Here is a 57,224-nt window from a genome sequence, read left to right as displayed (position 1 = left end):
CATGACCGTGCGCATCGGTCACGAGAACGCCCACGAAGGACTCAACTCCACGTCCATCGTGTCGGTCGGCTACGGTTCGGGCGGCGAGGCAGTGGCCAAGCTCGGCGTGGTCGGACCGACCCGCATGGATTACCCGGGAACGATGGGAGCGGTACGCGCAGTGGCACGGTACGTCGGACAGATCCTGGCGGAGTCGTAGGTGGCCACGGACTACTACGCCGTTCTCGGCGTGCGCCGTGACGCGTCGCAGGAAGAGATCAAGAAGGCCTTCCGGCGGCTCGCGCGCGAGCTGCACCCGGACGTCAACCCGGATCCCAAGACCCAGGAGCGGTTCAAGGAGATCAACGCCGCTTACGAGGTGCTCTCCGACCCGCAGAAGAAGCAGGTCTACGATCTCGGCGGCGACCCCCTCTCGCAGGCCGGCGCGGCCGGCGCGAGCGGCTTCGGGGCCGGTTCCTTCGGGAACTTCTCCGACATCATGGACGCCTTCTTCGGCACGGCGTCGCAGCGCGGACCGCGTTCGCGCACGCGCCGGGGCCAGGACGCGATGATCCGGCTCGAGGTCGAGCTGGACGAGGCGGCCTTCGGCACCACGAAGGACATCCAGGTCGACACGGCCGTCGTCTGCAACACGTGCAGCGGCGAGGGCGCGGCTCCGGGCACGACCGCACAGACGTGTGACATGTGCCGCGGCCGGGGTGAGGTCTCGCAGGTCACCCGGTCCTTCCTGGGCCAGGTCATGACGTCGCGCCCGTGCCCCCAGTGCCAGGGCTTCGGCACGGTGGTTCCCACCCCGTGCCCGGAGTGCGCCGGCGACGGCCGCATCCGCGCCCGCCGCACCCTGACCGTGAAGATCCCGGCCGGTGTCGACAACGGCACGCGCATCCAGCTCGCGGGCGAGGGCGAGGTCGGCCCCGGCGGCGGTCCGGCCGGCGACCTGTACGTCGAGATCCACGAGCTGCCGCACTCGACCTTCCAGCGGCGCGGCGACGACCTGCACTGCACGGTCACCATCCCGATGACCGCGGCGGCCCTCGGCACCAAGGTGCCGCTGGAGACCCTGGACGGCTTGGAGGAGGTCGACATCCGCCCGGGCACCCAGTCCGGTCAGTCGATCCCGCTGCACGGCCGCGGCGTCACGCACCTGCGTGGCGGCGGCCGGGGCGACCTCATCGTCCACGTCGAGGTCCAGACCCCGACCAAGCTCGACCCCGAGCAGGAACGCGTGCTGCGCGAGCTCTCCAAGCTGCGCGGCGAGGAACGCCCACAGGGGCAGTTCCAACCGGGGCAGCAGGGCCTGTTCTCGCGGTTGAAGGACGCCTTCAACGGTCGCTGACGCGGGGGCTGGGGTCGGCCGGGGGTCTCGGGGGTTGCCCCCGGGCAGGCACAGTCAGCCGGGGCAGCAGGGCCTGTTCTCGCGGTTGAAGGACGCCTTCAACGGTCGCTGACGCGGGGGCTGGGGTCGGCCGGGGGTCTCGGGGGTTGCCCCCGGGCAGGCACAGTCAACCGGGCAGCAAGGCCTGTTCTCGCAGGTGAAGGACGCCTTCAACGGTCGCTGACGCGGGGCTGGGGTCGGCCGGGTTCGGTGGTTGGCTCGGAAGGGATTCCTCCGGCATATGCCAGAGGTCGCCCGGATTCGGACTCGTCAGGAGGACGTGACAACATGCCGTCATGTCCTCCGCACTGACCGATCTCTTCCCGCACCCGATCGTGCAGGCGCCGATGGCGGGCGGTCCCGCGGTGCCGCCGCTCGCCGCGGCGGTGTCCGATGCCGGTGGACTGGGATTCCTCGCCGCCGGTTACAAGACCGCCGACGGCATGTACCAGGAGATCAAGCAGCTGCGCGGGCTGACCGGCCGCCCCTTCGGCGTCAACGTGTTCATGCCGCAGCCGGAGAGCGCCGAGACCGGCGCCGTCGACCTCTACGCCCACCAGCTCGCCGGTGAGCCCGGCTGGTACGACACCGAACTCGGCGACCCGGCGTCCGGACGCGACGACGGCTACGACGCCAAGCTCGCCGTGCTCCTGGAGGACCCGGTGCCGGTCGTCTCCTTCCACTTCGGCGTGCCCGCCCGCGAGGTCGTGGACTCCCTGCACCGGGTCGGCACCTTCGTCCTCGCCACCGCCACCACCACCGAGGAGGCGCTCGCCGTGGACCGCTCGGGCGCGGACGCGGTGATCGCCCAGGGCGTGGAGGCCGGCGGCCACCAGGGCACCCACCGCGACCTGCCGGAACAGAACGGCGCCGGGATCGGCGTGCTCTCGCTCGTCGCGCAGATCCGCGAGGCGGTCGCCCTGCCGATCATCGCCACGGGCGGCATCATGCGCGGCAGCCAGATCGCCGCCGTGCTCGCGGCGGGCGCCGGCGCAGCCCAGCTCGGCACGGCCTTCCTCGTCACTCCCGAGTCCGGCGCGCACGACCTGCACAAGCAGGCGCTCACGGACCCGGTGTTCCCGCGTACGGAGCTGACCCGGGCGTTCTCCGGGCGGCCGGCCCGTGGACTGGTCAACCGCTTCATGCGGGAGCACGGCCCGTACGCGCCCGCCGCCTACCCGGAGGTCCACCACCTCACCGCGCCGCTGCGCAAGGCGGCCGCCAAGGCGAAGGACGCGCAGGGCATGGCGCTGTGGGCGGGCCAGGGCCACCGGATGGCCCGCGAGCTGCCCGCCGGGCAGTTGGTGGAGGTGCTGCTCGCGGAACTCGACGCCGCACGGGCGGCGTTGGCGGCCGGTTTTGCGGCAGGAGGTGACGCGCGATGACCGCGCCGGTGTTCGTCGTGGACGAACTGAAGGCAATCGGAACGGAGTTCGTGCTGGAGGGCCCCGAGGGGCGGCACGCGGTCTCGGTCAAGCGGCTGCGGCCGGGTGAGGGCCTGGTGCTCACCGACGGCCGCGGGCGCTGGATCGAGGGCGTGGTCAAGGCCGCCGAGGGCAAGGACCGGCTGGTGGTCTCGGACTTGGCGTCCCTCGTCGAGGAACCGCCGGAGTCCCCCCGTATCACCGTCGTCCAGGCCCTGCCCAAGGGCGACCGCGGCGAACTCGCCGTGGAGACCATGACCGAGGTCGGCGTGGACGCGATCGTGCCGTGGGCCGCCTCCCGCTGTATCACGCAGTGGAAGGGCGACCGGGGTCTGAAGGCGCTCGGCAAGTGGCGCGCGACCGCCCGCGAGGCCGGCAAGCAGTCCCGACGGGTGCGCTTCCCCGAGGTCGCGGACGCGGCGACGACCAAACAGGTTGCCGCACTTCTGGCCGAAGCCGACTTCGCCGGCGTGCTCCACGAGAGCGGCGAGGAACGTCTGGCCACCGTCGAACTCCCCGCCCAGGGCGAGATCGTGCTGGTCGTCGGCCCTGAAGGCGGAGTGTCGCCCGAGGAGTTGGGGCAGTTCCGGGACGCGGGGGCGAAGGCGTATGTGCTCGGCCCCACCGTGCTGCGCACCTCCACCGCCGGCACGGCGGCCGCCGCCCTGCTGCTGGGCCGTACCGGCCGCTGGTCCTGACCGGCAGGGCCGCATGAGCGCGGGCGCGCGCGGCGCGCGTGTGGCCGTATGCGCTCTACCGCGCCGGGCGTGGCGGTGGCAGGCTGCCGTACATGGGGGCATTGAGGCGGATTCGGCACCTGCCGCGCGGGCGGCGGGTGAGGGCCGTGGCGGTGCTCGCGGTGGTCGCCGCGGGCGGGGCCGTCGCATGTGAACCCGGCGGGCTCAACGCCGCCTCGGCGGCGTCCACGACCGACGTGACGGCGACGGCGGAGCTGAACCGGCGACACACGTCGGTGAGTTGGCTCAGCTGCATAGGCAGGGACGACGACGCCGGACGGACGCGCACGGCGGGAAACCAGGGGAACCGGTCGCCGTCGGCGTCCGAGACCACCGTGGTCACCGTGGACTGCCAGGGGGAGACGAAGGACGGCCGGAAGATCTCGGTCACCGGGAAGGTCACCCGGGCCGTCGACGGAGCCTGTGTGCGCGGGGACCTGACCGCCAAGGTGGGCGGCAGGGTCGTGTTCCACGTGGGCGGCCTCGGCAACTGCGACGCCACGACCGGGCCGACGTACCGGCCGCCCGTCACCTACCGGCCGACCCACGGTCAGCCGGAGCCGGCGGTCACGGTGACCGTCACACGGACGATCTGGTGCCAGGGCGATCCCACCTGCTGGCCCGTCCGGGGCAAGTGAGGCCGCACCGCCGCCGGTTCGCATGCGGGGGGAGCCATCCGACCCCTGTCCGTCGCCGTCGCCCCTGCGTAGGGTGATCACGTGACTCAGCCCGCATCGTCTCCGTCGCCCGTGCCGTCCGTATCGTCCGCCTCCTCCGCGTATCTCCGGTTCCCGCATCTGCGCGGTGAGTTGGTCGCCTTCACCGCCGAGGACGACGTGTGGCTCGCGCCGCTGGACGGCGGCAGGGCCTGGCGGGTCAGCGCCGACAACGTGCCGGCGAACCACCCCCGCATCTCGCCCGACGGCACCTTCGTCGCCTGGACCTCCACCCGTGACGGCGCTCCCGAGGCGCACATCGCCCCCGTCGCCGGCGGTCCCGCCAAGCGCCTGACGTACTGGGGGAGTTCGAAGACCCAGGTGCGCGGCTGGACCCCGGACGGCGAGGTCCTCGCGATCAGCACCCAGGGCCAGGCCAGCCTGCGCCGCACCTGGGCGCGCGCCGTCCCGCTCGACGGCGGACCGGCCACCACCCTGCCGTACGGGCCCGTCGGCGACGTCGCCCACGGCCCGCACACCGTCCTGCTGTCCGCGCCGATGGGCCGCGAGGCGGCCTGGTGGAAGCGGTACCGGGGCGGCACCGCGGGCAAGCTGTGGATCGACCGTGAGGACACCGGGGAGTTCGTCCGGCTGCACGAGGACCTGGACGGCAACCTCGAATACCCGCTGTGGGTGGGGGAGAGGATCGCGTTCCTCTCCGACCACGAGGGCACCGGCGCGCTGTACTCCTCCCTCGCCGACGGCTCCGACCTGCGCCGGCACACCCCGTATGGGGGCACCTCCCGCTCGAGCGGAGCCGAGAGTGGGGGAGGCTTCTACGCCCGGCACGCCGCCACCGACGGCACCCGCGTCGTCTACTCCAGCGCCGGTGAACTGTGGCTCCTTGACGACCTGGACGGCGCCGAGCCGCGCCGGATCGACGTCCGGCTCGGCGGGCCGCGCGTCGACCTCCAGCCGTATCCGGTGAACGCCTCCCACTGGTTCGGCTCGGCGGCCCCCGACCACACCGCGCGCGGCAGCGCGGTCGCCGTGCGCGGCGCCGTCCACTGGGTCACCCACCGCTCAGGTCCCGCCCGCGCGCTCGCCGCCGAGCCCGGCGTACGCACCCGGCTGCCGCGCACCTTCCGCGCCGAGGGCGAGGAGTGGGTGGTGTGGGTGACGGACGCCGAGGGGGACGACGCCCTGGAGTTCGCGCCCGCCACCGGCCTGGCGCCCGGCGCGACCCCGCGCCGGCTGGGCGCCGGGCAGCTCGGCCGCGTCCTTGAACTCGCCACCACCCCCGACGGCAGCCGTGTCGCCGTCGCCTCGCACGACGGCCGGCTGCTGCTCGTCGAACGCGAGAGCGGCGAGGTGCGCGAGGTCGACCGCAGCGAGCACGGAGACGTCGGCGACCTCACCTTCTCGCCCGACTCCGCCTGGCTGGCCTGGTCGCATCCCGGCCCGCGCCCCCTCAGCCAGCTCCGCCTCGCCAACACCACCGACCTGTCGGTCACCGAGGCGACCCCGCTGCGCTTCCGGGACCACGCGCCCGCGTTCACCCTCGACGGCAAGCACCTCGCCTTCCTCTCCCACCGCTCCTTCGACCCGGTCTACGACGAGCACGTCTTCGACCTGGCGTTCGTCGAGAGCTCCCGCCCGCACCTGATCACGCTCGCCGCGGCGACCCCCTCGCCGTTCGGTCCGCAGCGGCACGGCCGGCCCTTCGAGGCGCCCGACAAGGAGGAGACCCCGGACAGCGAGGGCATCCCGGCGACCCGGATCGACCTGGAGGGCCTGGCCGACCGCATCGTGCCGTTCCCGGTCGAGGCCGCGCGCTACTCCAACCTGTGCGCCGCCAAGGACGGCGTGCTCTGGCTCAGGCACCCGGTGCGCGGTGTTCTCGGCGCCTCCCGCGCCACGCCCGACGACCCCGACCCGAAGACCGAACTGGAGCGCTACGACCTCCTCCAGCAGCGCATCGAGCACCTCGCCGCCGACGCCGACCACTTCGCGGTCAGCGGCGACGGCAAGCGGGTCCTGCTGTGGACGGACGGCAAGCTCAAGGTCGTGCCCAGCGACCGGCGCGCCTCCGGCGACGAGGACAGCGACTCCAACATCACCGTCGACCTCGGCCGGGTCCGGCAGACCGTCGACCCGGCCGCCGAGTGGCGGCAGATGTACGAGGAGACCGGCCGCATCATGCGGGACCACTTCTGGCGGCCGGACATGGGCGGCGTCGACTGGGACGGCGTCCTCGACCGCTACCGGCCCGTCCTGGACCGGATCGCCACCCACGACGACCTGGTCGACCTGCTCTGGGAGGTGCACGGCGAGCTGGGCACCTCGCACGCCTACGTCATGCCGCCCGGCGGCTTCGGGCACGGCACCCGGCAGGGGCTGCTCGGCGCAGACATCTCCCAGCACGAGGATGGGAGTTGGCGGATCGACCGGATCCTGCCCTCGGAGACCTCAGACCCGGACGCGCGCAGCCCGCTCGCCGCTCCCGGCGTCGCGGTGCGCGCCGGGGACGCGATCGTCGCGGTCGGCGGCCGCCCGGTCGACCCGGTGGCCGGCCCCGGCCCGCTGCTGGTCGGCACGGCGGACAAGCCGGTCGAGCTGACCGTCCTGCCGGCCGGCGGGGGCGACCCGCGGCACGCGGTCGTGGTCCCCGTCGCCGACGAGGAGCCCCTGCGCTACCACGCGTGGGTGGCCGACCGCCGGGCCTACGTCCACGAGCGGTCCGACGGCCGCCTCGGCTACCTGCACGTACCGGACATGCAGGCCCCCGGCTGGGCGCAGATCCACCGCGACCTGCGCGTGGAGGTGGCCCGCGAAGGGCTCGTCGTCGACGTCCGCGAGAACCGCGGTGGCCACACTTCCCAGCTCGTGGTGGAGAAGCTGGCCCGGCGGATCGTCGGCTGGGACCTGCCGCGCGGCATGCGGCCGGAGAGCTACCCGCTGGACGCACCCCGCGGACCGGTCGTCGCCGTCGCCAACGAGTTCTCCGGCTCCGACGGCGACATCGTCAACGCGGCGATCAAGGCGCTGGGCATCGGGCCGGTCGTCGGCACCCGCACCTGGGGCGGCGTGATCGGCATCGACAGCCGCTACCGCCTGGTCGACGGCACGCTGATCACCCAGCCCAAGTACGCCTTCTGGCTGGAGGGTTACGGGTGGGGCGTGGAGAACCACGGGGTGGACCCGGACGTCGAGGTCGCGCAACGCCCGCAGGACCACGCGGCGGGCCATGACGTCCAACTCGACGAGGCGATCCGCCTCGCGCTTCAGGCGCTCCAGGAGACGCCCGCGAAGACGCCGCCGTCCCTGCCGTGACCGTCCGGGGGCCGCGGCCCCCGGACCCGGCCGGATCAGCGCGCCCTGGATACCATGCCCCCGTACCCGATCAACCCGGCGTGAGGAGCACCGCATGGCAGGGGAACCCCAGGGCGACTGCCTGTTCTGCAAGATCGTCGCGGGACAGGTCCCGGCCACGATCGTCCGCGAGACGGAGACGACCGTCGCCTTCCGGGACATCAACCCCCAGGCGCCCACCCACGTCCTGGTGATCCCCAAGGCGCACTACAAGGACGCCGCGGTCCTCGCCACCGAGGCCCCCCAACTCGCCGCGGACGTCCTGCGCGAGACGCAGGCGATCGCAGACGAGGACAAGCTGGACAGCTACCGCATCGTGTTCAACACCGGTTCCGGCGCCGGTCAGACCGTCTGGCACGCCCATGCGCACGTCCTCGGCGGCCGCGGCCTCGAGTGGCCCCCCGGGTAGGTCGTCGTGTCCGTACGCGAACTGGTCGTCCTCGGGACCGCCAGCCAGGTGCCCACCCGGCACCGCAACCACAACGGCTATCTGCTGCGCTGGGACGGCGAGGGCATCCTGTTCGACCCCGGCGAGGGCACCCAGCGCCAGATGCTGCGCGCCGGGGTCGCCGCGCACGACCTGAACCGGATCTGCGTCACCCACTTCCACGGTGACCACAGCCTCGGCCTGGCCGGGGTGATCCAGCGGATCAACCTCGACCGGGTGCCGCACGAGATCACCGCCCACTACCCGCGTTCGGGCCGGCGCTTCTTCGAGCGCCTGCGCTACGCCACCGCCTATCGCGAGACGGTCGAGCTGACCGAGGCCCCGGTCGACGCCGACGGCGTCCTCGCGACGACCCCGGCGTACACCCTCGAAGCCCGCCGGCTCTCCCACCCGGTGGAGTCCTTCGGCTACCGGCTCGTCGAGCCGGACGGGCGCCGCATGCTGCCCGAGCGGCTCGCCGCGCACGGGATCAAGGGCCCGGACGTGGGCCGCGTCCAGCGCGAGGGCTCCCTGGGCGGGGTGCCGCTGGAGGCCGTCAGCGAGGTGCGGCGCGGACAGCGGTTCGCGTTCGTCATGGACACCCGGCTGTGCGAGGGCGTGCACGCGCTCGCCGAGGGCTGCGACATGCTGGTCATCGAGTCGACCTTCCTCGACGAGGACGAGCAACTGGCCGTCGAGTACGGCCACCTGACGACCGGTCAGGCGGCGCGGGTGGCGCGGGACGCCGGCGTGCGGCATCTGGTCCTCACCCACTTCAGTCAGCGGTACACCGACCTCGGGGGAGAGTTCGAGCGGCAGGCGCGGGCGGCCGGGTTCGACGGCGAACTGACCGTGGCGCGCGACTTGCTCAGGGTGGCGGTTCCGAAACGCCGCTGACCAGGCCGTACGATGTTCCGATGCCGCTGCCGAAAGCCGAACTGCACCTGCACATCGAAGGCACCCTGGAGCCCGAGCTCGCTTTCGAGCTGGCCGCGCGCAACGACGTCGAGCTGCCGTACGCGCACACCGACGCGCTCCGCGAGGCCTACCGGTTCGAGGACCTCCAGACCTTCCTGAACCTGTACTACGAGCTCATGGCCGTCCTGCGCACCGAGCGGGACTTCGAGGACCTGGCCGACGCCTATCTCGCGCGGGCCGCCGCGCAGGGCGTGCGGCACGCGGAGATCTTCTTCGATCCGCAGGCCCACCTCGCCCGGGGCGTCGGCATGGGCACGGTCGTCGACGGGCTGTGGCGGGCGCTGGGCCGCAGCCAGGAGAAGCACGGCGTCTCGACCCGGCTGATCATGTGTTTCCTGCGCGACGAGTCCGCCGAGTCGGCCATGGAGACGCTGGAGGCCGCCAAGCCGTACCTCGACCGGATCGCGGGGATCGGACTGGACTCGGCCGAGGCGGGCCACCCGCCGGCGAAGTTCCGCGAGGTGTACGAGGCCGCCGCCGCCCTCGGGCTGCGGCGCGTGGCGCACGCCGGCGAGGAGGGCCCGCCGGAGTACGTCACGCAAGCCCTCGACGTGCTCGGCGTCGAGCGCGTCGACCACGGGCTGCGCTGCATGGAGGACCCGGAGCTGGTCGCCCGTCTGGTGCGCGACCGGATCCCGCTCACCCTGTGCCCCCTGTCGAACGTCCGCCTTCGCGCGGTCGACACGCTGGCCGACCACCCGCTGCCCGCCATGCTGGACGCCGGCCTCCTGTGCACGCTCAACTCCGACGACCCTGCCTACTTCGGCGGCTACGTGGGCGACAACTTCCACGCCGTGCGCGACACCCTGGGCCTGGGCAAGGACCGGCTGCGCGAACTGGCCCGCAACTCCTTCCTCGCCTCCTTCCTGGAGCACGACGAGGAGCTGCGCCGGCAGTACCTCGCCGAGGTCGAGGCGTACGAGTTCCCGTAAGCCCCCGCCGAATCCGCCTCCCGCATGCGCCGGCGCCCTGTGCGCCCGGCGCATGCGGGTTTTTTGACGTCCACGGGTTTTCGGGCGGCCGACGACGCGACCCCCGCGGGCCCGTTGACGCAGCATGTTCGTGTTTCTAAACTCCGTTCCCATACGTGGATGACGTCTATGTGGGGAGATGGCCAGGGTGAGTCCGGAGACGAACACCGCGAGTCCGTCCGATGTGGTGCGCAGACTGCGGGACGGGATGGCGGGCGGTGTGCTGTCCTTCCCGCTGACGGCGTTCCACGACGACGGCTCGCTCGACCCCGACGGCTGCCGCGCGTACCTGGCCGCCCAGCTCGCCACCGCGCCCGGCGCCGTCTTCCCGGCCTGCGGCACCGGCGAGTTCTTCTCCCTGGACGAGGACGAGTACCGCCAGGTCGTCTCGATCGCCGTCGAGGAGGCGGCGGGCCGGGTGCCCGTGGTGGCGGGCGCCGGATACGGCTGGGCGCAGGCCGCACGGTTCGCGCGCGTCGCCGAGGAGGCCGGCGCCGACGCGCTCCTCGTCCTGCCGCACTACCTCGTCGCCGCACCGCAGGACGGACTGGCTGCCCAGCTCGAACAGCTCGCGGCCCGCACCCCGCTCCCGCTCATCGCCTACCAGCGCGGCCAGGCGGTGTACGGCCTGGAGGCGTTCCGGCGCATCGCGCGGATCCCCTCGGTGATCGGCCTCAAGGACGGCCGCAGCGACCTCGACGGCCTCCAGCGGCTCACCCTCGCCGCCCCCGAGGGGTTCCTGTTCTTCAACGGCGCCCCCACCGCCGAGATGCAGGCCCGCGCCTACGCCGCCGTCGGCGTCCCCGCCTACTCCTCCGCCGTGCACGCCTTCGCCCCGGAGATCGCGAACGCCTTCTTCGCCGCGCTGCGGTCCGGCGACGGCGGCTCCGCCGACAAGCTGCTGCGCGACTTCTACGTCCCCTTCGTCGAACTGCGCGACCGGGTGCCCGGATACTCCGTGTCCCTGGTGAAGGCGGCCGCCCGGCTGCGCGGGCGCGCCGTCGGACCCGTACGGGCCCCGCTCACCGACCCCTCGCCCGCCGACCTGGCCGACCTGAGGGAACTGCTGGCCGCGGGACTCGACATGGTGGGAGCCGCCCCGTGACCCGCGACCTCACCGTCACCGAGGTACGGCTGACCCCGATCCTGATCGCCGACCCGCCGCTGCTGAACACCCAGGGCGTCCACCAGCCGTACACCCCCCGCCTGATCGTGGAGGTGGTGACGGCCGACGGGATCACCGGATACGGCGAGACCTACGGCGACACCAAGTACCTGGAGCTGGCCCGCCCGCTCGCCGACCGGCTGATCGGACGCCGGATCACCGACCTGAACGGCCTGTTCGGCCTCGAACTCGCCGTGGACGCCTCCCGGGTGGAGGACGCCGTCGACGTCGGCGGGCTGCGCGGCGTCCAGACCGCCGACAAACTGCGCCTGTCCGTCCTGTCCGGCTTCGAGGTCGCCGGCCTGGACGCCCTCGGCAAGGCGCTCGGCCTGCCCGTGCACGCGCTGCTCGGCGGCAAGGTGCGCGACTTTGTCGAGTACAGCGCCTACCTCTTCTACAAGTGGGCCGGGCATCCGGAGGGCGTCGACTGCGAGAAGGACGACTGGGGCGCCGCCCTCGACCCGGCGGGGGTGGTGGAGCAGGCGCGCGGGTTCACCGAGCGCCACGGCTTCACCTCCTTCAAGCTCAAGGGCGGCGTCTTCCCGCCCCAGGAGGAGATCGCCGCCGTACGGGCCCTGGCCGAGGCCTTTCCGGGACACCCGCTGCGGCTGGACCCCAACGGAGCCTGGTCGGTGGAGACCTCCGTGGAGGTGGCCCGGCAGCTCGGGGACGTCCTGGAGTACCTGGAGGACCCCGCCCTCGGCACGCCCGCCATGGCCGAGGTGGCCGCCCGGACCGGCGTGCCGCTGGCCACCAACATGTGCGTGACGACCTTCGCCGAGATCAAGGAGGCGTTCACCTCGAACGCGGTCCAGGTGCTGCTCTCCGACCACCACTACTGGGGCGGCCTGCGCAACACCCAGCACCTGGCGGCCCTGTGCGCCGCCTTCGGCGTCGGCGTGTCGATGCACTCCAACACCCACCTGGGGATCAGCCTGGCCGCGATGACCCATGTGGCGTCCACCGTGCCCGGCCTCCACCACGCCTGCGACACCCACTACCCCTGGCAGTCGGAGGACGTCCTGACCGAGCGGCTCACCTTCGACGGCGGCCGGGTCGCCGTCCCCGACGGCCCCGGTCTCGGCGTCGAACTCGACCGGGACAGGCTGGCCTTCCTGCACCGCCGCTGGGCCGAGGACGACGGCCGCCTGCGGGACCGGGACGACGCGGCGGCGATGCGCGTCGCCGTACCGGGCTGGACCGCCCCGCCGACCCCCCGCTGGTAGACGCGGCCCGCGCTCCCCGGCGTGAGCGCCGACGCGCCGTCGGCGCTCTGGTGCACACTGGCCGGACCAGCACCACGTCAGGGAGCGCACCGTGACCGCGTCCAACACGTCCGCCGGAGCGGGACCGGAGTACCCGGAGGACCGGGAAGACTCCACGAACCGGGTGGACCGGGAGGACCGGGAGTACATCGTCGGGGCACCGCACGCCCACGTCGATGCCCAGGTCGACCCGCTGGCCGGGCTGCGCTCGGCGGACGATCCGCCCTGGGACGTGTACCTCACGGGCACCGTCTTCCTCGACATCATCTTCACCGGACTCGGCTCCGCCCCGGTGCGCGGGACCGAGTCCTGGGCGCGCGGGATGGGGTCGAGCCCCGGCGGGGTGGCCAACATGGCGACCGCGCTGGCCCGGCTGGGACTGCGGACCTCCCTGGCGGCGGCCTTCGGCGACGACCACTACGGCGACTACTGCTGGGACGCGCTGGAACAGGGCGAGGGCATCGACCTGTCCCCGTCCGGCACCGTGCCCGGCTGGCACTCGCCGGTCACCGTCTCGATGGCGTACGAGGGCGAGCGCACCATGGTCTCGCACGGCCACGAGCCGCCCCCGGAGGCCGTGTTCCTCCAGGAGGGCGTCCCGGAGTGCCGGCCCCGCGCGCGTGCCGCCGTGGCCTCCCTGACGCCGGGCCGGCGCTCCCCGTGGATCGCCCAGGCCGCGGGCGAGGGCACGCGCATCTTCGGGGACGTCGGCTGGGACGACACAGGCGCCTGGGACCTGGCGGGCCTGTCCGACCTGGAGCACTGCGAGGCGTTCCTGCCCAACGCCGAGGAGGCGATGCGCTACACGGGCACCGACTGCCCGCGCGCCGCCGCGCACGCGCTCACCGCGTTCGTGCCGCTCGCGGTGGTCACCCTCGGCTCCGAGGGCGCCTACGCGGTCGACCGGCGCACGGGGGAGAGCGCCGAGGTGCCCGCCATCGCGGTGGAGGCACTGGACCCGACCGGCGCGGGCGACGTCTTCGTGGCCGGCTTCGTCACCGGCACCCTGGCCGGCTGGCCGCTGGCCGACCGCCTCGCCTTCGCCGGCCTCACCGCCGCTCTGTCCGTGCAGGAGTTCGGCGGCTCCCTGTCGGCCCCCGGCTGGTCCGAGATCGCCGCCTGGTGGCGCCGGGTCCAGTCGGTCGAGGGTCAGGACCCGGCGGCCCTGCGGCGGTACGCGTTCCTGGAGGGGCTGGTTCCGGAGGCGAGCGTCGAGCCGTGGCCGCGGCGCCGGGCCGTACCGACCATCGGGTTCCGCCGGCCGGCGTGACCGGTGCCGCGCGGCGCCGCGACCGCGCGCCGGGCCGACCGCTACGACGGGTTCCGCGGATTCGGCGGGCTCGGCGGATTCCGACACGACTCCAAGGCCGGGAACGTCGTTGACAGGTGGCGTCCGCCGTCCGATCATCGGCGCGACCGAGCACGATGAGGCAAGCAGCCTCCGGCCTCCTGACTCCCTCCGTCGAAGGACACGCGTCGTGCGCAGACCATCACGCAGACCCGGAGTGCTCCTCGCCGTTTCCGGCCTCGTCCTCGCGCTGCCCGTCGCGTTGACCACGCCGGAGCCGGCCCAGGCGCGGCCGCGGAACGGGGCCGCCCCCGACCGCCAGGCGCCCCGGTTCACCGACTCCGCGGATCAACTCACCCTGACCGTACCGGCGAGCCGCAACACCCCCGGTTACGCAGTACGGGTGATGAAGGGTCAACTCTCTTTGACGACGAGCCGTTCGGGCGGCACGGTTCTGGCCACCGCGGGCGGCGACACCGGGGCACTGCGCTTCCAGACCGCCGGCAGATGGCAACACGCCACCCGAGTCACCGACTGGACCTGGCGGAACGGCACGCTCACCCTCACCGCCGCCACGACGACGCCCGGTGCCACCGTACGGGCCCGGGTCACCCCGTCCGCCGACCGCTACCGGCTCGACTGGCAGGTCGTAGGAACCGCCCCCGAACGCCTCGGCCTCGCCTACGACCTGCCGTCCGCCGGCCACTGGTACGGCCACGGCGAGACCCGGACCCCGCACGGCGGCCCCGCCACCGACCAGCCCTGGCCGCTCGACAGCGGGCAGGTCGCCGACCCGGCCTTCGGGCCCGCCTCCTACTACATGGTCGACCCGTTCTGGTACACGTCCTCGGCGGCCGGACTGCACGTGGACACCGGGCACGTCATGAACGTGGCGGTCAACCAGGACGAGGACGGACTCGGCCGCTTCGACATCGAGTCCGCCGCCCCCTATCGGGCCACGGTCTTCGTCGAGTCCACGCCGCTGGAGGTCTACCGCGACTACGTCGGCGTCGTGGGCAAGCCGGACAAGAGCGACGCCACCCACCGGCAGTACGCCGAGCCGGTGTGGAACTCCTGGGCGCAGTTCTACACCCACGTCGACCAGGCGCGGCTCCTCGGCTACGCCCAGGACCTGCACGACCACGGGATCACCGGGCACACGCTCCAACTCGACGACAAGTGGGAGTCCGACTACGGGAACATGACCTTCGACGCGAAGGCCTACCCGGACCCCGGGGCGATGTCCCGCCGGATCCACGACCTCGGCTTCGACTTCGGCCTCTGGGTGACGCTATGGATCAACCTGGACTCCGACCAGTACCGGTACGCCGCCGACCACGGCTACCTGCTCGGCGTCGCCACCGATCCCGCCGAGCCGTGCAGAGTCACCTGGTGGAACGGCACCGCCGGCATCGTCGACCTCGCCAACCCGAAGGCCAGGGCCTGGTACGCGGGCCGACTACGCGGCCTGATGAGGACCTACGGCGTCGACGGGCTGAAGTTCGACACCCGCTTCTTCGACGAGCGGTGCGTTCCCCGCGCGGGCTACGAACCCACCGACTACCAGCGCCTGGGCGCTCGACTCGCCGACGAGTTCGACCTCCAGGGCGTCGGCATCCGCGTCCACTGGGACACCACTGCCCACCGAGCCGGGTTCGTCACCCGCCAGCTGGACAAGGGCACCGGCTGGAACTCCCTGCGGGCCGCCGTCACGCAGAACCTCGCCATCTCCACCATCGGCTACCCGTTCGTCACCACCGACATGATCGGCGGCTCCAGCGGTCAGCCCGCCCCCACCCAGCAGGTCCTGGTCCGCTGGGCCCAGGCCGCGTCGCTGATGCCGCTCATGTACTCCTCCACGTCCCCCGTCGACACCGTCGATGTGACGACCGGCAGGAAGGTGGTGTACGACGCGCGGACCGCCGCCCTCTACCGCGAGGCCATCGCCCGCCACAGCCGCCTCGCCCCCTACATCCGCGACCAGGTCCGGCACACGCTGAGCACCGGCGACCCGATCATGCGCCCGCTCTTCTTCGACTTCCCGCACGACGAGCAGGCGTACACGATCAACGACGAGTGGATGCTGGGTCCCGCGGTCCTGGCGGCCCCCCAACTGACCGACGCGCCCGCCCGCCCCGTCCACCTTCCCCCGGGCACCTGGTACGACGTCACCCACGGCCGCACCCTGCACGGCCCCCGGACCATCCCGGCCTACACGACCCCCCTGAACACGACCCCGATCTTCGTCAACCTGAACGCAAAGGATGCGAAGAAGGTCGTAGAGGCCCTGCGCTGACACCCACCGAGACGGGTGGGAGTGGGAAAGCGGGGGTGCACGGAGCGGAGCCCCTTGCTGAGGTCCGGGGTCGAGCCCCAGAGAGGGAGCCCCAAGTCACCGGGCTCTCAGAAGCCGAGGCGGCGGAGCTGCTTGGGGTCGCGCTGCCAGTCCTTGGCGACCTTCACATGAAGGTCGAGGAACACCGGCGTCCCCAGCAGCGCCTCGATGTGCTTGCGGGACTTGATCCCGACCTCCTTCAGCCGCTTGCCCTTGGGCCCGATGATGATGCCCTTCTGGCTCGGCCGCTCGATGAACACGTTGGCGTGGATGTCGAGCAGCGGCTTGTCCGCCGGCCGGTCCTCGCGGGGCAGCATCTCCTCCACCACCACCGCGATGGAGTGGGGCAGTTCGTCCCGCACACCCTCCAGCGCCGCCTCCCGGATCAGTTCGGCGACCATGACCTGCTCGGGCTCGTCCGTGAGGTCGCCCTCGGGGTAGAGCGCGGGCCCCTCGGGCAGCAGCGGGACCAGCAGATCGGCCAGCAGGTCCACCTGCTTGTTGGCCGTCGCCGACACCGGCACGATCTCGGCCCAGGTGATCCCCAGCTCCTCGCCCAGCCGGTCGATCGCGATCAGCTGCTCGGCGAGCGTCTTGGAGTCCACCAGGTCCGTCTTCGTGACGATGGCGACCTTGGGCGTCTTCTTGATCCCGGCCAGTTCCTTCGCGATGAACCGGTCACCGGGACCGATCTTCTCGTCGGCCGGCAGGCAGAAGCCGATCACGTCGACCTCGGCCCAGGTGGCCCGTACGACGTCGTTCAGCCGTTCCCCCAGCAGCGTGCGCGGCTTGTGCAGCCCCGGCGTGTCCACCAGGATCAGCTGCGCGTCCGGGCGGTGGACGATGCCCCGCACGGTGTGCCGCGTCGTCTGCGGCCGGTTCGAGGTGATCGCCACCTTCTGCCCGACCAGAGCGTTCGTGAGGGTGGACTTGCCCGCGTTGGGACGGCCCACGAAGCAGGCGAAGCCCGCCCGGTGGGCAGCCTCGACGGACTGCTCGGATGACTGGGTGCGAACGCTCATGGCGCCCATTGTCCCTGATCCACGAACCCCGGCTGCACACGGACGGGCGAGCGCGGCTCCGGCGGGCCGAGAGGCGTACGCGGGGCCTGCCGGCGCAGCGGGCCTCAGCCGTCCTCGCCCGCCGGCAGGGTGAGCCGCACGGTGCCGTCCGGACCGGCCAGCAGGACCGGGGTGCCGGCGCCGCCCAGGTCCCGTACGGCGGCCCGGTCCTCCGGGGCGATCTCGTCCGCCTCGCTGACCACAGCCGCCGCCTCCAGGGACGTCGCCCCGGACGCCACGGCCATCGCCACCGCCGTACGGAGGGCGCTCAGCTTCAGTGAGGCGAGGTGCACCGACCCGGCGACATACGTACGCCCCGTCTCGTCCCGTACGGCCGCGCCCTCCGGCACACCGTTGCGGGCCCGGGCCGAACGGGCCAGGGTGACGATCTTGAGGTCCTCGGGATCAAGCGCGTTGGTCTCGGTCATGCCCCGAGCATAAGAGCCGCCCCGGCGGACGCCGAGATCACCCCGGCGGCCGCGGAGTCCGGGTGCTCAGGCCCTGTCGAGACGGAGCCGGTCCGCGCGCGGCAGCCCCGCCACGACCAGGTCGTAGGAGTCCTCGACGAGCTCGCGGACCAGGCGGTCCGGGAGCCCGGCGCCGACCGTCACCGTGTTCCAGTGGCGCTTGTGCATGTGTCAGCCGGGGACGATCAGGCCCTCGTACTCGGCACGCAGCCGGATCGCGTCCTCCGGGTCGCACTTGAGGTTGACCTTCAGCGGCCGTGAGTCCAGGGCCGACAGCGCGAACAGCTTGCCCTGGACCTTGAAGACCGAGGTCTCCGGGTTGAAGGGGAAGTCCTCCACCACCGCGTTGAACGACAGGCAGAAGGAACGCAGCTCCTCCGGGCTCACTCCGGCTTCCCCTCCCCGTCCCCGGTGGGCGCCACCGGGCCCACCGGCTCCGCGAGCACGGTCACGATCTTGTTCCGGCGGCCGGCCGCGGCCTCCGCGGTCAGCCGCAGCTCCCGGCCGTCGGGCAGCTCCACGACCGACGACGCGCCCGCGATGGGAACCCGGCCCAGGGCCTTGGCGAGCAGTCCGCCGACCGTCTCCACGTCCTCGTCGTCGTACTCCTCCAGGCCGTACAGCTCGCCCAGGTCCGTGATGTCCAGGCGCGCGGTGACGCGGTAGCGGTCGTCGCCGAGCGGCTCCACCGGCGGCAGCTCGCGGTCGTACTCGTCGGTGATCTCGCCGACGATCTCCTCGAGGATGTCCTCGATGGTGACGATGCCGGCCGTGCCGCCGTACTCGTCGATGACGACGGCGACGTGGTTGCGTTCCTTCTGCATCTCGCGCAGCAGGTCGTCGGCGTTCTTCGTGTCCGGCACGAAGACGGCCGGACGCATCGCCGTCGACACCAGCTCGCTCTCGGCGTCCCGGTTGATGTGCGTCTTGCGGGCCAGGTCCTTCAGATAGACGATCCCGACGATGTCGTCCTCGTTCTCGCCGGTGACCGGGATCCGCGAGAAGCCGGAGCGCAGCGCCAGCGTGAGGGCCTGGCGGATGGTCTTGTACCGCTCGATCACCACCAGGTCGGTGCGCGGCACCATGACCTCGCGCACGAGGGTGTCGCCCAGCTGGAAGACCGAGTGCACCATGCGCCGCTCCTCGTCCTCGATGAGCGACTCCTGCTCGGCCAGGTCGACCAGGGCGCGCAGCTCCGCCTCGGAGGCGAACGGGCCGCGCCGGAACCCCTTGCCGGGGGTCAGCGCGTTGCCGATGAGGATCAGCAGCGACGGGATCGGGCCCAGCACCCGCGCAAGCGGCACCAGCACGTACGCCGCGACGGTCGCCGTGTTCAGCGGGTGCTGGCGGCCGATGGTGCGCGGGGAGACCCCGACGGCCACGTACGAGACGAGCACCATGACCGCGATGGCGACGACCAGCGCCTGGGCCGTGCCGGAGAACGCCTCCAGACACGCGTAGGTGACCAGGGCCGCCGCCGCCATCTCGCAGGTCACGCGGACCAGCAGCGCCAGGTTGAGGTAGCGGGTCGGGTCGGCGGCGACCTGGGCCAGCTTGGCGCTGCCGCGGCGGCCCGACTTCACGGCCTCCTCGGCACGGAAGCTGGACACCCGTGCGAGGCCCGCCTCCGCGCAGGCGGCGAGCCAGGCGACGACGACGAGCGCGATCGCGCCGACGACGATCTGAGGGCTCATGGGCGGGCTTACGAGACGGTGGGCGCCGGGGACGGGCCGCGCAGGCCCCGCTCCGCGCGCCAGCCGTCCACGATCGCTGCCTGCAGACCGAACATCTCGGCCTTCTCGTCCGGCTCCTCGTGGTCGTAGCCGAGCAGGTGCAGCACGCCGTGGACGGTGAGCAACTGGAGCTCCTCGTCCATGGAGTGCTGCGTCGGAGCCTCCGCACCCTGCTTCGCGGCGACCTCGGGACAGAGCACGATGTCGCCGAGCAGGCCCTGCGGTGGCTCGTCGTCGTCCTTCGACGGCGGGCGCAGCTCGTCCATCGGGAAGGACATGACATCCGTGGGCCCCGGCAGGTCCATCCACTGGACGTGCAGCTGCTCCATGGCGTCGGCGTCCACGACGATCACCGAGAGCTCGGAGAGCGGGTGGATGCGCATGCGGGTGAGTGCGTAGCGGGCGATGTCGAGGATCGCCCGCTCGTCGACCTCGGTTCCCGACTCGTTGTTGACGTCGATCGACATGGTGGTGCTGGTCTACTTCCCCTTGTGCCCGTGTCCGTGCGCGTGCCCGGCCCTGCCATGGCCGCCGGTCCTCGGCGTGCCGTTCTCGGTGCCGTTCTTGCTGTCGTACTTCTCGTACGCGTCGACGATACGGCCCACGAGCTTGTGCCGTACGACGTCGTGCGACGACAGCCGGGAGAAGTGGACGTCCTCGACGCCCTCCAGGATCTCCTGCACCTGCCGCAGCCCGGACTTCGTGCCGTTGGGCAGGTCCACCTGGGTGACGTCACCCGTGATGACGATCTTCGAGTCGAAGCCGAGCCGGGTGAGGAACATCTTCATCTGCTCGGGGCTGGTGTTCTGGGCCTCGTCCAGGATGATGAAGGCGTCGTTGAGGGTGCGGCCGCGCATATAGGCGAGCGGCGCGACCTCGATCGTCCCCGCCGCCATCAGACGCGGGATGGAGTCGGGGTCGAGCATGTCGTGCAACGCGTCGTACAGCGGGCGCAGGTACGGGTCGATCTTCTCGTAGAGCGTGCCGGGCAGGAAGCCCAGACGCTCGCCGGCCTCGACCGCCGGGCGGGTCAGGATGATGCGGTTGACCTGCTTGGACTGGAGCGCCTGCACCGCCTTGGCCATGGCCAGGTAGGTCTTGCCGGTGCCGGCGGGGCCGATACCGAAGACGACCGTGTGCTTGTCGATCGCGTCGACGTACCGCTTCTGGTTGAGCGTCTTGGGGCGGATCGTGCGGCCACGCGAGGACAGGATGTTCTGCGTCAGGACCTCGGCGGGGGTCTCGTGACCGTCGCTCTCGCCGTTCTCGCTCGCCTTGAGCATGGCGATGGAGCGTTCCACTGCGTCCTCCGTCATCGGCTGCCCGGTGCGGAGCACCAGCATCATCTCGTCGAACACGCGCTGGACCAGGGCGACGTCCGCCGGGTCGCCGACCGCGCTGATCTCATTGCCCCGGACATGTATGTCGGCCCCCGGGAAGGCCTTCTCGATCACGCGCAGGAGAGAGTCGCCGGACCCCAGCACGGTCACCATGGGGTGCTGGGCGGGGACGGTGAACTGTGCTCTGGCCTGCCCCTGCGCGGGGGTCTTGGCTGCGGGTGTCTGAGTCATGGGCCGGCGCTGAAGGCCTGCGATTCCTCCTCGTCACGGCCGCACAAGTATGGGCGGCCTCGCGCTTCCAGGGTACGACGGGGGAGTGACAACGCCGTAGGGCTTTTCGGCGGCCTCCGTGACCCCGGTGACCCCGGAGCGGGATCAGTCCGGCACGGGGGACGCGCCGGCCGCCGTCCCGGCCCCGCGCTGAGCCCGCAGCAGGTCCCGGAACCAGCGGTAGGACGCCTTCGGGGTGCGCTCCAGGGTCTCGTAGTCGACGTGCACCAGGCCGAACCGGCGGGCGAGGCCTTCCGCCCACTCCCAGTTGTCCAGCAGCGACCACACGAAGTAGCCGCGCATGTCCACGCCCGCCTCCAGAGCCCGGTGCAGGGCACGGATGTGGCCGTCCAGGTAGGCGATGCGGTCCTGGTCGTCGAGGCCCTCGTAGGAGCACCCGTTCTCGGTGATGACGACGGGCGGGAGCCGGTCGCCGTAGCGGTCGCGGAAGCCGGTCAGCAGCTCGGTCAGCCCCTCCGGGACCACGGGCCAGCCGAAGTCCGTGACCGGGCGGTCCTCGATCTCCCGTACTGAGAAGGGCAGTTCGGCGGGCAGGGTGAGCCCGCCGAACTCGATCTCCTCGCCGCGCGGAGCGCCCACCCGGGTCGGGGCGTAGTAGTTGACTCCGTACCAGTCCAGGGGCTCCGCGATGACCTTCAGATCCGAGTCGACGTCCTCGGGGGAGCCCGGCATCAGCTCGCCCAGCCCCTCGGGGTACCGGCCGAGCAGCAGCGGATCGGCGAACAGTCGGTGCAGCAGCAGGTCGTAGAAGCCGGCCGCCTCGATGTCCACCTGCTCCCCGGACGCCGGCCAGACGGGACTGTGCGAGTTGGCGATGCCGATGTCCGCGGCCCCTGCCGCGCGCAGCGCCCGGACCGCCAGGCCGTGGGCGAGCAGTTGGTGGTGCGCGGCCGGGAGCGCGTCGAACAGCAGCCGCCTCCCCGGCGCGTGCACGCCGAGGGCATGGCCGAGCAGGGTGTGCTCGGCGGGCTCGTTGAGCGTGATCCACTTCGTCACGCGGTCGCCCAGGCGCTCGGCGACCACCGACACATGGTCGGCGAACCGCGCGGCCGTGTCCCGCTCCAGCCAGTCCAGCCGGGCCGGCAGGTCCCAGTGGAAGAGGGTCGGGACCGGGCGGACGCCGGCCGCGCACAGCTCGTCGACCAGGCGGTCGTAGAAGTCCAGGCCGCCGGGGGCGTTCACCCGGGGCCAGGAGACGGAGAAGCGGTACGCGTCCACGCCGAGGCCGGCCAGCAGCGCCACGTCCTCGCGGTGGCGGTGGTAGTGGTCGCAGGCCACCGCGGCCGTCGAGCCGTCCTTGACCCGCCCCGGCTCGGCCGAGAACGTGTCCCACACGGACGGCTCGCGCCGGTCGGCCGCCCCCTCGATCTGGTGGGCCGAGGTCGACACGCCCCACAGGAAGCCGGCCGGGAACCGGGGTATCGGGTTCGTCGCCATGGGCGGGATCATCCTTACCGCTGGTAACGGAAGTCAACGCCCGGGCGGCAAAAGGACCTCACGCCCCCTCCTTGAGCACGCGGGAGATCAGCTCGCGCTGCTCCCCGGTCAGCCGGGGATCGGCCGCGTACACCGTCCGGCCGTCCACGGTGATCTCGTAGCTGAAGCCGTCGGGCACCCCGGCCGGCGGCGCGGCCTTGCCGGCGGCCAGCGCCCGCTCGGCCAGCTCCCGCCACTGCGGGGCGTCGGGTCGCCCCGAGACGTCCACCTCGGCGCGGCGCTCGATGCCCGCGAACCCTCCTGTGCGCCTCACTCGAATCCGCATGGTCCGTGTCTAGTACGGAACTAGAGCGTCCGCACCCCCACCTGTTCCCAGGCCTTCCGTACGGCCTCGAGTTCGCCGCCGTCGGTGCCGTACCGCTCCCGTGCGGCCCGCACGGTGAGTGTGGCGAAGTCCGTGAACTGCGCGTCCTCGTGCAGCTCGCCGCCGGTCAGCACGTCGTACCAGAGCTGCCCCGCCTTCTCCCAGGCACGGCCGCCGAGCGCGGTGGCGACCAGGTAGAAGGCGTGGTTGGGGATGCCGGAGTTGATGTGCACGCCGCCGTTGTCGCTGCCGGTGTGGACGTAGTGGTCCATGGTGGCCGGCTGCGGGTCCTTGCCGAGCACGTCGTCGTCGTACGCCGTGCCGGGCGCCTTCATGGAGCGCAGCGCGGTGCCGCTGACGCCCGGGGCCAGCAGCCCGGCGCCGATCAGCCAGTCGGCCTCGGTGGCGGTCTGGCCGAGCGTGTACTGCTTGATCAGCGAGCCGAAGACGTCGGAGAGCGACTCGTTGAGCGCGCCGGACTGCCCGAAGTAGGCCAGGTTGGCGGTGTGCTGGGTGACGCCGTGGGTCAGTTCGTGGCCGATGACGTCGACGGGGATGGTGAAGTCCAGGAAGATCTCGCCGTCGCCGTCGCCGAACACCATCTGCTCGCCGTTCCAGAAGGCGTTGTTGTAGTTCTCGTCGTAGTGCACGGTGGCGTCCAGCGGCAGGCCGCTGCCGTCGATCGAGTCGCGCCGGTAGGCCGTGAGGTACAGCTCGAAGGTGGCGCCGAGACCGGCGTAGGCGCGGTTGACCGTGGCGTCCCCGCCGGGCTCCTCGCCCTCGCCGCGCACCTTCCTCCCGGGCAGGTCGGTGCCGTGCCGCGCGTCGTAGACGGTGCGGTGCGGCTGCCCGTCCCGCTTGCCCGCGGGCGCGGCGACGGCGGACGCGCCGATGACGGTGGTCAGCCGTCGCCGGGTGCGCTCGAAGGCGTCGCGCTCCAGGGTCCGGCGGGCGGGTCCGGAGAGTGCGGGGTCGTCGCTGCGGGCGAGGCGGTCGAGGACGTGCGGCGGCACGATGGTGCAGAAGACGGGCTCGAAGCCCCCGTTGGTCGTCGTCGTCATACCCGGCACACTTGCACTGTGTGGTCGCGCTGTCACCACCCGCAACCATGATTGGTGAAATATCGGGGCAAGGGGTCCGCCCTTCCGTCACGCAGTGATAGGTGTCCGTGGCGGAGCGGCAGGGGGTCGGGAGGTGGCGCCGGTGACATCGCGCACGTTTTGCCCTGTTTGCCCCTTCGGTTTCGCATACTGGGACGGGCCCGCGCATCCGTCGCGGCTCGGCTAGGCTGCGCAGCATCATGCGTTTCGGGCTGCTTCTCCTTAGCTGCCGCGGCGAGGGCCTGTAGTCGAGGCCGACCCCCTCCCCGCGGAGTTCGGCGTTGCGCCGTCGGCCGTTCTCCGGCACCCGCGGACCCGCGGACTTTTCGAGGAGCCCACGCACACATGGTCAACCGCCAGCAGCCCAGTTCCATGCCGATCAACAAGTACGGCCGCTACGAGCAGGTCGACATCCCCGACCGCACCTGGCCCGGCCGGCGGATCACCGCCGCCCCCCGCTGGCTCTCCACCGACCTGCGCGACGGCAACCAGGCCCTGATCGACCCGATGTCGCCCGAGCGCAAGCGCCGGATGTTCGACCAGCTGGTCAAGATGGGCTACAAGGAGATCGAGGTCGGCTTCCCGGCCTCGGGCCAGACCGACTTCGACTTCGTGCGCTCGATCATCGAGGAAGAGGGCGCGATCCCCGAGGACGTCACGATCTCCGTACTGACCCAGGCCCGTGAGGACCTGATCGAGCGGACCGTGGAGTCCCTGAAGGGCGCCCGGCGCGCCACCGTCCACCTCTACAACGCCACCGCCCCGGTCTTCCGCCGGGTCGTCTTCCGCGGCTCCAGGGACGACATCAAGCAGATCGCCGTCGACGGCACCCGCCTGGTGATGGAGTACGCCGAGAAACTGCTGGGCCCCGAAACGGAGTTCGGCTACCAGTACAGCCCGGAGATCTTCACCGACACCGAGCTGGACTTCGCCCTGGAGGTCTGCGAGGCGGTGATGGACGTGTACCAGCCGGGCCCGGGCCGCGAGATCATCCTCAACCTGCCCGCCACGGTGGAGCGTTCGACCCCGTCGACGCACGCGGACCGCTTCGAGTGGATGCACCGCAACCTGTCCCGCCGTGAGTACGTCTGCCTGTCCGTCCACCCGCACAACGACCGCGGTACGGCCGTCGCCGCCGCCGAGCTGGCCGTGATGGCCGGCGCCGACCGCGTCGAGGGCTGCCTGTTCGGGCAGGGCGAGCGCACCGGCAACGTCGACCTGGTCACCCTGGGCATGAACCTGTTCTCGCAGGGCGTCGACCCGCAGATCGACTTCTCCGACATCGACGAGATCCGCCGTACGTGGGAGTACTGCAACCAGATGGAGGTCCACCCGCGCCACCCGTACGTGGGCGACCTGGTCTACACGTCCTTCTCCGGCTCCCACCAGGACGCCATCAAGAAGGGGTTCGACGCCATGGAGGCCGACGCGAAGGCCAAGGGCGTCACGGTCGACGACATCGAGTGGGCGGTGCCGTACCTGCCCATCGACCCCAAGGACGTCGGCCGCTCCTACGAGGCCGTCATCCGCGTCAACTCGCAGTCCGGCAAGGGCGGTGTCGCCTACGTCCTGAAGAACGACCACAAGCTGGACCTGCCGCGCCGGATGCAGATCGAGTTCTCGAAGATCATCCAGGCGAAGACGGACGCCGAGGGCGGCGAGGTCACGCCGAAGGAGATCTGGGCGGCCTTCCAGGACGAGTACCTGCCGATCCCGGAGAACCCCTGGGGCCGCATCCAGGTCAGGACCGGCCAGTCGACGACGGACACCGACGGGGTCGACACCCTCACCGTCGAGGCCACCGTCGACGGCGAGGACACCGTCCTGACCGGCTCGGGCAACGGTCCGATCTCGGCCTTCTTCGACGCCCTGCACTCCATCGGCGTCGACGTACGCCTGCTGGACTACCAGGAGCACACGATGAGCGAGGGCGCCTCCGCCCAGGCCGCCTCGTACATCGAGTGCGCGATCGACGACAAGGTCCTGTGGGGGATCGGCATCGATGCGAACACGACACGTGCGTCGCTGAAGGCGGTCGTCTCGGCCGTCAACCGCGCGGCGCGCTGATCGCTCTGACCGGTGCTTTCGGGACCCCGGCCGCCTGCTGAGGCGGTCGGGGCCCCGTCGTGTGCCCGGCGAGTATCGGCCAGTCTGCGGCGCAGGTCACGGAAAGGTCTCCTCCGGGGTGCTGACTACACCTCGACAATGTGGCTAACATCACGCCAGTGCGGCGATGTTGCCGTGCCGTTACGGAGGTGGGACGTGCTGCCAGTACGGGGACAAAACGGCCGTGTCACCAGGCTTGCCCGACTGCTGGGCACCCGTACCGCGTGGACGCCGGTCGGCGACGGAGAGTTCTTCTGCCCCGGCTGCGGTGGGGACCGCAACTACCAGCGGCTGAGCGGGCGTCGGCGCTTCACCGTCCTCGGCGTACCGCTGCTGCCGCGCGGGACGACCGGGCCGGTCGTCGAGTGCGCCGCCTGCGGCGGCCACTTCGGCACGGACGTCCTGGACCATCCGACGACCACCCGCTTCTCCGCGATGCTCCGCGACGCCGTGCACACCGTCGCCCTGGCGGTGCTGTCCGCGGGCGGAACCGGCTCCCGTACGGCCCTGGAGACCGCCGCGGCCACCGTCCGCGCGGCCGGCCTGGCCGACTGCACCGAGGAGCAACTGGCCGCTCTGGTCGAGGCGTTGGCCGCGGACACCGGGCGCGCCTACGACGACCAGCCGTGCGGCGCGGGTCTGGCCATAGAGCTGCACGAGGCCCTCGATCCGCTCGCCCCGCACCTGGCCCCCGCGGGCCGGGAGTCGATCCTCCTCCAGGCCGCCCGCATCGCCCTGGCCGACGGCCCCTACACCCCCGCCGAACACGACACCCTCAGCACCGTCGGCGCGGCCCTGACCATCTGCACCAACGACGTGACCCGCCTCCTGACGGAGGCCCGCACACCGTCGTGAGGCGGCCCTCGCCGTGTACGGTCGTCGCGCCGCTGGAGACAGGCCGGAAGGGGGACGCGGCGCCATGAACGAGGAGCACACCACGGGACACGAGGAGCCTTGGGACGAGCGGACCCCAGGCGTCCTGCGGCTGCCGTCCGGACGGCTGGTGCGGGGCAGGGGCCTGCGCCACGCCCTCGACCCGTCGGAGCAGGCCCCGTCGTACGGCGTCTACCTCCTCGGCGAACAGCCGCCCGCGACTCCCTGGGCGTCCCGCTGGCTGCGCTGGCCGGACTTCCGCCTCCCGGCGGACCGTGAGGCGGCCCGCACGCTGCTCACCGACGCCTGGACCCGCGCGGCCACCGAACGCGTCGAACTCGCCTGCGCCGGCGGCCGCGGCCGCACGGGCACGGCCCTGGCCTGCCTGGCGGTCCTCGACGGCGTACCGGCGAACGAGGCCGTCGCCTACGTCAGAACCCACTACGACCGGCATGCGGTGGAGACACCGTGGCAGAAGCGGTACGTACGGCGCTTCACGCCGCCGCGGTGACCGGCGATGCGGCTGCCGCCGTCGCCCGCAGCCGCGGTGAGATGCCCTGAGCGCCGTGCCTATCCCAGTGCCTCCGCCGCCGCGGCGGCGGCCCGGGCCACGAGGGCGTCGTCGTACGGGGCGTCCTGAGCCGGTTTGGTCGACAGTACGGCCAGGACCACCGGGGAGCCGGACCCGGTCCATGCGACGCCCACGTCGTTGGTGGTGCCGTGGGCGCCGGAGCCCGTCTTGTCCGCGACCGTCCAGGTCGGTGGCAGGCCCGCGCGGAAGCGGTTCGCGCTGGTGGTGTTGTTCAGCAGCCAGTGCGTCAGCAGCCGGCGGTCGTGACGGTCCAGCGCGTCCCCGAGGACGAGACGGGCGTAGGTGCGGCCGATCGCGCGCGGGCTCGTGGTGTCCGTGAGCCGCCAGGGCTCGGCGGTGTTGAGGTCCGGCTCCCAGCGGTCCAGGCGGGTCACCGGGTCGCCGAGCGTACGGGCGAAGCGGGTGATGGCCGTGGGGCCGCCGAGCTCGCGCAGGAGCAGGTTGCCGGCGGTGTTGTCGCTGAAGCGGATGGCGACGTCGGCGAGTTCGGCGATGGTCATGCCCGTGGCCAGGTGCGCACGGGTCCGGTCGGAGCCTTCCGGCACCAGGTCGGCCTCGGTGTAGTGGATGCGGCGCGAGAGGACCTCGCCGTGGCGGTCCAGGTCCCGCAGGACCGCTGCCGCCGCCAGGGTCTTGAACACCGAGCACATCGGGAAGCGTTCGTCGGCGCGGTACCGGACCGTCCGGCCGGTGGCGGGATTGTGGGCGAACACGCCCAGCCGGGCGCCGTGCCTCTGCTCCAGGGCGCGCAGGCGCGCGGTGGTGTCGTCGTCCGGCAGGGCGTGCGCGGGCGTGGCCGTGGCGGCCGCCGTCGCCGCGGCGAGAGCGGCGGCGGTGGTCAGTAAGGCACGTCGGGTCGGGGCGGACTTCCTCGGGGCTCGGATGACGCTCTCCTCCGGTCGGTGCGGACGGAACGATCGGTCGGTGCGGACTGGGCGATCTCCACAGTGACCGACGCCGCCGGGGGTATCGCGGTTGCGCCGCGCCGGGAGCCGGACCGGGGCGCGGGCGCGGCCACGCCCGTGTCCGCCGTGAGCGACAATGAACTCCATGAGTCTGTTCCGCGACGACGGCATCGTGCTGCGCACCCAGAAGCTGGGTGAGGCGGACCGGATCATCACGTTGCTCACCCGCGGGCACGGGCGGGTGCGGGCCGTGGCGCGGGGGGTGCGGCGGACGAAGTCGAAGTTCGGGGCCCGGCTCGAACCGTTCTCGCACGTGGACGTGCAGTTCTTCGCTCGGGGCAGTGAGCTGGTGGGGCGGGGGCTGCCGCTGTGCACGCAGAGCGAGACCATCGCCCCCTACGGCGGCGGGATCGTGACCGACTACGCCCGCTACACCGCCGGGACGGCCATGCTGGAGACCGCCGAGCGGTTCACCGACCACGAGGGCGAGCCGGCCGTCCAGCAGTACCTGCTGCTGGTGGGCGCCCTGCGCACCCTCGCCCGGGGCGAGCACGCCCCGCACCTCGTGCTCGACGCCTTCCTGCTGCGGTCGCTGGCCGTCAACGGCTACGCGCCCAGCTTCGGCGACTGCGCCCGGTGCGGGATGCCCGGCCCGAACCGCTTCTTCTCGGTGGGCTCCGGCGGCTCGGTCTGCGCCGACTGCCGGGTGCCCGGCAGCGTCGTACCCTCGCCGCAGACACTCGTGCTGCTCGGCGCGCTGCTCACGGGGGACTGGGCGACCGCGGACGCGTGCGAGCCGCGGTACGCCAGGGAGGGCAGCGGGCTGGTCTCCGCCTACCTGCACTGGCACCTGGAGCGCGGGCTGCGCTCACTTCGGTACGTGGAAAAGTAGTACGCCCACCAAGTAGTACGTCAGGACGTACGAAAGCAAGGGAGACGAGAAGCACATGGCCGTACGCGGGATCCTGGGGCGCCGGCGCCCGGAGTACAGGGCGCCCGAGCCGCATCCGTCCGGCGCCCGCGCGCCGAAGCTCCCCGGAGAACTGGTCCCCGAGCATGTGGCGATCGTCATGGACGGGAACGGGCGCTGGGCAAAGGAGCGCGGGCTGCCCCGCACCGAGGGGCACAAGGTCGGTGCCGAGCGGGTGCTGGACGTGTTGCAGGGCGCGATCGAGATCGGCGTCGGCAACATCTCCCTGTACGCCTTCTCCACCGAGAACTGGAAGCGCTCGCCCGACGAGGTGCGCTTCCTGATGAACTTCAACCGCGACTTCATCCGCAAGACCCGCGACCAGCTCGACGAGCTCGGCATCCGGGTGCGCTGGGTGGGCCGTATGCCCAAGCTGTGGAAGTCGGTCGCCAAGGAGCTCCAGGTCGCCCAGGAGCAGACCAAGGACAACGACCGGCTCACGCTGTACTTCTGCATGAACTACGGCGGCCGGGCCGAACTCGCGGACGCGGCCAAGGCGCTCGCGGAGGACGTCAGGGCGGGCCGGCTCGACCCGGCCAAGGTCACCGAGAAGACCATCCAGAAGTACCTGTACTACCCGGACATGCCGGACGTCGACCTGTTCCTGCGCCCGAGCGGGGAGCAGCGCACGTCCAACTACCTGCTCTGGCAGAGCGCGTACGCGGAGATGGTCTTCCAGGACGTCCTGTGGCCCGACTTCGACCGCCGCGACCTGTGGCGGGCCTGCATCGAGTTCGCCTCCCGCGACCGCCGCTTCGGCGGCGCCATCCCGAACGAGGCCCTCCTCGCCATGGAGGGCGACGGCGAGTAGAACCAGCCTGTCCGGCGATTGAGGACGAGGCCGTTCAGGCCGAAAGCGGGGGTCTGGGGGCGGCAGCCCCCAGGGCCGGTCACCCCAGACCACCCGCACACCACAGGCTCACCCCGCGGCGCACTCCGCGCAGGTGCCGAAGATCTCCACCGTGTGGGCGACGTTGACGTAGCCGTGTTCCGCGGCGACCGCCTCCGCCCACTTCTCCACCATCGGCCCCTCCACCTCGACCGCCTTGCCGCAGACGCGGCAGACGAGGTGGTGGTGGTGTTCGCCGGTGGAGCAGCGGCGGTAGACCGACTCGCCGTCGGAGGTGCGCAGGACGTCGACCTCGCCCGCGTCGGCAAGGGACTGAAGGGTGCGGTAGACCGTCGTCAGGCCCACCGAGTCGCCCTTGTGCTTGAGCATGTCGTGGAGTTCCTGCGCGCTGCGGAACTCGTCGACCTCGTCGAGGGCCGCCGCGACAGCGGCACGCTGCCGGGTGGCGCGGCCCTTCACGGGCGGTCCAGCGGTGGTCACCGGTCGGCCTCCTCACGTCTCGCCTGCGGGCCATTGTGCCAGCCCGGGCCGTGCGCGGTCAGGCGCCGGCCCCGTCGCCGGTGGCCCGGGTGGCCGGAATCGCGCACTCCGCGGGGTCCCCGGCGGGCCGCGCGGCGGCGAGTGCCCGCGCGCGTCGCCGGGCCAGCGGCGTGGCCAGTACGGTGAGCGCGATGAACGCGGCGATGGTGAGCAGCACGATCGTCGCGCCGGGCGGCACGTCCTGGTAGTACGACATGACCGTGCCGCCGATCGTCACGCTCACCCCGATGGCGACGGCGATCGCGAAGGTCGCGGCGAAGCTGCGGCTGAGCTGCTGGGCGGCGGCCACCGGGACCACCATCAGCGCGCTGACCAGCAGCAGCCCGACCACGCGCATCGCGACCGTCACCGTCACCGCCGCCGTGACCGCCGTCAGCAGGTTCAGGGCGCGCACCGGCAGCCCGGTCACCCGGGCGAACTCCTCGTCCTGGCTGACCGCGAACAGCTGGCGGCGCAGGCCCAGGGTGACCAGGACGACGAAGGCGGCCAGCAGGCAGATCGCGGTGACGTCGGACTGCGAGACCGTGGAGAGCGAGCCGAACAGGTATGACGTCAGGTTCGCGTTGGAGCCGCCGGGGGCGAGGTTGATGAACATGACGCCGCCCGCCATGCCGCCGTAGAAGAGCATCGCCAGGGCGATGTCGCCGCGGGTGCGGCCGTACCAGCGGATCAACTCCATGAGGACCGCGCCCAGGACGGAGACGGCCGTCGCCATCCACACCGGGGAGGTGGACAGCAGGAAGCCCAGGCCGACGCCGGTCATGGCCACGTGGCCGATGCCGTCGCCCATCAGGGCCTGGCGGCGCTGGACGAGGTAGATGCCGACGGCGGGGGCGGTGATGCCGACCAGGACGGCGGCGAGCAGGGCCCGCTGCATGAAGGCGTAGTTCAACAGGTCCATCAGCTCAGCAGTCCCGTGCGGATCGGATCGGCGCCCGAGGCGTCGTGCGGGTGTACGTGGTCGTGGCCGGGCAGGGCGTGCTGGCCCACGGCCTTCGGGGGCGGCCCGTCGTGCAGGACGCAGCCGTCGCGCAGCACCACCGCCCGGTCGATCAGAGGCTCCAGGGGGCCCAGCTCGTGCAGCACGAGCAGCACCGTCGCCCCGGCCGCGACCTGCTCCCTCAACGTGCTCGCCAGCACCTCCTGGCTGGCCAGGTCGACGCCGGCCATCGGCTCGTCCATGATCAGCAGCTCGGGTGCGGCGGCGAGGGCGCGGGCGATCAGCACGCGCTGGTGCTGACCGCCGGAGAGGGCGTTCACCGAGTCCTTCGCGCGGTCCGCCATGCCGACCAGCTCCAGGGCGTGCCGCACGGCCGCGTGGTCGGCCTTGCGGAAGACCCCGAAGCGGGTGCGGGAGAGCCGGCCCGAGGAGACGATCTCGGTGACGGTCGCCGGGACGCCGCCCGCGGCGGTCGTGCGCTGCGGTACGTAGCCGACGCGCGCCCAGTCGCGGAAGCGGCGGTGCGGGGTGCCGAACAGTTCGATCTCACCGTCGCTCACCGGCACCTGGCCGATGACGCTGCGCACGGCCGTCGACTTGCCGGAGCCGTTGGCGCCGAGCAGCGCGACGACCTCGCCCCGGCGCACGGTGAGGTCGATGCCGCGCAGGACGGGGCGCGAGCCCAGGTCGGCGCGCACACCGCGCAGGGATATGACCGGTTGGGCGGGTTCGCTCCTGACGTCCATGACGCCCTCCGTCGCGCTCACTTGGCGCCCAGGGCCTTCTGCAGCGCCTTGAGGTTGGCGTCCATGACCTGGAAGTAGTCGGTGCCCCGGGACTTGTCGGTGATGCCCTCGAGGGGGTCGAGGACGTCGGTCTTCAGGTGCGCGTCCTTGGCGAGGGTCTTCGCGGTCTTGTCGCTGACCAGCGTCTCGTAGAAGACGGTCGTGACCCCGTCGGCCTTCGCCGTCTCCTGGAGGTCCTTCACCCGGGCCGCGCTGGGCTCGGACTCCGGGTCGAGGCCGTTGATGGCCTCCTGGGTCAGGCCGTAGCGCTCGGCGAGGTAGCCGAAGGCGGCGTGGGTGGTGATGAAGACCTTGCTCTTGGCGTCCTTCAGCCCGGTCTCGTACCGGGTGTTGAGCTCGCCGAGCTCCTTGACCAGGGCCGCGGTGTTCTTGCGGTAGTCGGCCGCGTGGTCCGGGTCGCCCTTCTCGAAGGCCTTGCCGACGCCCTCGGCGATCTGCGCGTAGCGCACCGGGTCGAGCCAGACGTGCGGGTCCTTGCCGCCGTGCTCATCGTCGTGGTGGGCGTCGTGCTCGTCGGCGTGGCCGCCGACGTCGGTGCCGTGCTCCTCCAGCGTGGTCAGGGACGCGGCGTCGACCTTCGTCCCGATCCCGGACTGGGCGACGGCCTTGTCGACGTTGGGCTGGAGGCCCTTGAGGTAGAGCACCGCGTCTGACTTCTCGAGCTGCACGGTCTGCTGGGCGCTGATCTCCAGTTCGTGCGGCTCCTGGCCGGGCTGGGTGAGACTGGTGACGTGCACGTGGCTCCCGCCGATCCGCTCGGCGAGGAAGGCCATCGGGTAGAAGGACGCGACGACGTCGTACTTCCCGCCGCTGTCGCCGGCCGCGCCGGCGGAGGAGCAGGCGGAGAGCGCTCCGAGACCGAGAGCGGTGACCGTCAGGGCCGTGGAACCGGATATAAGGCGTCGTCGTACGTTCATGACAGTCATTTTCAACGAAGATGGAAACCGTTGTCAACAAGCCACGTGACAGGCCCTAAAAGGGCCCTTACCCGGCACCGATTTGGTCGAGGGGGAGCCACCGCCGGTACCCTGAAGCATTCGCTCGTGAAGCGTCTCGCTTCGTCGCCCGTCGTCGTAATGAAGAGAGCACCGTGGCCGCCGACAAGATCGACACCATCGTCAGCCTGAGCAAGCGCCGTGGCTTCGTATTCCCCTGCAGTGAGATCTACGGCGGCCAGCGTGCCGCCTGGGACTACGGGCCTCTGGGTGTCGAGCTCAAGGAGAACCTCAAGCGCCAGTGGTGGCGCTACATGGTGACGTCCCGCGAGGACGTGGTCGGCATCGACTCGTCCGTGATCCTGGCGCCCGAGGTCTGGGTCGCCTCCGGTCACGTCGCCACTTTCACGGACCCGCTGACGGAGTGCACCGCCTGCCACAAGCGGTTCCGCGCCGACCACCTGGAAGAGGCCTACGAGGAGAAGAAGGGCCGCGCCCCGGAGAACGGCCTCGCGGACATCAACTGCCCCAACTGCGGCAACAAGGGCCAGTTCACCGAGCCCAAGCAGTTCTCGGGCCTGCTCTCCACCCACCTCGGCCCCACCCAGGACTCCGGCTCGGTCGCCTACCTGCGTCCGGAGACCGCCCAGGGCATCTTCACCAACTTCGCCCAGGTGCAGACCACCTCGCGCCGCAAGCCGCCGTTCGGCATCGCCCAGATGGGCAAGTCGTTCCGCAACGAGATCACGCCGGGCAACTTCATCTTCCGCACCCGCGAGTTCGAGCAGATGGAGATGGAGTTCTTCGTCAAGCCGGGCGAGGACGAGAAGTGGCAGGAGTACTGGATGGAGCAGCGCTGGAACTGGTACACCAGCCTGGGTCTCCGTGAGGAGAACATGCGCTGGTACGAGCACCCGAAGGAGAAGCTCTCCCACTACTCCAAGCGCACCGCCGACATCGAGTACCGCTTCCAGTTCGGCGGCAGCGAGTGGGGCGAGCTGGAGGGTGTCGCCAACCGCACCGACTACGACCTCTCCTCCCACGCCAAGTCCTCCGGCCAGGACCTCTCCTACTTCGACCAGGAGGCCGGCGAGCGCTGGACGCCGTACGTCATCGAGCCGGCGGCCGGTGTCGGCCGGGCGATGCTCGCCTTCCTGCTCGACGCCTACGTCGAGGACGAGGCGCCCAACGCCAAGGGCAAGATGGAGAAGCGCACGGTGCTGCGCCTGGACCACCGCCTGGCCCCGGTGAAGGTCGCGGTGCTGCCCCTGTCGCGCAACCCGGAGCTGTCGCCCAAGGCCAAGGGCCTGGCCCAGGCCCTGCGCCAGAACTGGAACATCGAGTTCGACGACGCCGGCGCCATCGGCCGCCGCTACCGCCGCCAGGACGAGATCGGCACGCCGTACTGCGTCACGGTCGACTTCGACACCCTCGAGGACAACGCGGTCACCGTCCGCGAGCGCGACACCATGAAGCAGGAGCGCGTCTCCCTCGACCAGATCGAGGGCTACCTGGCCGGCCGCCTCGTCGGCTGCTGACCCGGTAACCCGGCAGTCCCTCAGCGCCGGACGGCCGCCGAGACCTCACTCGGCGGCCGTCCGGCGTTCGCCGTTCCTCAACGGCCTTGCAGGGCCTTCACGTTGTCGCCGAAGGTCCAGTTCTTCGACCCGTCCCAGTTGATCGACCAGGTCATCAGGCCCTTCAGGCTCGTGCCGTAGTGGCGCCAGGCCTCGGAGACCAGCGCGGGCGCCATGTGGCCGCCGCCCGCGCCGGGCTGGGCGGGCAGGCCCGGGACCTGCTTGTCGTAGGGGACCTTGATCGTCGTGCCCTGGATCACCAGGCCCTTGGCGAGGCAGTCGGTCTGGGCGGTGAAGCCGGCCACGGTGCCCGCCTGGTAGGAGTCGCCGGAGCAGCCGTACATGCTGCCGTTGTAGTACTGCATGTTCAGCCACCACAGGCGGCCGTTGTCGGCGTACTTCTTGATGATCGGCAGGTACGCGCCCCAGATCGAGCCGTAGGTGACGCTGCCGCCGGTCACGTAAGCGGTCTCCGGCGCCATCGTCAGGCCGAAGTTCGACGGCATCTGTGCGAGGACTCCGTCGATGATGCGGATCAGATTGGCCTGGGACGCGGACAGCCGGCTGATGTTCCCGCTGCCGGTCAGGCCCGTCTCGATGTCGATGTCGATGCCGTCGAAGTTGTACTTCTTCAGGATCGGGACGATCGTCGCGACGAACCGGTCCGCCACGGCCGGCGAGCTGAGGTCGATACCGGCCGTCGCGCCGCCGATGGACAGCAGGATCGTCTGCCCGGACGCCTTGGCCGCGCACATCTCCGCGGGCGTCGCCACCTTCACGCCCGCGTCCATGCCGTCCTCCCACAGGGCCGTTCCGTCGGAGCGGATGACCGGGAAGGCCGCGTTGATCACGTTGTAGCCGTGCGTGGCGATGCGCGAGTCGGTGATCGGTGTCCAGCCGAAGGGCGGATGGACACCGTTGGCGGAGCCGTCCCAGTTCTCCCAGTAGCCCTGGAGCACCTTGCCGGCGGGCCTGGACTTGACGGCACACGTGTCGGCGGTGGGGGCGGCCGAGGCGGTGGGGGCCAGGGCGGTGGAGAGCTGGGTGAGACAGGCGGTCGCTAGGGCGGCCGCGAGCAGACGCAGTCTGCGGCGGATCATACGGAGCCTCCCGGTGGGGGTGCGGTGAGGTGTCGTAGGCATGACAGTGCTCGTGGTCCAGACCTCTCGTCAATAGGTCTGGACCAAGACGTACGGCAGGCGAGGGAGGGGTGACAGATGACAACTGACAGATGTTGAAATCTGTCAGTTGTCATGTCAGGCTGTTTCGGGATACCCGTCCCACTCGCACTTCGAGCCCCCGAAGGAGTCCTCTCTCATGGACACCCGCCACCTCGGAACCACCGGCCCCCAGGTCTCCGCCCTCGGCCTCGGCTGCATGGGCATGTCCGCGCTGTACGGCGAGGCGGACCGGACCGACTCCATCGCCACCGTGCACGCCGCCCTCGAAGCGGGCGTGACCCTGCTCGACACCGGCGACTTCTACGCCATGGGCCACAACGAGATGCTGGTCGGCGAGGCCCTGCGCACCGCCCCCGCGGCCCGCCGCGAACAGGCCCTGCTCAGCGTGAAGTTCGGCGCCCTGCGCGATCCGGACGGCAACTGGGCCGGCTACGACGGCCGTCCGGCCGCCGTGAAGAACTTCGCCGCCTACTCCCTCCAGCGCCTCGGCGTCGACCACATCGACGTCTACCGGATCGCCCGGGTCGACCCGGACGTGCCGATCGAGGAGACGGTCGGCGCCATCGCGGAACTCGTCGAGAAGGGGCACGTCCGGCACATCGGCCTCAGCGAGGTCGGCGCCGACACGATCCGCCGGGCCGCCGCCACCGCGCCGATCTCGGACGTCCAGATCGAGTACTCGCTCGTCTCCCGTGGCGTCGAGGACCGGATCCTGCCCACCGTCCGCGAACTCGGCATCGCCATCACGGCGTACGGGGTGCTCTCGCGCGGTCTGATCTCCGGGCACTTCGCCCGCGACCGGAAGCTCGCCGCGAACGACTTCCGGGCCCATTCACCCCGCTTCCAGGGCGAGAACCTCCAGCACAACCTGGACCTCGTCGAGGCCCTGCGCAAGGTCGCCGAGGGCAAGGGCGTCACGGTCGCGCAGACCGCCATCGCGTGGGTGCTTTCCCAGGGGCCGCGGCACGACACGGTCGTCGTCCCGCTGATCGGCGCCCGCACCCGGGAGCGGCTGGCGGAGGCACTGGGCGCCACGGCCGTCACGCTGGAGGAGGCCGACCTGGCGGCCATCGAGGAGGCCGTCCCGGCGGACGCGGCCGCGGGCGCGCGCTACCCCGAGGCGCAGATGGCCCACCTGGACAGCGAGAGCTGACCCGGCCGCCGGGTACGGTCTAGGGCATGCCACCCACCACCGAGACCCTGACCGCCGAGCGCATCCTCGAGGCGACCGAGGAGGTGCTGCGCCGCCACGGGCCGGCCAAGGCCACCGTGGTGGACGTGGCCCGCGCGCTCGGTGTCAGCCACGGCAGCGTCTACCGGCACTTCCGTACCAAGGCGGCGCTGCGCGAGGCCGTGACCAAGCGGTGGCTGGACCGCACGTCCGACGCCCTCGCCGGCATCGCCGCCGAGCACCGGGACCCGGAGGCGCGGCTGCGCGACTGGCTGCGGGCACTGTTCGAGGCCAAGCGCCGCAAGGCGGGCGACGACCCCGAGCTGTTCGCCACGTACTCGGTGCTCACCGGGGAGAACGGCGTGGCGGTCGGCGAGCACATCGCCGATCTGACCGGCCAGCTGACCCGGATCGTCCAGGACGGAGTCGCGGCCGGTGCCTTCACGGCCGCCGACCCGGCCGTCGCGGCCCAGGCCCTGTTTCATGCCACCGGCCGCTTCCACGATCCGGGTCATGCCCGGGAGTGGAAGCGGCCGGCGGTCGAGGAGGAGTTCGAGGCGGTGCTCGAACTGGTGCTGGGCGGGCTACGAGCCCGTTAGCACCGTCGTCTCCCGGGTCAGGTCACGTCGACGGTGACCGACTTGGAGTGCGTGTCGCCGTGCACCACGCGCAGTTCCTGCTTGCCCTTGACCGCGAGCTTCGTCGACACCGTGAAGGTGTCGCCCTTCTTGACCGCGGTGGTCGCGCGCAGCGTGGTCCACTTGCCGTTGTTCAGGTGCTGGACGGTCAGCTTGGTGCCGGCCGCCAGGTGCGCGGTGCGCCCGGTGAGCGTCACGCTCTGCCCGGCCCTGATCGAGGAGTGGCTGGCCCTGGCCGTGATCGACGCGGCCGCCTTGGTCGGCATGGCCGTGTGCGTGCGGGTGGCCTTCGGGCTCGGGCTGGTCGCGGCGAAGGCTCCGGCAGAACCGGCCGACACCAGCGCGGCGGACAGGGCGCCCGCGGCGACTCCACAGGCACAGCGGCGGAGGGTGAGATGCATGGTGGTCTCCCGTTGGTGGTTCCCCCCTGTGTCACGCGTGCCCCGCAGAGGGGCTGCTCGCGCTCATCCAGATTTGCCTCTGATCGGCCGCGCGGCGACTCGGGAGGAGTAACGCGGGGCTGTGAGCGAGCGGCGCTTTGATGAGAATCCGCAGCTCAGCGGCCATGATCGTGCTTACTTCTTTCTTACCAAGCTCTCTTGCGGCGCCCCGCTTTCACGCCCTGAAATTGCCCGTGCACGATACGTGAACAGTATCCGGGGCCCTTCTCGGCGCGATCGCCGGACCCCCTTTCGCGCGTCCTGGGAGCTCAGGCGCCGATGCCCGCCGCCTCCCGCACCTCGTGCTCCTGGAGCCGCTCGGCCGTGCGCTCGGCGGTCCCCCTGGCCCACCGGCCGCTGGTGACCGCGCCCAGTGTCAGCACCGCGGCGCCGCACACCACCAGCACCCACCATCCGGGCCGGGCCGCCGGGACGAACGCGTCCCGGTAGGGCGAGGAGCCGACGCCCGCGGCCAGCAGCGCGCCGACCACCGCGACCCCGAGGGTCTGCCCGAGCTGGCGGCTGGTGGAGGCGACCGCGGCGGCGACCCCGGCCTGGGCGCGCGGCATCCCGGAGACGGCCGTGTTGGTGATCGGCGCGTTGACGAAGCCGAAGCCGATGCCGAACAGGACGTACCCGATGACCAGCGTGACGTCGGAGGTCTCGGCCTCGAACGCGGCGAACAGCACCGAACTCACCGTCATGGCCGTTCCGGCGATCAGCAGGGGCAGCCGCGGCCCCCGGGTGCCGACCAGCCGCCCGGACAGCGGCGCGCACAGGAAGGTCGGTGCCGCCATCGGCAGCATCCACAGGCCGGCGTGCAGGGCGTCGAGGCCGCGCACGTTCTGCAGGTACAGCGTGGACAGGAACAGGAAGCCGCCGAGCGCCGCGAACGCGCTGATCGCGATGACGGTGGCCCCGCTGAATGGCGCCGAGCGGAAGAAGCGCAGGTCGATGAGGGGTTCGGTGCGGCGCGGCTCGTACCACAGCAGGCCGAGCAGGGCCGCGAGCGCGACGACGGCGAAGGGCAGGGTCGTGGCGAGGCCGGAGACCGGGGCCTCGATGATCGCGTACGTCAGGGCGCCGAACAGGGCGATGACCAGGATCTGGCCGACCGGGTCGGGCCGGCGGGCCTTCGGCGCGCGGGACTCGGGGACGAAGCGCGCGGTGAGCACCAGCGCGGCCAGGGCCACCGGCAGGTTGACCCAGAAGATCGAGCGCCAGCCGACCGACTCCACCAGCAGGCCGCCGACGAGCGGGCCGGCGGCCATGGATATGCCGACCACCGCGCCCCAGGCCCCGATCGCGCGGGCGCGCTCGCGCGGGTCGGTGAAGGTGTTGGTGATGATCGACATGGCGACCGGGTTGAGCATCGAGCCGCCGACCGCCTGCACCATGCGGAACACGACCAGCAGTTCCAGGTCCGGTGCGAGGGAGCACAGCAGCGAGCCGATGCCGAAGACGACCAGACCCGCCATGAACACGCGTTTGCGGCCGATCCGGTCGGCGGTGGAACCGGCGAGCATCAGCAGCGAGGCGAGCACCAGCGTGTACGCGTCGATCGTCCACTGGAGGCCGGAGGTGCTCGCGTGCAGCTCGCGTTGCATCGAGGGCAGAGCGACGTTCAGAACGGTGTTGTCGAGGCTCACGATCAGCAGGCTCATGCAGCAGATCGCGAGAACCAGGAGCCGTCGTCGGTGGCTGAGCTCGGGCATGCGTTCCATGGTACGGGATTTCAATAGTGCGGTTAACTAATGATTGCTCCATGGACTGTGCCGATACGCGACAATGAGGGAATGCCCAAGCCCGAGTCCCCCCTCCAGATCGGCCCGTACACCGTCTGGCCGCCCGTGGTGCTGGCCCCCATGGCCGGTATCACCAACGCGCCCTTCCGCACCCTGTGCCGGGAGTTCAGCCAGGGCAAGGGCCTGTACGTCAGCGAGATGATCACGACCCGGGCGCTGGTCGAGCGCAACGACAAGACCATGCAGCTCATCAGGTTCGACGCGAGCGAGCGCCCGCGCTCGATCCAGCTGTACGGCGTGGACCCGGCCACGGTCGGCAAGGCCGTCCGCATGATCGCGGAGGAGGACCTCGCCGACCACATCGACCTCAACTTCGGCTGCCCGGTGCCCAAGGTGACCCGCAAGGGCGGCGGCTCGGCCCTCCCCTACAAGCGCAACCTGCTGCGGGCGATCCTGCGCGAGGCGGTCAGCGGGGCCGGCGACCTGCCGGTCACGATGAAGATGCGCAAGGGCATCGACGACGACCACCTCACCTACCTCGACGCCGGAAGGATCGCGGTCGAGGAGGGCGTGACGGCGATCGCGCTGCACGGCCGCACGGCCGCCCAGCACTACGGCGGCACGGCGGACTGGGACGCCATCGCGCGCCTGAAGGAGCACGTGCCCGAGATCCCGGTGCTCGGCAACGGCGACATCTGGTCGGCCGAGGACGCGCTGCGGATGGTGCGGGAGACCGGCTGCGACGGTGTGGTCGTGGGCCGCGGCTGCCTGGGCCGGCCGTGGCTGTTCGCCGACCTGGTGGCGGCGTTCGAGGGGCGGGTCCAGGACCTGGCCCGCCCGTCCCTGCGCGAGGTCGCGGACGTCATGGTCCGGCACGCCACGCTGCTCGGCGAGTGGATCGGCGACGAGTCGCGTGGTGTCGTCGACTTCCGCAAGCACGTCGCCTGGTACCTGAAGGGCTTCGCGGTCGGCTCCGAGATGCGCAGGCGGCTGGCGATCACCTCCTCGCTGGAGGAGCTGCGCGCCGGCCTGGACGAGCTGGACCTCGACCAGCCCTGGCCCGCCGGCGCCGACGGGCCCCGCGGCCGCACCTCCGGCAACAACCGGGTGGTCCTGCCGGACGGCTGGCTGAAGGACCCCTACGACTGCGCGGGCGTCGGCGAGGACGCCGAACTGGACACCTCCGGCGGCTGAGGCGGTCTCGCCGGCCGCGACGGGCCGCGCCGACACTGGTCCGCGTGGCGGACAGCGCGTTGTGGGCGGCGGCGCTCACCGGGGGCACGGCCGTGCCGACGAGCTGGGTGACGAACCTGGGGAACGTCCGCGCGGCCAGGACGCAGGCGGAGGCGTCGGCCCGCGCCCAGCACCACGACCGGGTGCGGGAGGAGCGGTGGGCCGCATACCTGGAGCGAGACCGCGGCGGCGGCCCGCGCGGTACGGCGGCGACCGAGGTCAGCCGCTCGATGTGGCACGTGTCCCTCGGCGAGGCCGGGGCGCGCGCCCGCTTCGACCCTGCCCGGGAGGCCTACCTGGGTTGCCTCGAGCGGTTCGCCGAAGCGGCACGCGCGGCCATGGAGACCTTCTAGGACCGGGCCCCGCCCCGCCGCCTGCCCGCCGTCAGCCCTTCGGCGGGTGCGGCGTGGAACCGTACGCCGTCAGGAAGCGGTCGCGGAAGGCGCTCATCTTCCAGACCGGAACGTCGTGGTCGGGGCGCAGGCCCTCCGTCCAGCCCCAGTCGTCGATCTTGTCCAGGACCTTCGGGTCCTTGGCGAGGATCGCGCAGGGCACGTCACGGCTGGCGTGGTCGCCGCTGACCCGGGCGTTGGGCTGGTGGTCGCCGAGGACCACGAGCACGGTGTCGTCCTTGCCGTAGCGCTCCATCCACTGGGTCAGGGCGGTAACCGAGTACTCGATCGACTTGCCGTACTCCTCGCGGGAGCGGGTGGAACTGGTGAGGACGTCCGCCGGCTCGGTGCCTGCCGCCTCGATGCCCTTGAAGACCGAGCCGTCACCGAGCTGGTCCCAGCCGACCATCTCCGGCACCGGCGCCCAGGGCTGGTGGCTGGAGGTCAGGATGACGAACGAGGTCAGCGGCTTGTCGCGCTTCCTGCCGTGCTCCAGACGCTGGAAGGCCTCCAGCGCGTACTGGTCGGGCATGGTCGACCAGCTGAACTTCGGTCCCTCGTAGCCCATCCCGAAGGCGTTGTAGACCTTGTCCAGGCCGTACCACTTCGCCTCCGGCCAGCCCTTCTGCACGCCCGGCATGACGCCGACCGTGTCCCAGGCCCCCGTCTTCTTGAATGCCTCGGTCAGGGTGAGGTGGTCGCCGGAGGTCACCGTGCGGTAGCGGTTCTGGTTGTCGACCCACAGGCCCGACATGAACGTGGAGTGGCCGAGCCAGCTGCCGCCGCCGTACGTCGCCGACGTCAGCCAGCCGCTCCTGGCGTGGAAGCCCGCCTCGGCCAGGGCCCGCGTACTGGCGTCGAGGGTCTTGTTGACGCCCGGTGCCGTGATCGGGTCCTCGATCGCGGTGCGGCCGTAGCTCTCGATGAACGTGAAGATCATGTCCTTCCCGCGCAGGTCCGGCACCAGCTCGCTGCCGGGGGTGTCGCGGAACGGGTCGGCCTCCGCCGTCCTCGCGAACTCCCGCTCGTCCCGGATAGTGGAGCGCAGCGCCTGCTCGTGGTACTTGGCCATGACGACCGTGTGCTCGGAAGCCACCGGGATGCCGGCGACCTGGACGTCCAGGGCCGAGCACGTCATCCACACCACGCTGGCGAGCAGCAGTCCGCGCGTCGAGCGGGCCTTGTCGCGGCCCAGGAAGTCGCCGACGCGCACGACCGCGAGGGCCATCACGGCGAGCACCGCCAGTACGAGGAGGACGACCCCGACGGCGGCGAGCAGGGCCGTCGTTCCGCCGAGGGTGTCCGCGAGGTACGACTGGGCGTCGTCCAGCAGCTCCCAGTCGAGGACCACGTTGAAGCTGCGGCCCAGGTACTGGTTGAACTCGATGTCCGTCAGGTTCAGCACGGTCAGCACGCCGAGCGCCAGCCCGCCGAGCACCGCCACGGTCACCCGCGGCCGGCGTGGCAGCACCAGCAGCGCGGCCGCCAGGAGCAGCCCCTCCACCGGCAGCCGCGTGAACGCCGCGACCTGCAACTGCGCCTCCTTGTTCGGCAGCAGAAGCGCGACGGCGACCAGCAGGAACGCGAGAAGGGTGCCCCCATGGGACACCCTTCGCGCGGCCACGGGATGCGCCCCCTTCCAGCCACGCCAGACCCGACGAAGGGTCCGCGGCCGTATCGCCCGGAGGGCACGAAGGGGGAGGGGCGGGGAGGCGAGGGCTCCTGCCGGGGTTGTAGCGGATTCGGCAGCCTTGGTGCCCTCGGTGGGTTCGGCGGCTTGGGCGGGTTCGATGGCGTCGGTTGGCTCGGTGGCCTGGGCGGAGTCGGCGGCCTGTGCTGACACCGCGCCTTCGCCCGCGGATACGGGGGTTTCGTCGGCCCGGGAGGGTGCGGCTTCCTGGCCCAGGGGAGCGGGGTCTTCGGCGGCTCCGGAGGGTGCGGCTCCTTGGCTTGTGGGCGCCGGGGCATCGGCTGGCGCGGAGGCTTCGGCTCGGGAAGGTGCTGCCTGCTCGCTCGCGGGCACGCGTGTGCCGGCTTCGGAGGTGGCGGGCTCACCGTCGGCGGCGGCCCCCGCCCCGCCGGCCTCGGATGCCGCCGGGGACTCGTCGTCACCGGGAGCCCCCATGTCGCCGGAGGCGCCCTCGGCCGTCGAAGCCACCGCACGCGGGGCGTCACCCACCGGGGGAGTGGTCGAGGCGGGCATGTCCGTGGTGCGGGGTGTGGGTGTCGTCGCCCTCGGCCTGCGCGCGGCGGGGATGGACCCGGCGGGACGGGCCGGCGCGGCAGCGGGTGCCTCGGACCCCGGCTCGACGTCCGCGTCCGTCTCTGACTCAGGGCCCGCCGCCGATTCAGCGCCCGCGCCCGACTTAGCGCCGGCCGCCGATTCAGCGCCTGCGGTCGCCTCCGCGCCCGCGCCCGACCCGCCTGCGCTCACCTCCGGGCCTGCGCCCGACCCACCCGCGCCCGCGCCCGGCTCCGTCGGGTGCGGAGTGGCGGCGGCCTCGGTTCCGCCGTCGCGCGACGCCGGTTCTCCGGCCGAGTCCGATGGTGCGCCCGATGACTGGCGTGTATCCGTGTGCTGAGGCACCCGAAGGTCCTTCCGTGCGCGGCGTCGCTGAGGAGGCGGGCCGCGCTGGGACCCGCCGTACTCCCGTACGGCCGGGCCCTCACCCGTGTTCACCGGCGCCGGGCAAACACCCGGCAAACGGAGCCCCGGCCGAGGGGCCGGGAGCCGTCCGCATGGTGAAATCCGAGCGCCTGTGGCAGCGTGATTCTCGCCACCCTTGATAAGGGTTGCGCTCAGATGAGCGGATCTTGAGCGGCTGCACTTCTCCAAGGAGTGGCACTCAGTGCCACTCTTTGATCGTTCATCGATCGAAAACAAACGCGCTGAGGGTCGCTCATCTGAGCAGCTAGGTGGGTCTGCGAGCGTTGATTCGTTCAAGAAGTGAAAACATCTGCACCCGACGGCTTGCCAAGCCTTGACTTTCGATCCGCTGGCGGACGACTGGTTACGGGCGCATGACCCACAAGTGGACGTACCCATCGGCCTTCGATCTGGGTATGTTCCTGGCCGTCAGGGCAGCCACCGCGTCCTCGAGGAGTCGAGACCCGTGTCGGAAAACAAAGATCTCCAGGTAGCCGATCGCGGCAACAGTGTTGAGGGCGTGAAGTTCGTCTACGACTTCACCGAGGGCAACAAGGACCTCAAGGACCTCCTCGGTGGCAAGGGCGCGAACCTGGCCGAGATGACGAACCTGGGCCTTCCGGTCCCGCCGGGCTTCACGATCACCACCGAGGCCTGCAAGGTCTACCTCGACAGCGGCGAGGAACCCGCGGCACTCCGTGACGAGGTGAGCGCGCACCTCGACGCGCTCGAGCAGAAGATGGGCAAGAAGCTCGGCCAGCCCGACGACCCCCTGCTGGTCTCCGTCCGCTCCGGCGCGAAGTTCTCCATGCCCGGCATGATGGACACCGTCCTGAACATCGGCCTGTCCGACAAGTCCGTCCAGGGCCTGGCCAAGCAGGCCGGCGACGACCGGTTCGCCTGGGACTCCTACCGCCGCCTCATCCAGATGTTCGGCAAGACCGTCCTCGGCGTCGACGGCGAGCTGTTCGAGGACGCCCTCGACAAGGCCAAGGAGACCAAGAAGGTCACCGTCGACACCGAGCTCGAGGCCGCCGACCTGAAGAAGCTGGTCACCACCTTCAAGAAGATCGTCAAGAAGGAGGCCGGCCGGGACTTCCCGCAGGACCCGCGCGAGCAGATGGACCTCGCCATCAAGGCGGTCTTCGACTCCTGGAACGGCGAGCGTGCCAAGCTCTACCGCCGTCAGGAGCGCATCCCGCACGACCTCGGCACGGCCGTCAACATCTGCTCGATGGTGTTCGGCAACCTCGGCCCCGACTCCGGCACCGGCGTCGCCTTCACCCGCGACCCCGCCTCCGGCCAGCAGGGCGTCTACGGCGACTACCTGCAGAACGCGCAGGGCGAGGACGTGGTCGCGGGCATCCGCAACACCGTCCCGCTGGCGGAGCTGGAGCGGATCGACGGCAAGTCGTACGACCGGCTGATGCAGATCATGGAGACGCTGGAGAACCACTACAAGGATCTCTGCGACATCGAGTTCACCATCGAGCGCGGCCAGCTGTGGATGCTGCAGACCCGCGTCGGCAAGCGGACCGCCGGTGCCGCGTTCCGCATCGCCACCCAGCTCGTCGACCAGGGCCTGATCGACGAGGCCGAGGCCCTGAAGCGGGTCAACGGGGCCCAGCTCGCGCAGCTGATGTTCCCGCGCTTCGACGAGGAGGCCAAGGTCGCGCAGGTCGCCCGCGGCATCGCCGCCTCCCCGGGCGCGGCGGTCGGCAAGGCGGTCTTCGACTCGTACACCGCCGTCAAGTGGTCCCGCTCGGGCGAGAAGGTCATCCTGGTCCGCCGGGAGACCAACCCCGACGACCTGGACGGCATGATCGCGGCCGAGGGCATCCTGACCTCCCGCGGCGGCAAGACCTCCCACGCGGCCGTGGTCGCCCGCGGCATGGGCAAGACGTGCGTCTGCGGCGCGGAGGACCTGGAGGTCGACACCAAGCGCCGTCGGATGACGGTCCCCGGCGGGCACGTCGTCGAGGAGGGCGACGTGATCTCCATCGACGGCTCCTCGGGCAAGGTGTACCTGGGCGAGGTCCCGGTCGTCCCGTCCCCGGTCGTCGAGTACTTCGAGGGCCGGATGCACCCGGGCGCCGACGACGCGGACGAACTCGTCGAGGCGGTCCACCGGATGATGGCCTTCGCCGACCGCAAGCGCCGCCTGCGGGTGCGCGCCAACGCCGACAACGCCGAGGACGCGCTGCGCGCCCGCCGCTTCGGCGCCCAGGGCATCGGCCTGTGCCGTACCGAGCACATGTTCCTCGGCGACCGCCGCGGGCTGGTGGAGCGGCTGATCCTGGCCGACACCCAGGCCGAGCGCGAGGAGTCCCTCAAGCAGCTCCTGCCGCTCCAGAAGCAGGACTTCGTGGAGCTGTTCGAGGCCATGGACGGCCTGCCGGTCACCGTCCGCCTGCTCGACCCGCCGCTGCACGAGTTCCTGCCCGACATCACCGAGCTGTCGGTGCGCGTGGCCCTCGCCGAGTCCCGCCAGGAGCCGCACGAGAACGAGCTGCGCCTGCTCCAGGCCGTGCACCGCCTGCACGAGCAGAACCCGATGCTCGGACTGCGCGGCGTACGCCTCGGACTGGTCGTCCCCGGCCTGTTCACCATGCAGGTCCGCGCCATCGCCGAGGCGGCCGCCGAGCGCAGGGCCGCCAAGGGCGACCCGCGCGCCGAGATCATGATCCCGCTGGTCGGCACCGTCCAGGAGCTGGAGATCGTCCGCGATGAGGCCGACCAGGTCATCGCCGAGGTCGAGGCGGCGACCGGCACGCGGCTCAAGCTGGCGATCGGCACGATGATCGAGCTGCCGCGCGCCGCGCTGACCGCGGGCCAGATCGCCGAGGCGGCGGAGTTCTTCTCCTTCGGCACGAACGACCTGACCCAGACGGTGTGGGGCTTCAGCCGCGACGACGTCGAGGCGTCGTTCTTCACCGCCTACCTGGAGAAGGGCATCTTCGGGGTGTCGCCGTTCGAGACGATCGACCGGGACGGTGTCGGCTCCCTGGTGAAGTCCGCCGTCGAGGCAGGCCGGGCCACCCGCCCGGACCTCAAGCTCGGCGTCTGCGGCGAGCACGGCGGCGACCCCGAGTCCGTCCACTTCTTCCACGAGGTGGGCCTGGACTACGTCTCCTGCTCCCCCTTCCGCATCCCGGTGGCACGCCTTGAGGCCGGCCGGGCCTCGGTCGAGGCGGAGGGCAGCGACCACCGGTAGCCGGTAACAGACCCCGGAGTCCTCGTCGTGGTCCCCGACCCTCATTACCGATTGCGACGAGGACTCCGGTCCACGAAAGAAGAGGGGCGGCATCCCGTGCGGGGGTGCCGCCCCTTCCTGCATCATCTGCGGAGCCTGTCAAGCTAAGTCGCTGAGCAGGCAAAACGGCGTTTGGTGGCGTTGGTTGCCGTTGAACTCGCGCGAAGCCGTTGTGCCCTCGTTGTGCCCTCCAGGTGCGGAGAACGTACGTCGACGTGGTAGCTGCCGGCGGTGACGGCGGTGTCGGTCCGTCAGCTCCATCAAGCCACCCCAGGTCTTTTTGTGGACTGACCAGCTCATCGACCTCTCCGATTCAAGGCCACCCTGGGATGACCCACAGACGGCCCCACGGCAGATTTACAGACCGCGCCTCACAACCGTCGCGACCTGGCCTTTCAATAGTTGGCACCCGTCCCACCCCACAGGAACCCCACACCCCGCCCAATGCCAGGGGTCACCGTAGGGGATCAGCGGAGCTTCACCCGGTCACGCGTCCCATGTCGATGGCGTTCTCCCGAAGGCGGTCATCTGTCGGTTAGCCCTGCACATTGGTGGTCCAGTCACGCTGGTTGGTGCCGAGCAGGGTGAACCGCTTCAGCCACGCTTTCGGGCCGCCCACAGTGCGGTAGGCGTCCACGCCGTACAGCGACTCGGTGCAGAGTTTGAGGCCGTGCTCCCGGATACAGGTCGGCCTGGTCCGGACATTCTTGGAGTTCGCGTTGGCCGAGCTCTTCACGGACTCGGGCCGGTCCGGCTCGATCGTGGTGCCGATGTACATCCCGTCGACCAGGAAGTTGATGCTGCTACTCCAGGGCACATGCTCTCCCTGCACCATTGGTTGCCCCTGGACGAAGCTGGCGTCGTTAAGCCGCAAACCGGCGGGCACCCCGCTGATCCGATACGGAAGCGGAATCGCCCGGCGGGCCACGACGACTCCCTCGGCGATCCGATGCAAGATCTGCTGTGCGTCGGTCCCTGCCAGGTAAGAGGCCTGCAGCTCGACCCACCGGCCGTCCGCAGTCTGCCAGCGCAAGTACCAGTCGCCCCCGGGCGCCGAGGCGGCCGTCGGACTCTTCCCCACCCAGTACGCGGGACGGCCCTCGACCGGCGGCGCCTCGACCCGATACTGCCGCGGGCCTCCCGAATACCACGGCAGCCCCGTCGAGGGCGTGGTTCCCGCGGGGTAGACCCTGAGCCAGACAATGGGCCCTTGCGCACCGCCATCGGGGACCTTGCCGGCGGCCCGCACAAAGGTCCTGACCTTATCCGTCATGTAGGTGACATCGTCGAAGTTCGCCGGGAGCCAGCCGTAGGAGGCCTCCGCAACCAGTGGGTCCGGATCCAAAGCGGGGGCGGCTGAGGCCCGGGACGCGGCCGGCGCGGGTCTCGAGGCCAGATCGCCGCCGGCGGGGAGGAGGGACACCGCTGCCGTTGCCGCCGCCACCGCCGCCACCGTGCCGAGCGCCGCGAACCGCCTGCGTCGCAGCCGAACCCTGCCCTCCCGCACCGCCCGGGCGACATCGATGCCACGTCCCGGTGCGGGCGAGGCGGCCAGCTCACAAAGTTCCCGGGTCAGCTCGTCGGTCTGGTCGCACATCACAGGGTCCTCCCAGTGGCAGTCACGGAACGAATGTCGAGCACCCTGCGCAGCGCCCGAAGTCCGCGCGAGGTCTGGCTCTTGACGTTCCCCGGAGAACAGCCGAGCGCATCGGCGGTCTGCTCGACGCTCAGGTCGTGGTAGTAGCGGAGCACCAAAGTGGCGCGCTGCCGGGGAGGAATCGCGGCCAGCGCCCGCCGCAGGTCAAGGGAGGCCTCCAGATCGGTCGGCGGCGCCGGGGGCTCCGCTCCTGGCCGATCCCGGTGCCGAGCCGTCCACCGCTGCCACGCGGAGCGCTGCTCCGCCAGAAAGGTGTTCACCAGCACCGTCCGGGCGTAGCCGTCCGGGTTCTCCACCCGCCGCATCCGCGGCCAGTGGACGTACAGCTTGGTCAAAGTCTCCTGCACCAGATCGTCGGCGCGGTGCCAGTCCGAGCAGAGCAGAAAGGCCACTCTGCGCAGCCAGTCGGCTCTCGACTCGGCGAACTCTCTGAACTCTGCTTCGCGCCCTTGCTCCGGCATGGGTGGACACGCTCCTCTCCGGGCCGTACTCCAGGTACCGCCCGACACCCTGATGCGGGAGGCAGGGAGGAAGGTTGCACGGGCGTTGTCAACTTGTTCAGGTGAGGGTCTGATGGCGTATTGGGGCGCGAGTGTTCGGCCTGGGCTCAGGCCTCAATGGGCTGGCCGGTTCCGGCTCCACCGGGTGACCGGCGGCCACTGGTTCCCGGAGCGCTGCGTCGCCAGCGTGGGCTCGCCATAACCGTCCCCGGCACGATCAGCGGACGTCTGTCCGGCAGATCATAAACGCACATGCCTGCCCACTGGTGGGAGCAGTTTTACAGCGGGCCGGGCTCGGGGTCGCTGACCTGCGGGTTCATGATCGGCCGTATGGGTTGGGGAACACCTGGGGGATGTAGGCACACTCCGATGCAGCCAGCCTTACGCCCCGTCCGTCGCGCCGCCGGCCCTGGGAAGCCAGGGCCGGCGGCGCGACGAGGGGTTTACTTCTTCACGCGGACCAGGTCACCCGGGGCGTTGACCGCGGGGGTGGTGGAGTTGCCCGCGAAGCTGTAGCGGTAGTAGCCGTCGACGGTAGCCTTCACGGTGGACTTCAGGCCGCCCGTGGAGTTCGTCTTGGCGGTCTTCAGCGTCTTGTAGGTGGTGGTGCCCTTCTTGCGGAACTGAAGCTGCACCGCCTGACCGCTGTAGCCCGCGTACGTGCGGCTCCCCCAGTCGGCCCGGGACAGCTTGCCGGTGACGGTGACGGTCTTGCCCTTCTTCACCGGCTTGGGCTTGGCGCTGGTGGTCAGCTTGGAGTTGCGCTGCACCAGCGTGGTGCCAAGGCCGCCCTGCTTGGCATAACCGACCTTGCTCAAGTCGCCGGACTCGGGGTCCTGGCCGTTGTACGCGATCGCCTCGGCGCCCGCGCGCCAGGTGCCGGCTTCGGCGTTGTTCAGATCGCCCGGGTAGATGTCGATCTTGCCCTTGCAGTTGGCCGTGGTCGCCGAGGTGACGGAGCAGGTGGCCGGGTCGTCGCCGAAGAGCATGTTCCCCGTGGAGCCCTTGTAGAGGAACGGGCCGGTGAAGAAGTCCTTGGCGGTCACGTCCACGTCCGCGCCGAACTTCATGGTGTAGGCGATCGTGGTGGACACGCGGTTGGTGGTGCCGAACTTGACCGCCTTGGCGACCTTGAGGTTGGAGAAGGTGACGGCCAGGTCGTACGGCATCTTGCCGCCCGCGACGCGCGCGCTGATCCCGGCCTTGGCGGCGGAGGGAGCGTGGGCGGCCTGGAAGACCTTCGCGACGTCCGGACGGTGGGGACCGGCGGCGTGCGCGGCGGGCATAGCGAGGGCGGAAAGGGCCAGGGCACCGGAGACGGCGGCCACGGTGACTCGTATACGCATGCGTTCCCCAGGGGGAGAAAGGGGCCGAGCGCCGGTCGTTCCTCGCGGTTCGTCATCGGCGCGCGGCCCACGTGATCATGGAGTCTGTTTGACTCACGTGATCAGATCCCTGATCGGTGGGGGTGGTTGTACGGGAATTTGAAGTTTCCGTGAGCGCCTGTCAGTCACCGTGACGGCGGCCATCCTGGACTTCCTGTCGAGCAACTCGAAAGCGGTCCACGTGATGGCGAGCACCACCCCGCACCCCGCCGCCACCCTGGCCGCCTCAGCCCACAACACCGGCCGGTCCCCGCTCACCACGACGCCTACCACCCTCTCCCTCCCTGCCGTCATGGCAACGGCGTCGCACCGCGAGCTGCACCCGTCCCTCCGCGCGCCATACCGGTCTCCGGCACGATCAGCGAACGTCTCTTCTGGTCACCCTCGGACGGCACGAAGTACAGCCAGCCCACTTCCAGCGGGCTCCGCTCGCCCACTGTGACCTGCGGTTTCCCAAAAGTCGGGCGCTGTCGGGGGACGTCTGGGGGAATCTAGTCCACTAGGAGACACGCGAAAGGCCGCCGGAGCAGGCTCGGCAGGTCTTCGCCGGCGCTGATGCCCGCTCAGTGCACCGGGTCCGACTTCGGATTGGGGCCATACTCGTTAGCCTCCGACTTGCCCTCGATGGCGCAGGAGACGATCAGGACGATCGCGCCGAACGGGATGAAGATGAGCAGGAACTCAATGTGCCCAGCCCTTCACGCGGAGCGGGGTGCTGCATGCGCAGGAGGGCCGGCGCTGGAGGCCCCGTTGGGCAGACCGAAGCCGTGGGCGCATGCGAAAGGGCCCGGAGACCGGGCCCTTTCATGTGGTAGCGGGGACAGGATTTGAACCTGCGACCTCTGGGTTATGAGCCCAGCGAGCTACCGAGCTGCTCCACCCCGCGTCGGCACCAGCAACAGTACACGCCAGGGAGGGCAGGGTGCGTTCAGGCCAGCCGCGGACGATGTTCTCTGCCTGAGGTCACTTCTGACCCTGCGTCACGTCGAAGGTCACCTTTGTCGGGTGGCGTCTACGGCTACGCTCGCGCGGGAGCGCCCCGCGGCGCGTGGCTGCGGGGCGCCTTGTGGGGTTTAGTCGATCCCCCGGCCGTCGTATGTACCGCCCTTGCAGTCGAAGCCCTCTACCGTTCCGCCGCCCTCCCTGCACTGTTCAGAGGTGATAAACCGTTGACCAGGGCTGGGGCTGGGTGTGGCGGCGGTGGCGGTGGCGGCGCCTGTGAGGCCGAGCCCGGCGAGGGCTGCCGTGGCGCTGACGGCGGCGAGGATTCGTCGAATGCGCATTCGGTTCCCCTTTCACGGATTACCTCGGTTGGTGCACTAGCCAGCTTGAGCTTCGCCCATGTGGGCGGCACGTCATGTTGCGCCATTCAGGTGACATGGCTGTCGGGAGCGGGGCCGCTGACCCGGCCCGCCCAAGGCCTTCGCGGCCGGCTGGGAAGGCGGTACGGACGGCGGAGCGATGGCAGCTCTGGGGGTGGGGACGGTCTGCAATGACGCGACCCGTCAGACACGCTCTAGTTGTATTGATCACGAACGTTGTTGACAGTCGCCGGGCTTGATCACGGCGAAGACCTCCGGTGTGGTGGAGCTGTCTGGGAACGCACCGCCCAGAGCGCACATGCCTGCCCACTGGTAGTAGCAGCTTTACAGCGGGCTCATTACGCAACTTCTGAGCAGGCCATTTCCCACGCTGAGCCCCCAGCGGGGGACGTCTGGGGGAAGCCGGGCGCTCCGGGGCGTCCGCCACGGCAGGCAGGCACGACCCGGTAGCCGACGACCCCGGCGTTTCCCAGCGCCGTCGTCGCCGTCCCGTTCATCTCGGTCGTGTCGGCGGTGCTGCGCGCTCTGCGGCCCGCCACGCCCTGACCCCGTCGTCCCCGGGGGCCGCGCTTCTTGGCCGCGGCGGAAGAGACACCCGGTCGCGGTACGACCCCCGAGTCAGGACACAGGCTTTGTCGTACCGTCGGCCAACCGCCCGGCTCCGAACGTGCCACGGTGTGCGGCCCGGTCACGCAACCGCACACCGCGGTTTCAGTTTGTGCTTTCCGTCAAGCCTCTAGGAGGCCGCCGATTCAACCAATCTCATGCACAATACCCGCAAAATTGTAAAGCTCGAAGCGTCGCCCGGTTGAGCGATTTCCCTTGAATGCGGAATGTTGAAGGCCCAGGACTTGACCTGGGCCTATTTGGTCGATCCTCCATCAGCGTGTAAGCGTCGAACAGGCAGGGTCTAATGGCCAACGCCACTGTTGTTGCTGCGGTTATGTATGTGCAGGTGAATGTGGGTGTGGCCGCTGCCTTGGCCGCCGCGTTGGCCGCCGCGTTGGCCGCCGCGTTGGCCGCCGCCGTGGCCGCCGTGGCCGCGGCCGCCGCCGTAGCCGCCATGGCCGCCATGGCCGCCATGGCCGCCATGGCCGCCATGGCCGCCATGGCCGCCATGGCCGCCATGGCCGCCATGGCCGCCGGGGTCGCCGTAGTCGCTGCTGTAACCGGAATGGTGACCCTGGTCGTAGCTCAAGTCATGCGCCGAAGCAGTCCCCGCCGCGCCGATCGCCGCGCCGCCGGCCATGACAACACCGGCCGCGGACACCGCGAAGAGGCGCTTAATGCGCTGTGCTCGCATGGGTAATACCTTTCCTTCCATCGCCTCGCGCAATAGAACCGCGCGAGATTGATGGCCGCGCCCGCCGAATGAGATGCAGCGGCACGGTCGTAGGCGTCACCGCTGGATTGATGAGAAGCACGTCCCGGGCTCCGATGCCGCCATGCCGCCCGCCCAGGTTCCACGGGCGAGCGCCACGACCTCGGGCCCCCACTGAGGAGACTCGCCGGACGGGGCGTGCCCCGATTGCGGCTTCACTTATAAACGCTAGTCCGTCCGCAAGTCGGCATCTAGACCGTCGAGCAGATCCAGCCCGACCTGATCCTCCCCACTGGCAAGTGCAAGGGAAAAGCCCGTCCGCTACCAGCGCCCAGGCGCCGGCAGACTTCCAGCGGGCTCCGCATGTCTGCTACAGCCTGCGGGTTTCCTTCGCCCTGGCGCTGCGAGGGGACACATATGGGGGACTCGCTGTGACGCCTCGCAGAGGGTCTGTCGCCCACGGGGGCTTTACAGACCGCGTGATCACTCCGCGCTGAGCTGACCGTTCCCGCAGTGCGCCGCTCCGTACCCATGCGCCCGGAAGCGTCGCCCTCGCGTTCGGGCGGAACCTTGTTGCTGCGTGGACTCCCTCGACTTGCCACGCGTCAACCGTCCTCAGACTGAGGCCGGGATCGGGTGGCGTCCAGGGCGTGTCCGACGGGTCGGCACAGTCCCTGCGACTCTCCCGGCTACGCTCGCGCGGGAGCGCCCCGCGGCGCGTGGCCGCGGGGCGCCTTGTGGGGTCTAGTCGACCGACTGCCCGTCGTACGTACCGCCCTTGCAGGGGTTGCCCGGCAAGTCGATCCGGGGATCTCCGCCGCCCTCCCTGCACTTAGAAGGGCTGACGGCGGATGGGGCACCCTTTGCGGTGGCGGCGGTGGCGGTGGCAGCGCCTGTGAGGCCGAGTCCGGCGAGGGCTGCCGTGGCGATGACGGCGGCGAGGATTCGTCGAATGCGCATTCGGTTCCCCTTTCACGGATTGCCTCGGTTGGGGCACTAGCCAGCTTGATCCTCGCCCATGTGGGTGGCACGGTATGTTGCGCCATTTGGGTGACAGTGCCGGAGGGTGCGGGGTCGGTGACGCGACCCGTCGGACAGGTCCTAGAACGAAGAGACCACCCATTGCGCTCGCGCGCGACGGCGTTCGGGTGCTCCCCGCCCGCCGCGTGCTTCCGGGCCGACTCGGACCTGGCGTGTCCGACGGGTCGGCGCAGTCCCTGCGACTCTCCCGGCTACGCTCGCGCGGGAGCGCCCCGCGGCGCGTGGCCGCGGGGCGCCTTGTGGGGTTTAGTCGACAGTCAGCCCGTCGTATTTACCGCCCCAGCATTTGACGGTGTTGTGCAGATAGGGCTGTCCGCCACCCTCCCTGCACTGAGAAGGGGTGGTGAAGCCACCACCCTGTGCGGTGGCGGTGGCGGCGCCTGTGAGGCCGAGCCCGGCGAGGGCTGCCGTGGCGATGACGGCGGCGAGGATTCGTCGAATGCGCATTCGGTTCCCCTTTCACGGATTACCTCGGTTGGGGCACTAGCCAGCTTGATCCTCACCCATGTGGGTGGCACGTCATGTTGCGCCATTCGGGTGACATGGCTGTCGGGAGCGGGGCCGCTGACCCGGCCCGCCCAAGGCCTTCGCGGCCGACTGGGAAGGCGGGACGGACGGCGGGCGATGGCAACTCTCGGGGTGGGGACGGTCTGCATGACGCGACCCATCAGCCACGCTCCAGCGCCGCGATCACGGCCGCAGGATCGCCGTGGCCACTGTCACGCCCGCCCTCATTAAGGACACCAGGGGCATGGCCGACGCTTAAGACGGTACGGACGGCCACACCCGTTGCCGTCAGGGTTCCGCCAGCTCCGGGACCTACGCATTACGAGTTGTCCGATCTTGGTCCGGGGGCATCCACCGCTGTTCGCCGTGCTTCTTACGCCCCTGGTCAGAGGGACTAACGGGCTTCGACGGACGAGGACGGATCGTCCCGGAACGAACGGCGATCGAGACCACGACTGAGACCATGACCTCCAGCCTCAGAGTCCCCTCTATCGAGGGGCGCCTACGCACAAGGTTGGCGACGACGGCGAGCTGGACCGGTTCGAGCGCGCCTGACGGCAAGAGCGAGGGAGCGGCTTCGAACCGCTCCCGCCCTCACACCCGGCACACGATGGCCGACCGACCGTGGGCGAGGCAGAGTGGAAGGCATGAGTCCCCGGCAGAGCCTTGTCGGTCTGCGGCAGCCGTGGAAAACGAATCATGCGCTGGTGCTGCTTCCTCTCACGCTCATTGTGGTGATCACGGTCGTGGACCTCAGTATTCCCCAGTACATCTATCTCGAGCCTGCGCTAGTCATCGCGCCTGCGCTGACCCCATCGTTCGCCGGGCCCCGGACTACCGGCCTCATTGGAGCGCTGGCGGTGGCGGCCCTTGTACTCATCTCCCACTTTCAGGCCGGTCTGGGAGACCTGAACCGCATCGTGCAGATCGTCACGCTCATTGTGCTCTCGGTGACGGTCGTGATCTACAGTGCGCTCCGCGACCGGCGCCGAGCACAACTGGCCCAGGTCCGGTCGGTGGCCGAGGCCGCACAGCGCGTCCTGCTGTGGCCGCTACCCGAACAGATCGGCCCCCTGAAAGTCGCCAGCCTGTACCTGGCCGCCGAAGCCGAAGCGCAGATCGGTGGCGACCTGTACGCGGTCGCCCGCACCGACGGCACGGTGCGCATTCTGATCGGCGACGTGCGAGGCAAAGGACTTCCCGCCATCGGCGAGGCCGCAGTGCCACTTGGAGCCTTCCGCGAGGGCGCCCACCGGCACGCCCTGTTCCTCAAGGCCGTTCGGTTGTAGACGAGATCGCACGGCACCGGGAGCAGTTCCCGCCGCAGGTCCTGTACATCGAGGATCGGACGAACCCCAAGGAAGCCTGTATGGCGCCATGCTCGGTTGCTGTACACCAGCGAGACCGGCGGAGCGATCCGGCGCGGCAGTTGGGCGAAAGTGTGGGCCCGGAACGTCAAACGGGCGAACACCCACCTGAAGAAGTCGGGCAGCAAGGTTCGTATCCCCGATGACACGACGCTTCATGATCTGCGGCACTTCTACGCCTCAGTGCTGATCAGGAACGGGGCGACGCCGAAGCAAGTACAGATGAGGCTCGGTCACGCCAAGCCGTCGATCACGCTGAACGTCTACACGCATTTGTGGGAGGCGGAGGAAGACCGGACCGCCGACATGATGGAGGCCGCGCTAAGCGATGTGCCCTGAGAGTGCCCTGTGAGGGGCGGCAGACCCCGAATCCCCTGTTCAGGCGATTGGTCTTGCACCCCGTGCGGGGGTGCCGTCCCTCTCCTACGTTGGATCACAGGTGCCCGCCGTCCCTCCGTCACCAGGGAGCCGTCCATGCCCGGCTGGAACACGCACGACATGCCCGACCAGAGCGGCCGTACGGCGGTCGTCACCGGGGCCAACA

The 57,224-nt window shown here is 70.9% G+C and carries 50 protein-coding genes, 1 tRNA gene and 1 pseudogene (2 of these 52 only partly in view); 28 read left to right on the top strand and 24 right to left on the bottom strand.

Annotation, left to right across the window (positions count from 1 at the left end; all coding sequences use genetic code 11):
• From hrcA to ACIQFZ_RS04125, 13 genes are all read left to right on the top strand, one after another.
• Positions 1-199, top strand: partial view of a heat-inducible transcriptional repressor HrcA gene (gene hrcA / locus ACIQFZ_RS04185; RefSeq protein WP_383056970.1) — the final stretch only. 818 nt of this gene lie to the left of the window's left edge; 199 of the gene's 1,017 nt are visible here — the last part of the coding sequence; its start codon lies off the left edge, out of view; the stop codon is at positions 197-199.
• Positions 200-1,336, top strand: coding sequence for a molecular chaperone DnaJ (dnaJ, locus tag ACIQFZ_RS04180; protein WP_365431248.1), 1,137 nt, complete (start codon positions 200-202; stop codon positions 1,334-1,336).
• Between the two features lie 335 nt (positions 1,337-1,671).
• The gene (locus ACIQFZ_RS04175) at positions 1,672-2,760 is read left to right on the top strand and encodes a nitronate monooxygenase (RefSeq protein WP_402690556.1); all 1,089 of its coding nucleotides are present in this window, start codon (positions 1,672-1,674) and stop codon (positions 2,758-2,760) included.
• Entirely contained in the window at positions 2,757-3,497 is a 741-nt protein-coding gene (locus tag ACIQFZ_RS04170) for a 16S rRNA (uracil(1498)-N(3))-methyltransferase (protein ID WP_402690555.1), read from the top strand. The genes ACIQFZ_RS04175 and ACIQFZ_RS04170 overlap by 4 nt, the downstream gene beginning before the upstream one ends.
• A gap of 92 nt (positions 3,498-3,589) precedes the next feature.
• On the top strand, positions 3,590-4,174 hold the full coding sequence (locus ACIQFZ_RS04165; RefSeq protein WP_376650866.1) for a hypothetical protein: 585 nt from the start codon (positions 3,590-3,592) through the stop codon (positions 4,172-4,174).
• Positions 4,175-4,345: 171 nt separating this feature from the next.
• A complete protein-coding gene (locus ACIQFZ_RS04160) occupies positions 4,346-7,525 on the top strand; it encodes a S41 family peptidase (protein ID WP_402690619.1) in 3,180 nt (1,059 codons plus the stop codon).
• Between the two features lie 94 nt (positions 7,526-7,619).
• On the top strand, positions 7,620-7,973 hold the full coding sequence (locus ACIQFZ_RS04155; RefSeq protein ID WP_365437421.1) for a histidine triad nucleotide-binding protein: 354 nt from the start codon (positions 7,620-7,622) through the stop codon (positions 7,971-7,973).
• Positions 7,974-7,979: 6 nt separating this feature from the next.
• Complete coding sequence (locus tag ACIQFZ_RS04150; RefSeq protein WP_365437424.1) at positions 7,980-8,888, top strand: ribonuclease Z; 909 nt, start codon at positions 7,980-7,982, stop codon at positions 8,886-8,888.
• Positions 8,889-8,908: 20 nt separating this feature from the next.
• The gene (locus ACIQFZ_RS04145) at positions 8,909-9,901 is read left to right on the top strand and encodes an adenosine deaminase (RefSeq protein WP_365775339.1); all 993 of its coding nucleotides are present in this window, start codon (positions 8,909-8,911) and stop codon (positions 9,899-9,901) included.
• Between the two features lie 178 nt (positions 9,902-10,079).
• A complete protein-coding gene (locus ACIQFZ_RS04140) occupies positions 10,080-11,045 on the top strand; it encodes a 5-dehydro-4-deoxyglucarate dehydratase (RefSeq protein WP_365437175.1) in 966 nt (321 codons plus the stop codon).
• Entirely contained in the window at positions 11,042-12,331 is a 1,290-nt protein-coding gene (locus ACIQFZ_RS04135) for a glucarate dehydratase family protein (RefSeq protein WP_383056964.1), read from the top strand. The genes ACIQFZ_RS04140 and ACIQFZ_RS04135 overlap by 4 nt, the downstream gene beginning before the upstream one ends.
• A 163-nt stretch (positions 12,332-12,494) precedes the next feature.
• The gene (locus ACIQFZ_RS04130; protein ID WP_402690618.1) at positions 12,495-13,640 is read left to right on the top strand and encodes a carbohydrate kinase family protein; all 1,146 of its coding nucleotides are present in this window, start codon (positions 12,495-12,497) and stop codon (positions 13,638-13,640) included.
• A 235-nt stretch (positions 13,641-13,875) separates the two neighbouring features.
• Positions 13,876-15,954 carry a glycoside hydrolase family 31 protein gene (locus tag ACIQFZ_RS04125; protein ID WP_402690617.1) on the top strand — a complete coding sequence of 693 codons (2,079 nt, stop codon included), beginning with the start codon at positions 13,876-13,878 and terminating at the stop codon, positions 15,952-15,954.
• Positions 15,955-16,061: 107 nt separating this feature from the next.
• On the opposite strand, the gene era is transcribed toward ACIQFZ_RS04125, so the two are convergent.
• The 9 genes and pseudogenes from era to ACIQFZ_RS04080 form a co-directional block, all read right to left on the bottom strand.
• Positions 16,062-17,015, bottom strand: coding sequence for a GTPase Era (gene era / locus ACIQFZ_RS04120; RefSeq protein ID WP_365423740.1), 954 nt, complete (start codon positions 17,013-17,015; stop codon positions 16,062-16,064).
• A gap of 104 nt (positions 17,016-17,119) precedes the next feature.
• Positions 17,120-17,482 (bottom strand): cytidine deaminase, encoded by a 363-nt coding sequence (locus ACIQFZ_RS04115; protein ID WP_361408648.1) that lies wholly within the window; start codon positions 17,480-17,482, stop codon positions 17,120-17,122.
• Positions 17,483-17,548: 66 nt separating this feature from the next.
• Positions 17,549-17,908, bottom strand: a pseudogene (locus tag ACIQFZ_RS04110) (MmcQ/YjbR family DNA-binding protein).
• A complete protein-coding gene (locus ACIQFZ_RS04105) occupies positions 17,905-19,215 on the bottom strand; it encodes a hemolysin family protein (RefSeq protein ID WP_361408654.1) in 1,311 nt (436 codons plus the stop codon). The pseudogene ACIQFZ_RS04110 and the gene ACIQFZ_RS04105 overlap by 4 nt, the downstream one beginning before the upstream one ends.
• Positions 19,216-19,223: 8 nt before the next feature.
• Complete coding sequence (gene ybeY / locus ACIQFZ_RS04100; RefSeq protein WP_365423733.1) at positions 19,224-19,721, bottom strand: rRNA maturation RNase YbeY; 498 nt, start codon at positions 19,719-19,721, stop codon at positions 19,224-19,226.
• A 12-nt stretch (positions 19,722-19,733) separates the two neighbouring features.
• Positions 19,734-20,825: a PhoH family protein gene (locus ACIQFZ_RS04095; protein ID WP_361408660.1), complete on the bottom strand. Its 1,092-nt coding sequence runs from the start codon at positions 20,823-20,825 to the stop codon at positions 19,734-19,736.
• 144 nt (positions 20,826-20,969) lie between these two features.
• Positions 20,970-22,334: a GH1 family beta-glucosidase gene (locus ACIQFZ_RS04090; protein WP_376650872.1), complete on the bottom strand. Its 1,365-nt coding sequence runs from the start codon at positions 22,332-22,334 to the stop codon at positions 20,970-20,972.
• A gap of 46 nt (positions 22,335-22,380) precedes the next feature.
• Positions 22,381-22,647, bottom strand: coding sequence for a protealysin inhibitor emfourin (locus tag ACIQFZ_RS04085; RefSeq protein WP_365423726.1), 267 nt, complete (start codon positions 22,645-22,647; stop codon positions 22,381-22,383).
• Positions 22,648-22,667: 20 nt separating this feature from the next.
• Positions 22,668-23,747, bottom strand: coding sequence for a M4 family metallopeptidase (locus ACIQFZ_RS04080; protein ID WP_383056963.1), 1,080 nt, complete (start codon positions 23,745-23,747; stop codon positions 22,668-22,670).
• Between the two features lie 384 nt (positions 23,748-24,131).
• Here ACIQFZ_RS04080 and leuA point away from each other — a divergent pair, with 384 nt between their 5' ends.
• The 3 genes from leuA (at position 24,132) to ACIQFZ_RS04065 (ending at position 27,276) form a co-directional block, all read left to right on the top strand.
• The gene (gene leuA, locus ACIQFZ_RS04075; RefSeq protein ID WP_365423720.1) at positions 24,132-25,853 is read left to right on the top strand and encodes a 2-isopropylmalate synthase; all 1,722 of its coding nucleotides are present in this window, start codon (positions 24,132-24,134) and stop codon (positions 25,851-25,853) included.
• A gap of 195 nt (positions 25,854-26,048) precedes the next feature.
• Positions 26,049-26,747 (top strand): TerB family tellurite resistance protein, encoded by a 699-nt coding sequence (locus ACIQFZ_RS04070; protein WP_365423717.1) that lies wholly within the window; start codon positions 26,049-26,051, stop codon positions 26,745-26,747.
• Positions 26,748-26,811: 64 nt separating this feature from the next.
• Positions 26,812-27,276, top strand: a complete 465-nt coding sequence (locus ACIQFZ_RS04065) for a protein phosphatase (protein WP_365423714.1) — start codon at positions 26,812-26,814, stop codon at positions 27,274-27,276.
• A gap of 59 nt (positions 27,277-27,335) precedes the next feature.
• Here the strand turns inward: ACIQFZ_RS04065 and bla are convergent, their stop codons facing one another.
• Entirely contained in the window at positions 27,336-28,409 is a 1,074-nt protein-coding gene (bla, locus tag ACIQFZ_RS04060; protein WP_402690554.1) for a class A beta-lactamase, read from the bottom strand.
• Between bla and recO the strand changes: the two genes are divergently transcribed.
• A complete protein-coding gene (gene recO, locus ACIQFZ_RS04055) occupies positions 28,408-29,154 on the top strand; it encodes a DNA repair protein RecO (protein WP_361408684.1) in 747 nt (248 codons plus the stop codon). The genes bla and recO overlap by 2 nt on opposite strands.
• A gap of 55 nt (positions 29,155-29,209) precedes the next feature.
• Positions 29,210-30,043, top strand: a complete 834-nt coding sequence (locus ACIQFZ_RS04050) for an isoprenyl transferase (RefSeq protein ID WP_361408687.1) — start codon at positions 29,210-29,212, stop codon at positions 30,041-30,043.
• 108 nt (positions 30,044-30,151) lie between these two features.
• Here ACIQFZ_RS04050 and ACIQFZ_RS04045 read toward each other — a convergent pair whose 3' ends face one another.
• Genes ACIQFZ_RS04045 through ACIQFZ_RS04030 form a run of 4 tightly spaced genes read right to left on the bottom strand, consistent with a single transcriptional unit; the run spans position 30,152 to position 33,285 of the window.
• Entirely contained in the window at positions 30,152-30,562 is a 411-nt protein-coding gene (locus ACIQFZ_RS04045) for a Fur family transcriptional regulator (RefSeq protein WP_383056960.1), read from the bottom strand.
• A 58-nt stretch (positions 30,563-30,620) separates the two neighbouring features.
• Entirely contained in the window at positions 30,621-31,523 is a 903-nt protein-coding gene (locus tag ACIQFZ_RS04040) for a metal ABC transporter permease (protein ID WP_383056959.1), read from the bottom strand.
• Complete coding sequence (locus tag ACIQFZ_RS04035; protein WP_365423701.1) at positions 31,523-32,308, bottom strand: metal ABC transporter ATP-binding protein; 786 nt, start codon at positions 32,306-32,308, stop codon at positions 31,523-31,525. Before ACIQFZ_RS04035 ends, ACIQFZ_RS04040 begins: the two co-directional genes overlap by 1 nt.
• A 17-nt stretch (positions 32,309-32,325) precedes the next feature.
• Positions 32,326-33,285: a metal ABC transporter substrate-binding protein gene (locus tag ACIQFZ_RS04030; protein ID WP_402690553.1), complete on the bottom strand. Its 960-nt coding sequence runs from the start codon at positions 33,283-33,285 to the stop codon at positions 32,326-32,328.
• Between the two features lie 173 nt (positions 33,286-33,458).
• Here ACIQFZ_RS04030 and ACIQFZ_RS04025 point away from each other — a divergent pair, with 173 nt between their 5' ends.
• Positions 33,459-34,841, top strand: a complete 1,383-nt coding sequence (locus ACIQFZ_RS04025) for a glycine--tRNA ligase (protein ID WP_365423695.1) — start codon at positions 33,459-33,461, stop codon at positions 34,839-34,841.
• Between the two features lie 77 nt (positions 34,842-34,918).
• Here the strand turns inward: ACIQFZ_RS04025 and ACIQFZ_RS04020 are convergent, their stop codons facing one another.
• A complete protein-coding gene (locus ACIQFZ_RS04020) occupies positions 34,919-35,980 on the bottom strand; it encodes a chitinase (protein ID WP_402690552.1) in 1,062 nt (353 codons plus the stop codon).
• Between the two features lie 217 nt (positions 35,981-36,197).
• Between ACIQFZ_RS04020 and ACIQFZ_RS04015 the strand changes: the two genes are divergently transcribed.
• Entirely contained in the window at positions 36,198-37,214 is a 1,017-nt protein-coding gene (locus ACIQFZ_RS04015) for an aldo/keto reductase (RefSeq protein WP_383056956.1), read from the top strand.
• Between the two features lie 26 nt (positions 37,215-37,240).
• Positions 37,241-37,831 (top strand): TetR family transcriptional regulator, encoded by a 591-nt coding sequence (locus ACIQFZ_RS04010; RefSeq protein WP_383056954.1) that lies wholly within the window; start codon positions 37,241-37,243, stop codon positions 37,829-37,831.
• A gap of 17 nt (positions 37,832-37,848) precedes the next feature.
• Here ACIQFZ_RS04010 and ACIQFZ_RS04005 read toward each other — a convergent pair whose 3' ends face one another.
• Entirely contained in the window at positions 37,849-38,271 is a 423-nt protein-coding gene (locus ACIQFZ_RS04005; protein ID WP_383056953.1) for a hypothetical protein, read from the bottom strand.
• Between the two features lie 308 nt (positions 38,272-38,579).
• Entirely contained in the window at positions 38,580-40,025 is a 1,446-nt protein-coding gene (locus ACIQFZ_RS04000; protein ID WP_402690551.1) for an MFS transporter, read from the bottom strand.
• An 81-nt stretch (positions 40,026-40,106) separates the two neighbouring features.
• Between ACIQFZ_RS04000 and dusB the strand changes: the two genes are divergently transcribed.
• The gene (gene dusB / locus ACIQFZ_RS03995) at positions 40,107-41,249 is read left to right on the top strand and encodes a tRNA dihydrouridine synthase DusB (RefSeq protein ID WP_402690550.1); all 1,143 of its coding nucleotides are present in this window, start codon (positions 40,107-40,109) and stop codon (positions 41,247-41,249) included.
• Positions 41,250-41,293: 44 nt separating this feature from the next.
• Positions 41,294-41,641: a hypothetical protein gene (locus ACIQFZ_RS03990; protein ID WP_402690549.1), complete on the top strand. Its 348-nt coding sequence runs from the start codon at positions 41,294-41,296 to the stop codon at positions 41,639-41,641.
• A 31-nt stretch (positions 41,642-41,672) separates the two neighbouring features.
• On the opposite strand, the gene ACIQFZ_RS03985 is transcribed toward ACIQFZ_RS03990, so the two are convergent.
• On the bottom strand, positions 41,673-43,472 hold the full coding sequence (locus ACIQFZ_RS03985; protein WP_402690616.1) for a CDP-alcohol phosphatidyltransferase: 1,800 nt from the start codon (positions 43,470-43,472) through the stop codon (positions 41,673-41,675).
• 1,321 nt (positions 43,473-44,793) lie between these two features.
• Here ACIQFZ_RS03985 and ppdK point away from each other — a divergent pair.
• The gene (gene ppdK, locus ACIQFZ_RS03980) at positions 44,794-47,541 is read left to right on the top strand and encodes a pyruvate, phosphate dikinase (protein ID WP_365775350.1); all 2,748 of its coding nucleotides are present in this window, start codon (positions 44,794-44,796) and stop codon (positions 47,539-47,541) included.
• A 574-nt stretch (positions 47,542-48,115) separates the two neighbouring features.
• On the opposite strand, the gene ACIQFZ_RS03975 is transcribed toward ppdK, so the two are convergent.
• The 4 genes from ACIQFZ_RS03975 to ACIQFZ_RS03960 all read right to left on the bottom strand — a co-directional run bounded on the left by ACIQFZ_RS03975 (position 48,116) and on the right by ACIQFZ_RS03960 (position 52,008).
• Positions 48,116-49,177 (bottom strand): hypothetical protein, encoded by a 1,062-nt coding sequence (locus tag ACIQFZ_RS03975; RefSeq protein ID WP_402690548.1) that lies wholly within the window; start codon positions 49,175-49,177, stop codon positions 48,116-48,118.
• Entirely contained in the window at positions 49,177-49,698 is a 522-nt protein-coding gene (locus tag ACIQFZ_RS03970; RefSeq protein WP_402690547.1) for a SigE family RNA polymerase sigma factor, read from the bottom strand. The genes ACIQFZ_RS03975 and ACIQFZ_RS03970 overlap by 1 nt, the downstream gene beginning before the upstream one ends.
• Before the next feature lie 482 nt (positions 49,699-50,180).
• The gene (locus tag ACIQFZ_RS03965; RefSeq protein ID WP_402690546.1) at positions 50,181-51,083 is read right to left on the bottom strand and encodes a hypothetical protein; all 903 of its coding nucleotides are present in this window, start codon (positions 51,081-51,083) and stop codon (positions 50,181-50,183) included.
• A gap of 848 nt (positions 51,084-51,931) precedes the next feature.
• Positions 51,932-52,008 (bottom strand) — tRNA-Met (locus tag ACIQFZ_RS03960).
• Positions 52,009-53,411: 1,403 nt separating this feature from the next.
• Between ACIQFZ_RS03960 and ACIQFZ_RS03955 the strand changes: the two genes are divergently transcribed.
• Positions 53,412-53,753 (top strand): hypothetical protein, encoded by a 342-nt coding sequence (locus ACIQFZ_RS03955; RefSeq protein ID WP_402690545.1) that lies wholly within the window; start codon positions 53,412-53,414, stop codon positions 53,751-53,753.
• 756 nt (positions 53,754-54,509) lie between these two features.
• Here ACIQFZ_RS03955 and ACIQFZ_RS03950 read toward each other — a convergent pair.
• Positions 54,510-54,725, bottom strand: coding sequence for a hypothetical protein (locus ACIQFZ_RS03950; protein WP_402690544.1), 216 nt, complete (start codon positions 54,723-54,725; stop codon positions 54,510-54,512).
• A gap of 327 nt (positions 54,726-55,052) precedes the next feature.
• Positions 55,053-55,253, bottom strand: coding sequence for a hypothetical protein (locus ACIQFZ_RS03945; RefSeq protein ID WP_402690543.1), 201 nt, complete (start codon positions 55,251-55,253; stop codon positions 55,053-55,055).
• Between the two features lie 707 nt (positions 55,254-55,960).
• Here ACIQFZ_RS03945 and ACIQFZ_RS03940 point away from each other — a divergent pair.
• From ACIQFZ_RS03940 to ACIQFZ_RS03930, 3 genes are all read left to right on the top strand, one after another.
• Entirely contained in the window at positions 55,961-56,602 is a 642-nt protein-coding gene (locus ACIQFZ_RS03940) for a hypothetical protein (protein WP_402690542.1), read from the top strand.
• Positions 56,603-56,698: 96 nt separating this feature from the next.
• Positions 56,699-57,019 carry a tyrosine-type recombinase/integrase gene (locus ACIQFZ_RS03935; RefSeq protein ID WP_402690541.1) on the top strand — a complete coding sequence of 107 codons (321 nt, stop codon included), beginning with the start codon at positions 56,699-56,701 and terminating at the stop codon, positions 57,017-57,019.
• A gap of 135 nt (positions 57,020-57,154) precedes the next feature.
• Positions 57,155-57,224, top strand: partial view of an oxidoreductase gene (locus ACIQFZ_RS03930; protein WP_402690540.1) — the 5' end (the start) only. Its footprint extends 857 nt past the window's final position; the window shows 70 of its 927 coding nt (coding positions 1-70); its start codon is at positions 57,155-57,157; its stop codon lies beyond the right edge, outside the window.

Source organism: Streptomyces sp. NPDC093064, from assembly GCF_044754605.1.
Lineage (GTDB): Bacteria > Actinomycetota > Actinomycetes > Streptomycetales > Streptomycetaceae > Streptomyces.
This window is presented reverse-complemented; position numbering and strand designations above follow the sequence as displayed.

Excerpts from the sequence above, each read along its gene's own strand:
- ACIQFZ_RS04175 (WP_402690556.1), top strand. The coding sequence starts at position 1,672 with ATGTCCTCCGCACTGACCGATCTCTTCCCGCACCCGATCGTGCAGGCG.
- ACIQFZ_RS04170 (WP_402690555.1), top strand. The coding sequence starts at position 2,757 with ATGACCGCGCCGGTGTTCGTCGTGGACGAACTGAAGGCAATCGGAACG.
- ACIQFZ_RS04165 (WP_376650866.1), top strand. The coding sequence starts at position 3,590 with ATGGGGGCATTGAGGCGGATTCGGCACCTGCCGCGCGGGCGGCGGGTG.
- ACIQFZ_RS04155 (WP_365437421.1), top strand. The coding sequence starts at position 7,620 with ATGGCAGGGGAACCCCAGGGCGACTGCCTGTTCTGCAAGATCGTCGCG.
- ACIQFZ_RS04145 (WP_365775339.1), top strand. The coding sequence starts at position 8,909 with ATGCCGCTGCCGAAAGCCGAACTGCACCTGCACATCGAAGGCACCCTG.
- ACIQFZ_RS04140 (WP_365437175.1), top strand. The coding sequence starts at position 10,080 with ATGGCCAGGGTGAGTCCGGAGACGAACACCGCGAGTCCGTCCGATGTG.
- era (WP_365423740.1), bottom strand. The coding sequence starts at position 17,015 with ATGAGCGTTCGCACCCAGTCATCCGAGCAGTCCGTCGAGGCTGCCCAC.
- ACIQFZ_RS04115 (WP_361408648.1), bottom strand. The coding sequence starts at position 17,482 with ATGACCGAGACCAACGCGCTTGATCCCGAGGACCTCAAGATCGTCACC.
- ACIQFZ_RS04105 (WP_361408654.1), bottom strand. The coding sequence starts at position 19,215 with ATGAGCCCTCAGATCGTCGTCGGCGCGATCGCGCTCGTCGTCGTCGCC.
- ybeY (WP_365423733.1), bottom strand. The coding sequence starts at position 19,721 with ATGTCGATCGACGTCAACAACGAGTCGGGAACCGAGGTCGACGAGCGG.
- ACIQFZ_RS04095 (WP_361408660.1), bottom strand. The coding sequence starts at position 20,825 with ATGACTCAGACACCCGCAGCCAAGACCCCCGCGCAGGGGCAGGCCAGA.
- ACIQFZ_RS04090 (WP_376650872.1), bottom strand. The coding sequence starts at position 22,334 with ATGATCCCGCCCATGGCGACGAACCCGATACCCCGGTTCCCGGCCGGC.
- ACIQFZ_RS04085 (WP_365423726.1), bottom strand. The coding sequence starts at position 22,647 with ATGCGGATTCGAGTGAGGCGCACAGGAGGGTTCGCGGGCATCGAGCGC.
- ACIQFZ_RS04080 (WP_383056963.1), bottom strand. The coding sequence starts at position 23,747 with ATGACGACGACGACCAACGGGGGCTTCGAGCCCGTCTTCTGCACCATC.
- leuA (WP_365423720.1), top strand. The coding sequence starts at position 24,132 with ATGGTCAACCGCCAGCAGCCCAGTTCCATGCCGATCAACAAGTACGGC.
- ACIQFZ_RS04065 (WP_365423714.1), top strand. The coding sequence starts at position 26,812 with ATGAACGAGGAGCACACCACGGGACACGAGGAGCCTTGGGACGAGCGG.
- recO (WP_361408684.1), top strand. The coding sequence starts at position 28,408 with ATGAGTCTGTTCCGCGACGACGGCATCGTGCTGCGCACCCAGAAGCTG.
- bla (WP_402690554.1), bottom strand. The coding sequence starts at position 28,409 with ATGGAGTTCATTGTCGCTCACGGCGGACACGGGCGTGGCCGCGCCCGC.
- ACIQFZ_RS04050 (WP_361408687.1), top strand. The coding sequence starts at position 29,210 with ATGGCCGTACGCGGGATCCTGGGGCGCCGGCGCCCGGAGTACAGGGCG.
- ACIQFZ_RS04040 (WP_383056959.1), bottom strand. The coding sequence starts at position 31,523 with ATGGACCTGTTGAACTACGCCTTCATGCAGCGGGCCCTGCTCGCCGCC.
- ACIQFZ_RS04035 (WP_365423701.1), bottom strand. The coding sequence starts at position 32,308 with ATGGACGTCAGGAGCGAACCCGCCCAACCGGTCATATCCCTGCGCGGT.
- ACIQFZ_RS04030 (WP_402690553.1), bottom strand. The coding sequence starts at position 33,285 with ATGAACGTACGACGACGCCTTATATCCGGTTCCACGGCCCTGACGGTC.
- ACIQFZ_RS04020 (WP_402690552.1), bottom strand. The coding sequence starts at position 35,980 with ATGATCCGCCGCAGACTGCGTCTGCTCGCGGCCGCCCTAGCGACCGCC.
- ACIQFZ_RS04015 (WP_383056956.1), top strand. The coding sequence starts at position 36,198 with ATGGACACCCGCCACCTCGGAACCACCGGCCCCCAGGTCTCCGCCCTC.
- ACIQFZ_RS04010 (WP_383056954.1), top strand. The coding sequence starts at position 37,241 with ATGCCACCCACCACCGAGACCCTGACCGCCGAGCGCATCCTCGAGGCG.
- ACIQFZ_RS04005 (WP_383056953.1), bottom strand. The coding sequence starts at position 38,271 with ATGCATCTCACCCTCCGCCGCTGTGCCTGTGGAGTCGCCGCGGGCGCC.
- ACIQFZ_RS04000 (WP_402690551.1), bottom strand. The coding sequence starts at position 40,025 with ATGCCCGAGCTCAGCCACCGACGACGGCTCCTGGTTCTCGCGATCTGC.
- dusB (WP_402690550.1), top strand. The coding sequence starts at position 40,107 with ATGCCCAAGCCCGAGTCCCCCCTCCAGATCGGCCCGTACACCGTCTGG.
- ACIQFZ_RS03975 (WP_402690548.1), bottom strand. The coding sequence starts at position 49,177 with ATGTGCGACCAGACCGACGAGCTGACCCGGGAACTTTGTGAGCTGGCC.
- ACIQFZ_RS03970 (WP_402690547.1), bottom strand. The coding sequence starts at position 49,698 with ATGCCGGAGCAAGGGCGCGAAGCAGAGTTCAGAGAGTTCGCCGAGTCG.
- ACIQFZ_RS03965 (WP_402690546.1), bottom strand. The coding sequence starts at position 51,083 with ATGCGTATACGAGTCACCGTGGCCGCCGTCTCCGGTGCCCTGGCCCTT.
- ACIQFZ_RS03950 (WP_402690544.1), bottom strand. The coding sequence starts at position 54,725 with ATGCGCATTCGACGAATCCTCGCCGCCGTCATCGCCACGGCAGCCCTC.
- ACIQFZ_RS03945 (WP_402690543.1), bottom strand. The coding sequence starts at position 55,253 with ATGCGCATTCGACGAATCCTCGCCGCCGTCATCGCCACGGCAGCCCTC.
- ACIQFZ_RS03940 (WP_402690542.1), top strand. The coding sequence starts at position 55,961 with ATGAGTCCCCGGCAGAGCCTTGTCGGTCTGCGGCAGCCGTGGAAAACG.